Raw genomic sequence first — 56,981 nt, 5'->3', positions numbered from 1 at the left:
GGGCCTTGCTGCAGTTCGAGCGTGATGCCGCGGGCAATCCCGACGCGCAGGATCTGACCACGCTGTACCGCGCGGCAGTAGCACGCACGCTGGGGCCGGACATGGCGCTGGCCTCCTTCGCTTGTGGCTACAGCCTGTGCATGGGCGAAATCCACAGCGGGAATGCCGACGGATTCAGCCACTGGACCAGAACGTTCGGGGACGACAGTGCCGCGCCACAGTACGCGTTCATGAGTGGCGAATTCCTGCAGGGCGGGGGGCAGTCGATCGGCCGTTTCGTGTTTTCCACCGACCCGGCGGCGAATGGCATTACGACGCGGTAGCGCCGGACCACGCCCGGCGATACATCAAGCTAGGGAAGCGCCTGCATCAGGTACGACTCGATGACATAGCTGAAAGGCTGGTGCTGGCGGTCGCGCAGCAGGGCGCGCACTTCCAGGATCACGCCGTGATCGCCTTCGCCCCGCGGCGGCCAGAACGTCTGGTCGGCCAGGGTCTGGCGCTGGAAACCCAGCGGGCCGACCACGCGACCGAACGGTTCATCGGTGCTGTCCAGCACCTGGTTCATGGCCGGGCTGAGATGGCCGGGCAGGTACCAGTTGTCGGCCTCGGACAGTACGCGGCTGCCGCAGACCAGCTGCACGCGGCGATAGCGCAGGTCGGCACCCGGCTTCACGCCCAGCGCCTGCAGCACGTCGGCGGGCGCGGGCTTGTCCTGGCCGTGTATGCGCACGGCGCGCACCCGCGCCTGTTCGGCCAGGCCGTGCTCGGCGCACCAGTGTTCCAGCGTGGCGGTGGCGCTCTGCCCGGACAGCACGCGCTGGTGCAGGCGCTCGACCAGTGCAGCCGGGGCGATGCGCTGCTGGCCCGGCGGGGACTGCAGCGGCGCAGCCGCCGCAGCATCAGTGGCTGACAGGCTGGCGATCGGGGCGGCGGCAAGCAGGGACGCGGCCTGCCAGCGGCGGAGACGATCGTGGCGGTCGGACGGGCCCATGCGGCTTCACAGCGGAGACAGGCGCCCATGTTACCCGTTCAGGGGTGTGCACGGCGTGGCTGCGACCGGTTGTCGCAGGAGTAGCCATCGTTCTGATGAATGCGTGCCATCCAGATATTTCGTTGGCCGATAGCTGCGGCGAGGGGGCACGATGGCGCCATTCTTGGCATTCCGGGAGTCCCCGATGACCCTCCAGTTCGTCCATGGCGGTGTAGACCGCTACGGCGCGCCACTGCATTTCCATATCCGTGATGGCCGCATCAGCGGCCTGAATGGCGAGGCCGCGCCGGCCGAAGGGGCGGAATGCGTCAACCTGCAGGGGTTCGCGATGCTGCCGGGGCTGGTCGACGGCCACATCCACCTCGACAAAAGCTTCGTTGGCGACCATTGGCATCCGCATCAGCCGGTGAACAGCCTGCGTGAGCGGCTGGCGGTGGAGAAGGCGGCGGTGGCGGGTGCGGCACCGATGGTGGACCGTGCCGAGGCGCTGATCCGCCAGTGCAGTGCGTTCGGTACGATGGCGATGCGCTGCCACGTCGATATCGACGCCAGCACTGGGCTTGGCCATCTCGAGGCAGTACGCGAGGCGGCGTTGCGCTGTGCCGACATCATGCGCATCCAGCTGGTGGCATTCCCGCAGGCCGGGGTGATGTCCTGTCCCGGCACCGCGGCCGTACTGGAGCAGGCGCTTGCTGCGGGCGTGGAGGTGCTCGGCGGCATCGACCCGACCACGCTCGATGGTGACGCCGAAGGCCAACTGGCGCTGCTGTTCGCTCTGGCCGAGCGCTACGGTGTGCAGCTGGACATCCATCTGCATGAGCCCGGCGAAACCGGCCTGGCCCAGCTGCTGCGCATCGCTGCGCGTACCCGGGCCGCCGGCCTGCAGGGGCGTGTTGCGGTCAGCCATGCCTATGCGCTGGGCGACGTGCCGCTGGCGCGTGCGCTTCAGGTGGGCGAAGCATTGGCCACGGCGGGTGTGGCGATCATGAGCAACGCGCCGGGCGATCATCCGTTCCCGCCGCTGCGCGCACTGCATGATGCCGGCGTGCGCGTGTTCGCAGGCAACGACAACATCCGTGACTGCTGGTGGCCGTACGGCAACGGCGACCTGCTGCAGCGGGCGATGCTGCTGGGCTACCGGTCCGGCTTCTACACCGATGCCGACCTGATGCTGGCGCTGGACATGGTCACCACCCACGCCGCGCAGGCGATCGGCCTGCCGCAGCATGGTATTGCCGAAGGCCAGCCAGCCACTTTCGTGGCGGTGCGTGCCGACCACGGCCCGGCTGCCGTGGCAGCGGTGCCGGTGGAGCGCCGGGTGGTGGTCGACGGCCGCTGGCTGTAGATCCACGCTGCGCAATCCCCTGTAGTGCCGAGCCAAGCTCGGCGGCCTTTCAGACGTAATCGTCGGCGCGGGTGGCGACGAATTCCTCAAGCCACGCCAGCAGATGGGCGATGTCGATGATCTCGCCCTGCTCGACGCGCTTGAGCAGCAGTGTACTGGCGCCGATCTGCAGGCTGCTGTCGGCATAGCGCAGCACCGCGTCGATGCCCCAGGCATCGGTGACCTGCATCCAGGCCAGGCCCGGCACGCGCTGGGCCAGGGTGTCACCGAACGCCACGCCCAGCGCTTCCCAGCCATCGCAGTCGTCACGGTCGATCAGCTCGGCATCGACCACGCGCTGCAGCGTGGTGGCCGCCAGCGGCCATTGCACCGGCAACGTCGGGAAGCCGGCGGCCACGCGCGCGGCGATCAGCGAACGCTGGTGCTGCAGATGTGTCTGCAGGGCAGCGGGCAGGGGATCGAAGCGGGTGGGGATTTCGTTGGACATGGCAAGGCGCCGTATGGGGCACGGAAACAACAGGCACTCTACGAGGCGACGTTGCCTGCCGTGCGGCCGGATTGACCATGTTTCGATGCGTGATGCGCGAACGGCATCCATGCATGGCGTGGGTCGACTGTGGTCAGTCCGGTTCGCGCTGCACCTGCCGCCACAGCTCGCTGGCCAGTGCGCGCACGGCATCATCGGCGTCCGCGCGATGCAGCAGGCCGATCTCGTAGTTGTCGATCACCGGCAGCTCGCGCTCGCCATCGATGATGCGGTGATCGCGGTTGACCGCGCGGCGCGGCAGCAGGCTGATGCCGATGCCATCGGCCACCGCGCCCTGGATGCCGCTCAGCGACGAGCTGGTGAAGGCGATGCGCCAGCGCAGGCCCAGCGCTTCCACGGCATGGATCATCTCATCGCGGTACAGCCCGCGCGGCGGGAAGGTGACCAGCGGCAGCGGGTCCTGCTGCAGGCAGCTGCTGCGCAGGCTGTCGATCCAGTGCATCGGCTCGCGGCGGCAGTGCACGGCCTGGCGGCTGTTGCGGCGCTGCTTGACCAGCACCAGGTCCAATTCGCCATGATCGAAGCCCTGCGCCAGGTCGCGGCTGAGGCCGCTGCTGATCTCCAGCTTCACCTGCGGGTGGCGGCGGCTGAAGGCGGCCAGCATGCGCGTGGTCTGCGCGTTGACGAAGTCTTCGGGTACGCCGATGCGGACCGCGGTTTCCACCGTCGCGCCGGCCAGCGCCTGCGCCATTTCCTCGTTCAGGTCGAGCATTCGCCGCGCGTAGCCGAGCAGCGTGTGGCCGGCGTCAGTGGGGTGCACGTCGCGGTGGCCGCGTTCGAGCAGGCGATGCCCTGCCAGTTCCTCCAGCCGGCGTACCTTCTGGCTGACCGTGGACTGGGTCGAATGCAGGCGCGTGGCCGCCGTCGTGAAGCTGCCGCAGTCGGCGACCATCACCAGCGCCCGCAGCAGGTCCAGTTCGAACAGGGTTCTATTCGATTTGGCACTGTCTTGCATTTGAACATTTCACTTCTGGATGCCCGGGCCGACTTCTACCATGCGGGGCAGGGGCCGGCAATGCCCGGCTGCTGCTACCGTCGCACGGCGTTCCGTGGCGAAGGACATGAGGAGACACTGTCATGCGCGTCCATCGTTCCCCTGGCTGGCCTGCGCCGTTCGCGCGCGCGCTGCTGTTGTGCCTGCTGGCCATGGTCACCCCGGCCTGCACCGCAACGTCCAGAACCGACGTCGATGGATGTCTGCGTGATGCCGCCAGCCGCGGCGACGCTGATGCGGTGCGTCAGGCGATCGAGGATGGCGCCGCGCTGGAGGCGCGCGATGGCCAGGGCCGCACCGCGCTGCTGCTGGCCACGCATGGCAACAATGTTGATGCCGCGCGTGAGCTGGTCGAAGCCGGCGCCGACGTCAATGCCAAGGATGCGTTGCAGGACAGTGCCTACCTGTATGCCGGTGCGCGCGGCCTGGACGAGATTCTGGCGATGACCCTGGCGCATGGGGCCGATCTGCGCAGTACCAACCGCTATGGCGGCACCGCGCTGATTCCGGCTGCCGAGCGCGGCCACGTCGCCACCGTACGTACACTGCTGCGCGCGGGCGTGGCGGTCGATCATGTCAACCGCCTGCACTGGACCGCCCTGCTGGAAGCGATCCTGCTCGGCGACGGCGGTGCGCGTCACGTGCAGATCGTGCAGCTGCTGCTGGAGGCCGGCGCCGACCCGGAGCTGGCCGACGGCGACGGCGTGACGCCGCTGGCGCATGCGCGCCAGCGCGGCTATACCGGAATTGAAACCCTGCTGCGCCAGCACGGCGCGGTGCGCTGAATGCAAACCCCTTCCACCCGCACGCTGGGCGTGCCCACCAGGATGCTGTCCATGTTCCGTTCCCGTCCGTTGTCCCTTGCCATCCTCCTTGCGGTAGCACCTCTGTCGGCGTCTGCCGCCGAGCGCGCCGACCTGCTGATCCGCAATGCCACCGTGGTCGATGTCGAGCACGCCAGCACCCTGGCCGGGCAGAGCGTGGTGATCCGTGGCGAGGACATCGTCGCCGTCGGCCCGGACGCGCGGCTGCGCAGCCAGTGGAGCGCGGCCCGCCAGATCGATGCCGAGGGCAAGTACCTGATCCCGGGCCTGTGGGACATGCACGTGCACTTCGGTGGTGGCCCGGCGCTGATCGAAGAGAACAAGGCACTGCTGCCGCTGTACATCGCGCACGGCATCACCACCGTGCGCGACTGTTCCGGCGATCTGCCCGAGCAGGTGCTGCAGTGGCGTGGCGAAATCGCCAAGGGCACGCTGTTCGGCCCACGCCTGCTCAGTTCGGGCGCGAAGATCGAAGGCATCAAGCCGGTCTGGAAGGGCACGATCGAAGTGGGCAGCGAAGCCGACGCCGACAAGGCGATCGCCCGCCTGCAGCACGACAAGGTCGATTTCGTGAAGATCACCGACAGCACGCTGAAGCCGGAGCTGTTCCTGTACTCGGCCAGTGCTGCGCGCAAGGCCGGCTTCAAGGCCTCGGGTCACATTCCGATGGCGCTGACCGTGGAGCAGGCGGTCGATGCCGGCCTGGCTTCGATCGAGCATCTGGACTACGCATTCAAGGCCGGCAGCAAGGACGAAGCGAAGATCGCCGCCGACTTCGGTGCCGGCCGCATCGATCGCGCCGAAGCCAACCGCCGCCTCGACGCCAGCTTCGACCGTGACACTGCGATGCATGCCTACCGTGATTTCGCCAAGCGTGGCGTATTCGTGACCCCGACCCTCAACGGTGGCCGCATCCTCGACTTCCTTGATCAGGATGACCACGCCAAAGATCCGTACCTGGCCTACATCGGCCCTGGCCTGCGCGCGACCTACCAGTGGCGCGTGGATCGCGCGGCGAAGGCCACGCCGGCGCAGATCGAAGCGCGCCACGCGCAGTACCACCAGGTGGCCGCAGTGCTGCCGATGCTGCAGGAGGCCGGCGTGACGATCATCGCCGGCACTGATGCAGGCTTCCTCAACTCGTTCAACTTCCCGGGCATCGCCCTGCACCAGGAGCTGCAGCTGTTCGTGAAGGAGGGCCTGAGCGCACCGCAGGCGCTGTCGGCCGCAACCCGTTCCGGCCCGGCCTGGTTCGGCCAGATGGACCGTTACGGTGGTGTTGCACAGGGCAAGGCGGCCGATCTGGTGCTGCTGACCGCCAACCCGCTGCATGACATTGCCGCCACCGAAAAGATCGACAGCGTGATCCTGCGTGGCAACGTGTATGACCGCGCCGCGCTGGACAAGATGCTGGCTGACACCAAGGCCAAGGTTGCGACGTGGGATGCCGAGGCGGCCAAGGCCAACTGATTGCGGGGGGAAGGAATCCACGCATCGCGTGGATCTATCCGTACCCTCGGCAGATCCACGCCACGCGTGGGTGATGCGGCAGGTGACCTAGCGTGGTGCCGGCCGCATTCCATGCAATTGCGGCAGCGCTGCTTTCATCGCATCGATGAAGGCGCGCAGCCGTGGCGGCTGCTGGCGCGCGGCGGGAAACACCACGTGTACCGGCAGTGCCGGCGCCTGCCAGTCCGGTAGCAGCTGCACCAGCCGCCCTTGTGCGAGGTCCTCGGCCACCAGCCAGGCCGAGACCACCGCTGCGCCCAGCCCGGCACATGCGGCTTGTTGCACCACGAACAGGTTGTCGCTGAGCAGGCGCGGGCTGATTGAAAGGGTATGCGCGCGCCCCTGCGCGTCATGCAGCAGCAGGCGTTCGCGGTAGTAGGTGACCAGCGAGATCCACGGCAGTGACTGTGCCTGTTCGGGCGTACCGACCGCTGTGGCGTCCACCAGTGAGGGCGCCGCTACGACGATGCGTGGTACCTCGGCGAGCGGCAGTGCGACCATGCGCGGTTCGTCGACGGGGCCCACCCGCACCGCGCAGTCGATGCCTTCCGCGATGAAATCCGGGCGTCGATCTTCCAGGATCCACTCCAGGCTCAGCTGCGGGTGCTGGGCGAGGAACGCAAGCATGGTCGGCAGCAGCTGCGCCTGGCCGAATGCGTGCGGCACCATCACCCGCAGGCGTCCGCGCAGCGTTTCTGGCTCGCCGTGGAGTTCGGCCTGCAGCGACTCCCATTCGTCGACCACGCGTTGCGCATGGCGCTGGCAGCGCAGGCCATCCTCGGTCAGCTGCAGGCCGTGAGTGGAACGCTGCAGCAGGCGCAGGCCGAGCTGCCGTTCCAGTGCCTGCAGGCGGCGACTGACCGTCGGCTGGGTGGTGCCCAGCTGCACGGCCGCAGCAGACAGGCTGCCGGCATCGACGATGCGCAGGAAGGTGCGCAGCAGATCCAGGCGATCGGCGCTGGTGGCGAGGTCGTTCATGCGTTTCACGTATGAAGTTTATGTGCAAGAGCCTACTACAGACGCTGGGCGAATACGGGCAGGATACGCCCACTTCCTCCACCGGACTCCCCCATGTCTACCCCCTCGCTGTCCGCCGCCGCCACACCCGCGAGCGCACCCTCCACCCCGCTGGTGCTGGCGATGGCCGCCGGTGCAGGCTTTTCGGTCGCCTCGCTCTACTACAGCCAGCCGATGTTGGGCCTGATTGCCCAGGACCTCGGCGCAGGCGAACGCGCCGCTGGCCTGGTACCGACCCTGACCCAGCTTGGCTATGCACTGGGCATCCTGCTGTTGGCGCCGTTGGGCGACCGCTTCGACCGCCGCAACCTGATCCTGTTGAAGTCCGCGTTGCTGGCACTGGCACTGGGCGCCGCAGCGATGGCCGGGCACCTGCCGGGCCTGCTGATGGCCAGCCTGCTGGTCGGGCTGATGGCCACGCTGGCACAGGACATCGTGCCGGCCGCTGCGGTGCTGGCGCCGGATGCACAGCGCGGCCAGATCGTCGGCCGGGTAATGACCGGCCTGCTGCTCGGCATCCTGTTGTCGCGCGTGGTCAGTGGCGTGGTGGCTGAAGCATGGGGGTGGCGCACGCAGTTCGTGCTGGCCGCGGTATCGGTGGCGGCGATGGGTGCGGTGATGGCGCGTGCGCTGCCGCGTTTCGCACCGACCAGCACGCTACGCTATCCGGCATTGTTGGGTTCGTTGCTGGCGTTGTGGCGCGAGCAGCCGCAGCTGCGCCGTGCGGTGGCCAGCCAGTCGTTGCTGGCAGTGGGCTTCAGCGCGTTCTGGTCGACCCTGGCGCTGATGCTGCATGCACGTCTGGGCCTGGGCAGTGCGGCGGCGGGTGCGTTCGGTATCGCCGGTGCGGCCGGCGCATTGGCCGCGCCGTTCGCCGGCCGCTTCGCTGATCGACTGGGTTGCCATGCAGTGGCGCGGCTGGCGATCGCAGTGGCGCTGCTGGGCTTCGGCCTGTTGCTGACCGAGTCCTGGCTGCCGGCCGCCGCGCTGCTGCCGCTGCTGGTGGTGAGCGCGCTGCTGTTCGACTTCGGTTTCCAGTCGGCGCTGGTGGCGCACCAGACCCTGGTCTATGGCCTGGTGCCGCCGGCACGCAGCCGCCTCAATGCGTTGCTGTTTACGGGCATGTTCATCGGCATGGCCGCCGGCGGTGCGTTGGGCAGCCTGGCGCTGGCGCAATGGGGGTGGCACGGCGTCGCCTGGCTGGCGGTGGTGTGTGCGGGCGGCAGCCTGCTGCTGCGTTTGAAGTAAGGGCGGTGTTCGGCAGGGCTTGCAGCCCTGCACCTGCTGGGGGCAACAGCAACGGCAACAGCAACGGCGGGGTTCCTGTAGGTGGGCGGGGTGGGTCCGGTTGCGGGGGACGCCGTGAATCCCGCTCCGCGGTCCGGCCCAGCCGCTGGCGGCTGGGCGTTCGGGCGCTTGCGAAGCAATGCTTCGCAAGCAAAGCGCCCTCACCCATGCAGGCTCGGTCGCGCCATCCATGGCGCTCACGCCCCCGCAACCGGACCCACCCCGCCTTCGACAGGTTCCTGCGGTCTGTTGGAACGGATCTGACCCCTGATTGATTTCGATATCTGACAGAAGTGTCGACCAAGGCCGACACCTACCAACCGCCATCGGAATCTGTCAGAGGTGGGGCGGTGTCGGAGTGCGGGGTGTCCGCGGCATGGATGCCGCGGCCAAGCCCCCATGGAGGGGTTCACGGCGTCCCCGCACTCCGACACCGGCCCGCCATCCCACGGACGCCATGCTGTTGCTGTTGAGTTTGCCGGCCCGCGGCCGGCACTACCGCGGGTGCAGGGCTGCAAGCCCTGCCGAACAACCCCCTAATCGTGACCGCTGTCGTCCAGGCTGATGATCCCGCGCCGCAGCGCCTGGGTCACCGCATGCGTGCGATCGCCCACGCCCAGCTTGTCCATCAGGCTCTTCATGTGCGCCTTCACCGTCTGCTCGGAAATCTGCATGCGCTCGCCGATGCGCTTGTTCGACAGGCCACCGGCCACGTGCCGCAGCACCTCGGTCTCGCGCGGCGACAACCGGTCTTCCACCACATGCGCGGCGATGCTGGCCGCCACCGCCGGCGGAATCGGTGCGCGCCGGCCGCCAGCGACCATGCGGATCGTATCGACCAGCTCGTGGCGCAGCATGTCCTTCAGCAGGTAGGCGCTGGCGCCAGCCTGCAGCGCCCGCACCGCACGTACGTCACCGCGGTAGGTGGTCAGCACGATGATGCGCGCACGCGGATCCATCGCGCGGATCCGCACGATGGCTTCCACACCGTCCAGGCGTGGCATCTGCAGGTCCATCAGCACCACGTCCGGCTGCAGCTGCTGGTAGCGTGCGATGGCTTCCTCGCCATCGGCGGCTTCACCGAGCAGGCGCAGGTCGGAATGGGCGCCCAGCAGGGCAGCCAGGCCGTCACGCAGCAGCGGGTGGTCGTCGACCACCAGTACGCCGATCGGGGCAGGGGTTTCAGTCATGGCTCGTTCTACTCCAGGGCCAGCGCCAACGTGATGGGCGGCGTTGATACAGGCGCCGGGTGGGAACTGCCAGCGCGACTTCGGTTCCCAGCCCGGGGCGGGTCCACAGTTGCAGTTCCGCACCGAGGCGCTGCGCGCGCTCACGCATGCCCTGCAGGCCCCAATGGCCATGCCCGGCATTCTCGTTGGCGATGCCGACGCCATCATCGCGCACGTGCAGCAGGAAGCACCGCGCGCCATACGACAGCTCTACTTCAATGGCGCTGGCGTTGGCATGACGCAACGCGTTGCGGATCGCCTCACGCCCTATCAGGAACACTTCTTCGGCCGCATCGGCCTGCAGCAGTGGCGTCGCACCTTCCACGGTCAGGCGCAGCGGATTGGTGCCGTGCCCGGCGTATTCGGCGTGAACATCGGCCAGCGCCGAAGCGAGGTCGCGGCCCACGAAGGGTCCCTCACGCAGGGCGTTGACCCGCTCGCGGCCCTCGGCAAGGTTGCGCTCGGCCAGTTGCATCGCCGCCTCCAGCTGGCCGCGTACCGGCGCCGGGGTCTGGGGTGACTGACTGATGGCGTGCAGGCGCAGGATCAGGCCCTGGCTGCCCTGCAGCAGGGTGTCGTGCAGGTCGCGTGCGATGCGTTCGCGTTCCCCATTGCGTTCCTGCAGGCGTGCGCGGAACAGCGCAGCCAGCTGCCCGCTGCGGATGCGCACCGCCATCATCAGCAGCGCGAGGATCGCGGCGGCGCACAGCAGCTTGAACCACACGGTCTGCATGAAGGTGGGCGCGATGCGGAAGCTGCGGCTGGCCGGGGAGGTGCTCCAGATGCCGTCTTCGTTGGCCGCTTCCACCTCGAACCGGTAATTGCCCGGTGCGAGGTTGGTGTAATACGCGCGGGTGCTGCTGCCGGCATCCTGCCAGCCGTCGTCGACGCCGGAGAGGCGATAGCGGTAGCGGTTGCGCTCCGGGCGCGCCAGTGACAACGCCACGTAGTCGATCTGCAGTTGGCTGGTACCGGCGGGAAGGCGCAGGCCATCGCGCAGCGGCTCGTGCTTGCTGCCATACAGCACCTCGCCGATGCGCACGCTGGGGGCCATCGTATTGACGTGCGAATGGGTGGTGTCCAGCCAGGCCAGGCCCTGGTTGGTGGCCAGCCATAGCAGGCCGTCGTCGGCCAGCGTCGCGGTGGCGATCGGTCCACTCTGCAGGGCAATGCCAGGCATGCCGTCGATCGCGTCGAACAGGCGCGGCGTGACCGGCAGTCCGGTGCGCAGGGCACGGCGCAGCAGCCCGCTTTCCATCCGCACCAGGCCACGGCTGCCGTTGAGCCACAGGTGGCCATTGGCATCGGCGACCATGCCGGTGATGCCTTCCAGGACGCCGGCCATGTCGGTGCGCACCGGAACGAATCGTCCATTGCCCAGTCGCGCAGCCAGCCCGGCTTCGCCGGCGACCAGCAGAATGTCCTGGTGATGCAGCATCGCGGTGATCGGCCCCACCGACAGGCCTTGGCTGGCATCGAAGCTCTCGATGCGGTTCGCACTCATCCGGCGCAGGCGGCCGTCGGCATAGCCAAGCAGCAGCTGGCCATGGGCATCCAGCGCCAGCGATGAGCAGGCCTGCTCGGGCAGGCGAACCTCGCGCTGCCATTGCCCATGCAGGTAGTGCAGGACGCCACGCTCACCCGTACACACCCAGGCCTGCTCGTCGTCGGGGAACAGCAGCGCATGCAGCGGTTGCCCGGTGAACGGCGGCGGCAGCGGGATCAGCGAGGTGTGGCCGGCTACCGTGCGCGCAAGATTGACCCAGTCGAACTGCCAGATCGGCGTGGGTGCCTGGCGCGCGGCGGCCTGCAGCTGCGTGGCGCTGCCATCCAGCAGGGTGCGCCGCAGATCGTAGGGCTTGAGGTCTTCGCCATAGCCATACACGCGGCCATCGCTGGCCCGCACCAGCGAGCGGTAGGGATCGCTCGGGCCCACCGCCAGGGTGTGCACGCTGCGTGCGCGGAAGCGGTTGAGGCCGAGATTGGTGCCAACCCAGAGATTGCCTTCGCGATCGACGATGATTGGAACTGCCGAGGTGGCGGTCAGGCCGTGCGGTGAATCGAAGCGCTCCATGCGCACGGCCCGGGTGCCGTCGAAGGTGATGCGGGCGACGCCGCCGTGCGGGCTCATCGTGGCCCACAGCGCACCATCGGCAGTGAACTGCAGACGCGCGGCGACCAGCTCCGGAAGACGCCGCGCTTCGCGTTCGCTGGCCGCCAACAGACCCTGCGCATTGGCCAGCGGCGAGGTGCCGCGCACCCGGTCGGCCAGCCACACTTCGCCCTGCGGGCTTTCGGCCAGCGTCGCCATCTGCGAGACGGCGATGCCGGTGTCCTGGAAGGCGGTCTGGCCGGCTGCACGCATCCAGACCTTCAGGTCGGCCAGGACCCAGAAGGTGTCCCGGCTGTCGTGCAGCACCCACTGCACGCGGCGCTCCGGCAGCCCGGCACTGGCCGGCAGTTGCTGCCAGCGCTGTCCGTCAAAGCGGCGCAGCCGCCGTTGATCGCCGCCCACAGCCGGCCCTGGCGATCCTGGCTGAAGCGCGGGACCACGCCGACCGGCACCCCTTGCTCGCGGCCGTAGCTGTGCAGCTGTCCCTGTGCGAACCGGCTGATGCCCGCCTGGAAGTAGCCGATCCACAGGGCGCTATCGCGGCCCGGTGCCAGCGTGACCATGTTGGTGGACGGGAACTGGCTGCCGACGGGCGCCGCCTGCCGTTCGAAACGACGGCCATCGAAGCGGTACAGGCCCGAGCCCGTGGCCAGCCACAACAGACCGTCGCGGTCCTGGACAATGTCCCAGATGTCGCCGGGCGCACCCTGGCCGACGCGCCAGGCCGTGTGCTCGTAATCGGGCAGTCCGCCGCTCACCGGCGGGCGCTGCACGGCAAGGGCGGGCAGGGCGGTCAACAGCAGCAGGCACGTCAGCAGCGTCGGCAAGCGACACAGGAACGGGAAGGGGCGGCCACGCATGGCGCGCATTCTGGCAGGTGTGGGGCAACCCAGGGTGACCCGAACGGGGTAGGCGGCGTGCGCCGACGTCGGCTATCACGCCGGCATGTCCTCTGGAGCCCCGGCATGCAACGGCTGTTCGTGATGTTCCCTGATCGCGGTCCGGGCCTCGGTCTGCTGTGGCTGCGGCTGTGCCTGGCCACCGCGCTGTACACGCCTGGCACGCATGCGGGCGGATGGTCGGCGATGTGCCTGCTGGCAGTACCGATGCTCATGCTGGGCGTGTTGACGCCACTGGCGGCGCTGATGGCGGCCGTGGGCATGTTCGCGCAGCAGGCGCCGTGGTCGCAGGTGGTGCTGCCGTTGGCGCTGTTGATGCTGGGCCCTGGCGCCTATTCACTGGATGCACGCTTGTTTGGGCGGCGCCTGCTAAGCCGTCGGCCTCCCCCATTCGGGTAGGTACTGGCCTCGACCGACGGGGGTAGGGCATCGCGCAGGCGCCACGCACCATGGGCCACCCCCTCGCGGCGTCCCGCATGGCCACCATTTTTCCGCCTGATCCGCCCGCCGCATCACTGGCACCGCAGCAGGCCGCCGCGTTGCAGCGCGCCCTGCGCTATGTCGATGAGCACCTGTCGCAGCCGCTGCGGGTGACCGAGCTGGCAGCGGCCGCCTGCGTCAGCCGCTTCCATCTGGTGCGTCTGTTCCGTACCGGTACCGGTGCCAGCCCGTTGCGCTATGTGCGCCGGCGGCGCATCGAACGTGCACGCCAGCTGCTGCCAGACGCGCAGCTGCCGATGTCCCGCCTGGCACAGCAGCTGGGCTTCTTCGACCAGAGCCATTTCGTCCGCAGCTTCCGCGCGGAGACCGGCTGCAGCCCCGGCCAATACGTTGTCGGCGATGCCGCCCTGTTGCATCCCCTTGATCGTGTTTCCAACGGAGTCCAGCCATGAGCCTTGCCACCGCCACTCCCGCCCCGGCGCTGCTGTCGCCGACCGACCACGCCCTGGTGCTGATCGACTTCCAGTCGCAGATGGCGTTTGCGACCCACACCATCGACATCTCCGCGCTGCGCAACAACGTGTCGCTGATCAGCAAGGGTGCCAAGGGCTTCAATGTGCCGGTGGTGCTGACCACGGTCGCCGAAACGTCGTTCTCCGGCCCGATGTTCCCGGAACTGCCGCAGATCTTCCCGGGCCAGACGGTGTTCGACCGCACCTCGATGAATACCTGGGAAGACCAGCCGGTGATCGATGAGATCAACCGCATCGGCAAGCGCCGCCTGGTTGTTGCTGGCTTGTGGACCAGCGTCTGCATTGTCGGGCCGGCGCTGTCGGCGTTGGCGCAGGGTTTCGAGGTCTACGTGATCACCGATGCCTGCGGCGATGTCAGCGAAGAAGCGCATGAGCGGGCGATCACCCGCATGGTGCAGGCCGGCGCAGTGCCGATGACCAGCGTGCAGTACCTGCTCGAACTGCAGCGCGACTGGGCACGCGGGGAAACCTACGACCTGACCACCGGCATTGCCCGCGACCACGCCGGCGGCTACGGCATCGGCATCCAGTACGCCAAGCGCATGTTCGGCGCGCAGGAAGGCGGGCACTGAGTATGGTGGCCAGCCATGGCCTCGACCTGGCCCTGCTGATGCTGCGCGTGGCGGCAGGAGGCTTCCTGCTGCCGCACGCGCTGGGCAAGCTGTTCGGCTGGTTTGGTGGGCCTGGGCTGTCCGGCTTCGCTACCGAGCTGCGTGCCTTCGGGCTGCCAGCAGTGGCACCGCTGCCGCTGTTGCTGGCCTTGCTGCAGGTGCTGTCCGGGCTGGCCGTGCTGCTGGGATGGCAGACCCGTATCGCCGCACTTGCGGCGGCCGCCTTCATCGGCTTCACCGTCCTGTTGGCCCTGCCCAAGGGCTGGTTCTGGATGCGCGGCGGCAGCGAGTACCCGTTGATGTGGACCACGGTGCTGCTGGCCCTCGCACTGGCCGGGCCGGGTGCCTGGGCGCTGGACGGCCAACGCTTTCCGGGAGATTTCGCATGAGTCACGATCCCCTCGACCACGGCCGCCGCAACGTGGTGCTGGCCAGTGGTGCCGCTGTTGCGCTCGGTCTGGCCGGCCGCGCCGCTGCCGCACTCGATTCCACTTCCAAGGAGCGTCGCATGAGCACGCTGGTCATCCGCAATGCCCGCATCACCACCCTCGACCCGCAGCAGCCGCATGCGCAGGCGCTGGCTGTGCAGGAAGGACGCATCGTCGCCGTCGGCAGCGACGAGGAGATCATGCGCGGCTGGGGCAATGAAGCGACCCTGATCGACGCCCAGGGCAGGCGCCTGCTGCCCGGCCTCAACGACAGCCATACCCACCTGATCCGTGGTGGCCTGAACTACAACCTGGAGTTGCGATGGGACGGGCTGCGTTCGCTGGGCGACGCTCTGGACATGTTGAAGGCCCAGGTCGACCGCACGCCCGCACCGCAGTGGGTACGCGTGGTGGGTGGCTTCACTGCCGCGCAGTTCAACGAGAAGCGCCTGCCGACGCTGCAGGAGCTCAACGACATCGCGCCGGATACGCCGGTGTTCCTGCTGCACCTGTACGACCGCGCGCTGCTCAACCGTGCCGCGCTGCGCGCGTGCGGCTACAGCAAGGACACGCCGGATCCGCCGGGCGGGCAGATCGTGCGTGATTCGCTGGGCAACCCCACCGGGCTGCTGCTGGCCAAGCCCAATGCGCTGATCCTGTATGCCACGCTGGCCAAGGGCCCACGCCTGCCGATCAAGTACCAGGCCAACTCGACGCGCCACTTCATGCGCGAACTGAACCGGCTCGGCATCACCTCGGTGATCGACGCTGGCGGCGGCTTCCAGAACTACCCCGAGGACTACCAGGTCATCGAGCAGCTGCACCGCGATGACCAGCTGACAGTGCGCATCGCCTACAACCTGTTCACCCAGAACAAGGGCAAGGAGGTGGATGACTTCCGTGGCTGGAGCGAGATCCTGCAGCCGCGCCAGGGCGACGACCTGCTGCGCCACAACGGTGCCGGCGAGATGCTGGTGTTCTCGGCGGCCGATTTCGAGCTGTTCAACGAGCCACGTCCGGAGCTGCCGCCGGAGCTTGAGCCCGAACTGCATGACGTGGTGAAGCTGCTGGTGGAGAAGCGCTGGCCGTTTCGCATCCACGCAACGTATGACGAGAGCATCACCCGCATCCTCGATGTCTACGAACAGGTCAACCGCGAGGTGCCGTTCGATGGCCTGCACTGGTTCATCGACCACGCCGAAACCATCACCCCGCGCAACATCGAACGTATCCGCGCGCTGGGTGGTGGCATCGCCGTACAACACCGCATGGCCTACCAGGGCGAGGCTTTCGTCGAGCGCTATGGCGTGCAGGCCGCGCGGCATACGCCGCCGGTCAAACGCATGCTGGCCGAAGGCGTGCCGGTCGGTGCCGGTACCGATGCCACCCGCGTAGCCAGCTACAACCCCTGGGTGGCATTGTCCTGGCTGGTGACCGGGCGCACCGTGGGCGGGCTGGCCCTGTATGGCGATGAGAACCTGCTCGAACGCGAGCAGGCGCTGCGCCTGTGGACCCAGGGCAGCGCCTGGTTCTCCGGCGACGAAGCGGTGAAGGGCACGCTGCGGAAGGGCCAGCTGGCTGATTTCATCCTGCTCTCGTCCGATTTCTTCCGTGTCGATGACGCGCAGATTGCCGACATCACCAGCCTGCTGACCGTCGTCGGCGGCCGCATCGTGCATGCCGACGGCGACTACGCCGGGCTGGCGCCGCAGCTGCCGCCAGCGATGCCGGACTGGTCGCCGGTCAACCGGTTCGGTGGCTACCACGTCGGCGGTGCCGCCACCGGGTTGGCCGCCGCCCATCGCCACCATCACGGCGTGGCCTGCAGTACGCACGGCGCTCATGGTCATGCCGCACGGCATGCGGCGCCCACCGATGACCTGACCGCATTCTGGGGCGCGATGGGATGTTCGTGCTTCGCGTTCTGAGCCTGGCGCTGCTGGCCGCGCCATCGCTGGCGCTGGCCTGCGAGGGGGGCCGCTGCAGTGATGCTGGCAACGGCCAGCTGCAACTGGACGCCTCGCTGCGCCTGCGTGGCCTGTACTACGACCCGACCCGGTTCGGCATCGGCAGCAGTGAAGATGGCTACGGCCTGCTGCGCGCGCTGGCCTCGGCCACCTATGCGGAGGACAGCTGGCAGGCGAAGCTGCAGCTGGGCGTGCATGCCGAGAATGGCAAGGCAGGTGGAGCCGGCCGCACCGACCGCGGCGCGCTGGATGTGCAGCAGGCGTACTGGCGCTGGCAGCGCAGCGGCTTCCACCTGCAACTCGGTCGGCAGGAAGCCGGCTACGGAAGCTCGCGGCTGTTGTCGGTGCGCGATGGGCCGAACATCCGCCTGGCCTTCGACGGTGCGCGCCTGGGCTGGAAAGGCCGCCTCGGCACGTTGGATCTGATGGCACTGCGACCGGTGGAGAACCGGCCGGGTGCCTTTGATGATCGCGGCGAACACGGTGCCCACCTGTGGGGTGCCTATGCCACCACGGCACGCGGGCAGGGCGCGGGACAGTGGGATCTGTATCTGCTGGACTACCGCCGCGAAGGCGCACGCTTCGCGGCAGGTTCCGGCACCGAGCGGCGGCAGACCGTGGGTGCACGCTGGTTCGGCCAGGCCGGTGCACTGGACTGGAACAGCGAGCTGGTGGCGCAGGGCGGTGAACTGCGAACGGCCATCGGCACGCTCGATATCCGCGCCTGGACGCTGGCCACCGATACGGGGTGGCGCTGGACGGACCTGCCGTTGCAACCGCGGTTGGGGCTGAAGGCGGACATCGCCAGTGGCGATGGCAATCCGCGAGACGGCCGCCTGGGAACCTTCAATGCGCTGTTCCCGAAATCGGCCTACTTCAGCGAGGCCAGCCTGCTGGCCCCGGCCAACCTGATGGACCTCCAGCCAACCTTGACCCTGCGTCTGCACGACACGGTGACGACGGAGCTGGGCGTACAGATCGCCTGGAAGCATCGTCGCGCCGATGCGGTCTACGCCACGCCGGCACCGCTGGTGGCGTTGCCGGGCAGCGCCGGTGGCGCGCGCCGCATCGGTAATCAGTACAAATCCGAAACCCGCTGGCAGGCCAGCGAACACTGGCAATGGCAGCTGCAGCTGGCCTGGGTCGATGCGGGTCCTGCGCTGAAGCAGGCCGGCGGCCAGGACACGCTGTTCGCCTCGATCGTTGGAGCATGGCAATGGTGAACGCAACCGCGTCGCAACCCCCCGCACAGGCCGCAGGTGCCTGGTCCCCGCTGAAGATCCAGATGTTCCGTTCGATCTGGCTGGCAATCCTGGCCAGTAACATCGGCACCTGGGTCAATGACGTGGCCGCCGCCTGGGTGATGGCCGAACGTACCGGTTCGCCGTTGATGGTGGCCTTGGTGCAGTCGGCCACCACCGTGCCGATCGTACTGCTGGCGCTGGCCGCCGGAACGCTGGCCGACATCGTCGATCGCCGCAGGTACCTGTTGGCGACCCAGGCCTGGATGCTGCTGGTCGCCGCCGTGATGGCGACGTTGACCGCGCTGGACATGCTGACGCCGCAGCTGCTGGTGCTGCTGACCTTCTGCATGGGTTGCGGTGCGGCGATGGCGATGCCGGCACAGGCCGCGATCGTGTCCGAACTGGTGCCGCAGCCGATGCTGGCCTCAGCGGTGGCGCTGAACTCGATCGGCATCAACATCGCGCGCTCGATCGGCCCGGCCATCGGCGGCGTGATCGTCGCCCAGCTCGGTGCGGTCTGGGCGTTCGGCTTCAACGCCATCACCTTTGCCGCAATGCTGTTCGTGGTGTGGGGTTGGAAGCGTGACCCGAAGCAGTCGAGTCTGCCGCCGGAGGGCTTCGGTGCTGGACTGAAAGCGGGCCTGCGCTACGCCAGCCGTGCGGGACGCCTGCAGGCGGTGCTGATCAAGTCGGTGGGCTTCTTCTTCTTTGCTGCGGCGATGAACGCGTTGCTGCCGGTGGTGGTGCGCGGCCAGATGCACGGCGGGGCGGGGCAGTACGGCATGCTGCTGGGCTGCATCGGTATCGGTGCAGTGGGCGGGGCCTTGCTGCTGCCGAAGCTGCGCGCGCAATTGGATCGCGACCTGCTGGTGCTGCTGGCCACGCTGTCACTGGCGCTGAGCCTGGTCGGGCTGGCACTGACCCGCAGCTGGTACGTGCTGCCATTGGTGATGCTGATCAACGGTTTTGCCTGGATCACCGTGCTGTCGTCGCTGCAGATTGCGGCGCAGACAGCAGTGCCTGCCTGGGTACGCGCGCGTGCGCTGGCGCTGTACATCATGGTGTTCTCCGCCGGCATGGCGGCCGGTGGCCTGAGCTGGGGCGCGCTGGCACAGCGTACCTCGCCGGAACTGGCGCTGCTGGTGGCTGCCGCAGGTGCGGTGATCGGCGGGCTGCTGGTATGGCGCGTGCGCATCGCCGGTACCGAAGACCTGAACCTGAGCCCGGCCGGGCACTGGCCGGCGCCCGAGCTGTCGGTGCCGGTGTCGAACGACCGCGGCCCGGTACTGGTCACCCTCGAGTACCGCATCGATGATGCTGATCGCGCCGCGTTCCAGACGCAGATGCGCGCGCTGGGCGCGATCCGTCGCCGCGATGGCGCGGTGGTCTGGGGTGTGGTCGAGGATGTGGCCAGCCCGGGCATCCACCTGGAGTATTTCGTGACCCCGTCGTGGCTGGAGCACCTGCGCCAGCACGAGCGCATCACCGCCGATGACAAGGCGATCCAGGAAGTACTGCGGGAACTGCATCGCGGTGAGCGCGCACCGGTTGTACGCCACTTCGTGGGTGGGCATGACCCGCTGCCGAAGACCGGGGTCCCGCACCACCACAGTGATATCTGAAAAAAAGGGGACGGAGGGGATTAAGTCGTTTGTGCACAAAGACTTAATCCCCTCCGTCCCCTTTCTGCGACCGAAGGAGCGGCGGCACCATTACGATGCCGCCGCGGCACATCAACTGCGTGCGAACGCCAGCAGGTCGGCGTTGAACTGGTCGGCGTGGGTGATGGTCAGGCCGTGCGGCGCACCGGGGTACACCTTCAACTCGGCGTCCTTGATGATCTGCGAAGACAGCTTGGCCGAGGCATCGAACGGCACGATCTGGTCGTCATCACCGTGCACGACCAAAGCCGGCACATCGATCTTCTTCAGGTCCTCGGTGTAATCCACTTCCGAGAACTCGTGCACGCAGTCGTACTGACCCTTGACGCCACCGAGCATGCCCTGCAGCCAGAACGCATCACGCATGCCCTGGGTAACGGTGTTGCCGTCGCGGTTGGCACCGAAGAACGGCGTGGTCAGGTCCTTGAAGAACTGCGAACGATCGCCACCGGTGCCCTTGCGGATGCCATCGAAGACTTCCAAGGGGGTGCCGGCCGGGTTGGCATCGGTCTTCAGCATCAGCGGCGGCACGGCGCCGACCAGCACCACCTTGGCCACGCGCTGGCTGCCATGGCGACCAATGTAGTGGGCCACTTCGCCGCCACCGGTGGAATGGCCGACCAGGATCGCGTCCTTCAGGTCCAGCGTCTCGATCACCGCGGCCAGGTCATCGGCGTAGGTGTCCATGTTGTTGCCGTCCCAGGTCTGGCTGGAGCGGCCATGGCTGCGACGGTCGTGGGCGATTACGCGGAAGCCGTTCTGGCCCATGAACAGCATCTGCGGGTCCCAGGCATCGGACGACAGCGGCCAGCCGTGGGCGAACACGATCGGCTGGCCGGTACCCCAATCCTTGTAGAAGATGCGGGCGCGTCGGCGACGGTGACGAAGTTGCTCATTGCAGGTTCCTTGGCGGAAGGGAGGGAAGGCGCTGGCAGTCATGCCGGTGCCTCCGGCAGTACAGCGCAGCGCCAGGCCGACGACTTGCACGGCTGTGCTGGATTGCACCAGATGTGACGCGTATCGCTCTGGCAGGAAGCCGTTCCGGCATCGAGGATGGCGGCAGCCCTGTCGAGGAGCCTGTAATGTCGAATGCGTGTTGGCGCTTGTTGTGGTGCCTGCTGCTGGCCACGGGGGCGCATGCTCAGACCAACGTCTACAAATGCGTGGACGGGCCGCATCCGGTCTATCAGCAGACGCCGTGCCAGGGGCGTGCGGAATGGCGTTGGGAGGTGCCGGCGGAACCGCCCTCAACAGGTGCGACGGCGGCCAAGGCGGCGAGCCCGACCCCAAGACGTGCGCGCGTGGTGCAGCAGGGGCGTGCGCGGGCTGCGCTGATACCCATCAGCACGGATCCCACCGCCTGTGAGCGTGCGCGGCAGCAACGCGGGAAGGTCCTCGCCAGGGCCAAACGCCTGGACTTCGTACAGCGGCGGCAGCTGGATGACGCGGTGTACGACGCGTGCCGCTGAATCCGGGAGTGCCAGAAGCGACAACGGCGCCCAAGGGCGCCGTTGTCAGCAGATGCCAGGTGCTGGATCTCAGCGACCGTCGCTGGCCGACGCCGGTGCCGGCGAGGGCACGCTGTCCGGCTTGGGCAGGCTCAGCTCCGGGTTGCCCTGTTCGGCCTGCAGGATCTGGATGCGGCGCTGCAGGGAATCCAGCTGGCTGTTGGTGCTCTGCACATCGCTGCTCAGGCTGACCGCCTGCTGCTGGGCCTGCTGCAGGGCAGCACTGACCTGGGCCGACTGTGCCTGCTGCTGTTCCATTTCCTGCTGCAGGGTGCGCAGGCGTTCCTCGTTGTAGGCCACCAGGCGCTCGGTATAGCGCTTGCCGGCTTCCAGGCGCGTGGTGTCGATGTAGACCTGGGCCAACTGCTCGGACTGCTGCGCGAAGGTGCGGTAGACACGCTCGGCGTTGTCGACGGCGTCGGTCTTGATCACCCGCCAGAAGTTCTTCTCCTGGAACAGGGCGACGTAGTAGGTCAGGGTGTTGGCATTGAACAGCAGGCTGGCGCCGTAGTTGCCGTTGTAGGTGGTGCGCAGCTCGGTCAGCTGGCGCGCATCCATCAGCTGCTTGAGCTCATCAACGGTGTTGCGCACCACCGGTGCGGTGCGCGCGGCCGGCTCTGCGGCTGCTTCGCGATCGCCACGGGCAGCCATCGCCGCCGGTGCCACCAGCATCATGGCCACGGCCAGCAGTGCCGCGCCGCGCGCGTGCCGGGCGAAGACCGCGCCCCCTGAAGTTTCTCGCATGTCTAGACCATCCACGGATGAGTGTGGGTTGAGATGAAGGTGGTTCCCCGCCGGGAGTCTAGCATGCGCGCGGGCGCCGCCAAGGGCGCCGGTCACGGGTCAGTAGACCAGCTGCGCCGCGCTGCACTGGATCGACTGCACGTTGACATCGGTGCGGCCCAGCTCCAGGCCCAGCACGCTGGCCAGCAGGTTGGTCAGCAGGGTGCCGACGCTGTTGAGGACCGGACGCAAAGCGGACAGGATCGGCTTGAGCAGCGTGCACAGCAGGCCACTGCAGGTGACGCTGCCGTCGGGGTTGGTGACGCCCGTTCCCCCCGCACCATCGAGGAAGCCGGCCGGTGCGGTCTGGATGTACGACGCCAGGTTGTTGCGCACACAGCCGTTGTAGTCGATCAAGTTGCCGAGCAGGCTGTCGCAGCGGTTGATCAGCAGGCCGCCGACCAGCGATCCGAGCAGGCCGTCGAGCAAGCCCAGCCCCTGTCCGGTGACGGTCGTCCTGTAGCCGGTCCACACCGAACCGTCTTCCCAACAGGTGGTCAGGCCCAGCAGGCAGGGCTTGGGCACGCCATTCTTCACCGTCCAGTTGCCCAGCGGCGCGAGGTTCCGTGCCGGGTCACCATCACGTAGCAACGGGATGACCTGATCGACGTTGTAGCGCCCGCCACTGGGAAAGGCCGCCAGTAGATAACGGTCGGCCAGGGCCTTGGCCGTGTCGTTGGCGCTCATGCCCTGCTTGGGTGAACTGAGCATGCCTGACAGCACGCGCAGCAGTTCATTGACCAGATCCGACACCGCGTTGCCTACTGCCAGCGGGTTGATCCGGGTCGATGCGGTCTCGCCGGCGGCCAGCGTCAGGTTCTGCGAGCTGGTCAGGGCGGGCAGGGTGATCTTGTCATTGATCAAGGGTTGCCCGAGCAGTTTCAGCAACTGCTCGTTCTTCAGGGTGGCGTCGCAGACATTGTTCTTGGAGAAGCGTTGCGCCGGGTCGACATTGCCGACACACGCGCGCAGCACCGACGAATCGACCTGGATGGTGGCCTTGGGTGGACTGGCGCCGCACTGGATACCGGTCAGCGTACCCATCGCGTTGGCGACATCGACATGCAGCGGCAGATGCAGGCGCGTGCCGAGCAGATTCAGCAGCGGCCCAAGTGCGAACAGATTATTGCTGTCCACGTCCACCAGCAGGCGCACCTGGGCGTTGTACGCGCGCGTGCCGACGCCACCGATGGCGATCGAGGGCGGCTCCACCACGCCGGCCTGGATGTTGATCCCCAGCAGGTCCAGCCCCTTCACCGCAACGCCATTGCCGTCATTGGCGATGGAAATGGCGGTGCTGATCAGGTTGAGCACGTTGACCTTGGTTTCCAGTGCGCTGCCGACCGTGCCATCCGGCGAAACGACCTCGGCGAACAGACCGCCACCCCCGGACTGGCTGCCCAGCACGATGTTGAGCTTGTTGATGTCCAACTGGGTGGCGACCAGATCGGACAGGGCGCGCAGCTGCACGCCGACGGTGGTATCGCGACCGACCACGGTGGCGGTGGCATCGACCAGCTGTGCCAGTGAGATCTTGTTGACCGACAGCAGGCGGTTGAAGTCGGCCACGCTGAGATTGGCGGTGACCGGGATGTTGAGCGCCTTGAGCAGGCCCGACGGGGTGATGTTGGCCTGGGCCAGACCGTCATAGGAGAGCACGGTCGCATTGGTGACATCCAGGCCGATCATGCGCAGTGTCGACAGCAGCACCGAGTTGCCGTTGGTGCGCAGCAGCTGCGAGCCCACCGCGAACACTGCCGTGGGCTCCGACCGGCGGGCAACAGCCTGTGCGCTGACGGTCGGCAGGCTGGTGTTCTGGCCGAAGAAGGGAAGCACACTGCGCTCGGCGACAACCTGTACTGCATTGCGCGGGTTGGCGGCATCGACGGTGGTGACGAAGCGGTTCGCGGTGGCGCGTGTGGCGCTCCAGTTGCCGCAGTGGATCTGCAGGCTCCCTGCAAACCTGTTCTGGGTGAGTGCGCTCTGCCGGGCAGCACTGTTGTCGCTGTTGTCCGAGGTGCACAACTCCAGTCGCTGCGCGCCGGCCAGAGCGGCCAGGTCGGCAACCTTCTGCGCATCGCGCTTGGCCCAGAACAGATAGCCGATTTCAATCAGGCCCAGCATCGCCAGCAACGCCAGCATGACCAGCATCATGGTGACCGACATGCCGCCGCGTGCGCGGCTGAAACTGAACTGGCGTGGGCGTTTCATGGCCTACCTCAGCGTCCGGATGAGGATGTTCCCTTGGACTTGGCGACATCGGCTTCAAAGAAGTCCGGGATCTCGTGTTCGAAACTCTTGATGTAGCGGGCATAGCTCAACGTGGCCTGGTCGCCAAGGATCGGCAGGCGCTGCCCGGCCTGCTGCCCCGAAGCCTGCAGGCGGAACAGGCCACGGGTGGTATCGCCGATCTGGCTGCGTACAGGGCGGACCGCCGGTGTGGTGGCATCAGTGGCGGCGATCGCCGCCGGCATCGCGGCGGGTGCCGGCGGTGCAGGTGTGGACAGATCCACGGTGGGCAGCGGCTCGGACTGCAACGGCCGTGAGGCCGGTGCGGGGCCGCTGCCGCCGAGCATCTGCCCGGTCAACGGCTGTTGCTGCGCCTGCGCGACGCCTGCAATCAACAGGCAGGCCAGCACAGGCAGCAGGCCTCGGGTCAGGGGCATCGCGGTCATGGTGTGTTCCCGTTCGGGTGATCGGAGGTGCTGAAGCGTTCCAGCATCGAAGGCGGCAGGCGCTGCGGGTCGCGCTCGTCGCGGGTCTCGCGACGCGGCTCGACGGCCAGCCGTGCAGCGCTGGCCGCGGGAGCAGCGACGGGTGCGGCAGGCGCGGGGGCGGCCACTGCTGCAGATGCCTGTCGTTGCTGCAGGCGGGTGCGGATCTGTGCGGCCTGCTGCTGGATGCTGCGAAGGGTGTCCTCGTTGAGGCTGGCCTGCTGCGCCAGGCGCTGGGCGGTGGCGGTGTCACCGCGCAACACGGCCCACAGGGCGAGGTTGGCCGTGGCCTTGGCGTTGCCCGGGGACAGCTCCAAGGCCTTGGCCAGCGGCTCACGTGCCTGATCGAACTGTCCGGCACGCAGGCGTGCGTAGCCGAGGTCTCCCAGATAGTCGGTATTCAAGGGCTGCAGCTGCGTGGCCCGCGCCAGTGCCTGTTCACTGCCTGCATCGTCATCACGGCGTGCGGCGATCAGGCCCAGGCCGTGCGCGGCGGCCGCCGCCTGTGGGCCGCTGGAAAGATCACGGTACAGGGCGATGGCCGCATCGGCCTGCCCGGTCTCGCGCAGCGCGTCGGCCTGCAGCAGACGCAGCGCCGGTGGATCGCCGTAGCGTTGGCGGAAGGCATCCACATGCGCCAGCGAGGCATACCAGGCACCCTGCAGCTGCATGCGCGCGATCAGCTCCAGGTAGGCATTGCGGCTGTCCTGCGGTGCCGGCTCGGGTGCGGCCAGGGTGGGCGCGCGCAGGTACTTCGGCGTGGTTGACGCGCAGCCGCTGGCGACGGCGGCGAGGGCAAGCAGCAGGCAGGAGGTGCGCAGGGCAGGCATCAGGGCGATCCCATCTTGGACATGGTGGTGGCCAGCGCGACCAGCGCCGGGCCGGCAAGGACCAGCATCAGCGCTGGCAGCAGGGTCAGCATCATCACCACGGTCATCTTCACCGAGAGCTTGCCGACCTTTTCCTTCAGGGTGTTACGGCGCTGTTCGCGCAGCCGGATGCTGAACTGCCGTAGCGGTTCCTGCACCGCGCCGCCATGTGCGTGCACCTGCAGGATCAACTGCATCAGGCTGGTCAGGTCATCGTAGGCATAGACTTCGCTCAAGCGCCGCAGCGACTGCGCGCGGGTGCGGCCGTGGGTGTAGGCGACGTTGGCCTCCTGCAGTTCGCCACCGAGGACCGGCAGTGCATCGCGCAGCTTGTCGCCCAGCGTCTGCAGGCTCTGGTCCATGCTGAAGCCCACGCCCTGCAGCAGGCGCAGCAGATCGATCAGCAGGGGCAATTCGTTCTCGACAGCGCGCCTGCGTCGCTTCACCCAGGCGGACAGGATGAACTTGGGCAGCAGCAGGCCGGCAGCCAGCGCGCCGATGATCACCATGATCCTGGCCAGCCCTGTGACGCTGCTGAATGTCAGCACCAGGGCCAGTACCAGCACGGCCAGCAGCAGGCGCAGGCCGAGGTAGATGGCTGTGCCGCGGCGGGTGTTCCAGCCGGCCAGGTCCAGCAGCAGCCGGTCTTCATTGGTCAGCAACGCGGCCTCGAGGCGACCGCCGCTGAGCGCCCGGCCGAAACGCTCCAGCCAGCCCAGAGAGTCGCGCTGCGGCGCTGTTTCGCTGTCACGGGCGTCCTCCCGCGGTTGCAGGGCCGTCTTCAATGTGGCTGACGTGCGGTGCTCACGATGGCTGCGTACCCAGCCGCCGATACCGAGCAGGGCGACACCGGCGGCCAGCACCAGCAGGGAGAGGGCGAACCACGCGCTGGCGCTCATCGGTCGTCTCCGCAGGGGCGGGGGTGGTTCATAGCGACTTGGCCAGGCGATACAGCAGGAAGCCACCGACAAGCTCCAGGCCCAGTGCAATCAGCAGGATCTTGTGGCCGAGCGGGTCATGCAGCACCGGCTGGAAGAAGTCCGGGCTGGCGATCGCCATCAGCACAGCGCAGGCCGGTGGCAGCAAGCCGAGGACCCAGGCCGACATGCGGGTCTCGGAGGTGGTCGCGGCCAGTTCCTGCTGGGCTTGTTCCAGGTCGCGCATGAAATCACCCATGCGCTGCAGGATCTGGTCGGAGCGGCCACCGATGCGCACGCTGACGCCGATCACCACCGACAGTACTTTCAGTACGTCCATCCGGTAGGGCTGTGCGGCCAGTGCCAGCGCCCTGTCCAGGTCCATCCCGCTGCGCGCGTAGCGTACCGTGGTATCCAGCAGCCCGCGCAGCGGCGCGCTGGTCTGCATCGACGCGACCTGGAACGCCGCCTGCAGGCTGTTGCCCAGTGCGGTCAGCCGTACCAGGTTGTCCAGGAAGTCGGGAAGCATATGCAGCAGCTGGGCGCGCAGTTTCGAGGTGCGCCGCATCACCCACAGCCAGCAGCCCAGCAGGTACAGCAGCAAGGTCAGCGGGAACATCCATGCGGTGCCGAGCCGCAGCATCGCTACGACCGAAAGCACCAGTCCAGGCACCAGCAGCATGATCGGAAGCTTCCAGCCGGTCTGCAGGCCCGCACGCTGCAGCAGGCCATCCAGCGGCAGCACACGGCGTGCACCGCTGGCCGTTCGCGCCGGATCGTTGGCAGCGGCGATGGATGGCCCGGCAGGTGCGCCACTGCCTGCACTTCCACGTGCGAGCTGCTGCTCGGCATGCTGCAGCGATGCCTGACGTTGTTCGCGGCTGCTGGCCGTACCCCACAGCCAGACCGCCAGCGCCAGCAGCACCGAGATGATGCTCAACACGCCCAGCAGCAGGCCGGTGCCCATGTTCAGAAGTCTCCGTACAGCGACTCGCGCAGCTGCTGGCGGAACGGCTCCAGTTTGTGCGAGTGCGGATGGAAGCCCAGCCCGATCCAGCGATCGGTCTCTTTGCCATTGCCGTCGATCTGCAGCTCGTGGCGGAACATTTCCTGGGTGGTGATCAGGTTGTCGCTGACGCCGGTGATCTCGGTGATCGAAACCAATACACGACGGCCGCTGCCCAATCGAGAGATCTGCACGATGAAATCGATGGCACTGGCGATCTGCCGGCGCAGGCTGTCTTCGCTGCCCTGGAAGCCGGCGAAGCCGGCCAGCATCTCGATGCGGTACAGGCAGTCGCGCGGCGAGTTGGCATGGATGGTGGCCATCGATCCGTCATGGCCGGTGTTCATCGCCTGCAGCATTTCCAGCACCTCGGCACCGCGTACCTCGCCGACCACGATGCGGTCCGGGCGCATGCGCAGGCTGTTGCGGACCAGGTCGCGGATGCTGACCGCACCCTGGCCTTCGGCACCGCCGATGCGGCTCTCGAGCCGCACCACGTGCGGATGGTTGAGCGACAGTTCGGCCGTGTCCTCGACGGTGATCACGCGCTCATTCGGGGGCACGTAGCTGGCCAGTGCATTGAGCAGGGAGGTTTTGCCGGAGCTGGTGCCACCGGAGACCAGGATGTTGCAGCGGCCCAGCACCATCGCCTTCAGCAGTGCCTGCATCGGTGCGTCGAAGGTGCCCTTGGCCAGCAGCTCGTCAGGCGTGAACGGATCCTTGCGGAACTTGCGGATGGACACCATCGGTCCGTCCACCGCCAGCGGCGAGATGATCGCGTTGAGGCGGCCGCCGTTGGGCAGGCGCGCGTCAACCATCGGATTGGAGTCATCCAGGCGACGCCCGAGCGGGGCCAGGATGCGGCGCAGGATGCGCAGCAGGTGGGTATCGTCGGTGAAGCGTTGGGTCGCGCGCTTGAGCTGGCCGCCCTGCGAGACATGCACGTCCCTGAAGCCATTGATCAGGATGTCTTCGATGGACGGATCGTGCAGCAGGTCGTCGAGCGGGCCGAAGCCGGTCAGTTCCTTGACCAGACCTTCGGCAACCACCTGCATCTCCTCCTCGTTGATCGGGATTCGCCATTCCTGGATGAATCCCACGGTCTGCACCTGAACCCATCGGGCGATGGTGTCCGGTGCCCAGGAGTCGATGTCGATGCGCTCGTCCTCGATGCTGTTGAGCAAGTGCTCATGCGCTGCCGACAGCACCTTCTGGTACTGCTCGGTCTGCGCGAACGGCACGTGCGCCGGCGCGGTGTCGGGCAGCACCGGGCGGGTGGCGGCATGCGGGAACGGGGTTACCTTGTCTTCCATTGCGATCCACCCAGGGCAAGGGAGAGTCTTTCCCGCAGTCCCTGTGCCTGGACCGGGCAGGCGGCCGGATCCAGGCGCGAGACGAGCGGGGTGAGGGCACGCAGGTATGGGTCGCGCGGTGCATCCTGCAACAGCAGGTGGCCCTGGCTGGCAGCGAGGCGCACACGCGGACGTTCGGGCAGCGTGGCCAGCAGCGGTACTTCGAAGCGGCGCGCGATCTGTTCGGGGCTCATGCCGCTGCTGTCGTCGTGGCGGTTGATCACCAGCTGCAGGCGCTTCTCGCGCTCGCGTTGACCGGCCAGATGCTTCAGGGCCTGATCGAGCGACACCAGCGTGGCGATCGACGCGTCGATGACCAGCCAGATTTCGTCCGCCTGGTCCAGCAGCAGCGGTGGCAGCTGCCGCAACGGACAGCCACCGGCATCACACAGCACGCTGGCAAACACGCCGCGCAGGCGCTGCAGCAATGCGCCGGGATCGGACGGTGGCACCGCATCGCTGCCGCTGGCGCGGTCCAGCAGCACCAGCCCCGAATCGTGGCGTGCCATTGCGGTGCGGGCGAGGGTGGCATCGATGCGGCTGGCATTGCGCAGCGCGTCTTCGTAGTGGAAACGGCTGTCCAGGTTGAGGTACAGCGCCAGATCGCCGGAGGGCTGCGCCAGCTCCATCAGCAGGCCGTCCTGGTGCAGCGCTTCGCCCTGGGCGAGTGCGCGTGTCTGTTGTGCCAGCACCGACAGGTGTGCGGCCAGGGTACTGGTGCCGACGCCGGCGCGGACGCCCAGCAGTACGATCAAGCGTGCCTTGTGCGCATGTTGTGCGGCGGCGGCTGGCCGTGGCGACAGCGCCCGGCGCAGCGCTGCTTCGATGCCGGTATTGTCGCTGTCCAGGTCCAGCACATCACGCAGTCCCACGCGCAGGGCCATCACCACGCCTTCCACCTGACCGGGACTGGTGGCGCCGACCGCAACCAGCATCAGATCCGGCTCGGTCTGCTGCAGCTGCTGCGCAAGCACGCTTGACGCGGCCGCATGCTCTGGGCGGAAATCGAGCAGCACCAGGCTCTGCGGTCCGCGTTGCAGGTCCTGCGCGGAGGTCGGCGCACTGCTGTCCTGCCAGTGCAGGGTGGTGGTCGGCGGCAGCTTGGCCGCCAGCCGGGGCAGCAGTTCGCGATCCATTCCGTACAGGACCAGGTTCATCGGTGGACCTTGCGGATGCAGCGGCTGAGCGGTGGCGTAGGGCATGGGCGTGGTATCGCAGGCATCATGGAGTCAGCGCGAGAAACCGGGTACCGGGTCCTGGCTGATCGGGCCAAGCAGCCACGCGCCCCATTCGGGGAGGTTCGGCTTGGCCTCGCGGTCGCCAGGCAGCGGCAGCTCGGTATTGCGTGCCAACGGCTGCACCAGCCGTGGCGTAACGATGATCACCAGCTCCTTGTCCTGGCGCTTGTAGTCGAAGTTGCGGAAGAATGAGCCGATGATCGGCAGGTCGCCCAGCAGGGGGATCTTGCCGACGTTGGAGACGACGTTCGAGCTGACCAGGCCGCCGATCACGAAGCTCTCGCCGTCGCCGAGTTCGACCGTGGTGTCGGCGCGGCGGGTGGTGATCGAGGGAATCTGCACGCCGTTGAGCGCGATGGCATTGCTGTAGTCCAGATCGCTGCTTCCGGCGCCACCTTCAGCGCGATGCGGTTGGGCGACAACACCGTCGGGGTCACGGTCAGGCCGATGCCGAATGGTTTGTAGGTAATGGTGGTGGTGCCAAGTCCCTGTGGCTCCAGGATGGGCAGCTCGCCACCGGCCAGGAAGCTGGCGCTCTGACCGGACAGCGCAACCAAGGTGGGTTCGGCCAGCACGCGGGCCATGCCGTTGCTCTGCAGCAGGTCCACGTCGGCGTTCCACAGTCCCTTGGTCGAGCCGAACACCAGGCGGAACGCAGACGAGATGGGCGACTCGGCTTCATTGCCGGAGTTGCCCTCCTTCATGCCTGGCAGGATGCCGGTATTGCCCGGCAGCTGGCCGCCAGGCCGCGCGAAACCATAGGCGAAGCTGCCATTTCGGTTCTGGAAGCTGATGCCGATCTGCTTCAGCGCGGTCTTGTTGAACTCGACCACCTTGACCTCGACCTGGACCACGCCGCCGCTGTTGACGGTGGAGGCATCGGCGAGCATGCCGTCCTTGCCCAGCGCCATGGCAGCGGGCTTCTGCTCCTGCATGTGCGACAGTACACTGTCGGTGCTCCCCTGCAGCAGGCCCTGGTTGTCCTGCTGGGTGAACACCAGCCCGTTCGCCCCTGCATCGGCGGCGCCCTGTACCGCACTCTGTACCCGTACCTGCAGGCGCTGTGGCTCGGTCTGCTTGCGATGCCAGAGCAGCAACGTGGTCGTGCCCGGAGCCTTGCCGACCAGCAGCGCCTGGCGCTGGCCGCGCAGCATCACGATATCGGCTACGCCCGGATCGGCAATGGCGACCCGCTCCAGATCGCCCGGCAGGGTCCAGGGGCGCTGCTCACGTGCCTGCAGTACCAGGTCGTCGGCAGCCACGCTCGTCGCCGGTGCCAGCAGCACCAGCAGCAGGGCCAGCCAGCGCTGGCGGGGGGACGGACGTGGACAGTGGCGACGTTCGGTCATGGATGCGCTCGATGCAGTCATAGGGAACCACGGGGAGCGGAGCCGTCACCGCGGATGATCTCGATACCCGGCGCGCGTGGCGCGCTGCGTCGCGGCGCCGCGCGCGGGCGGGCGCTTCCGGGTAGTTGCGGGCGGGCGTGCTGCTGCGACCGGCCAGTGCATCGCCGTCGATGCCGGCGAACGCGTGATTTTCTGGCCGTTGCAGCGCAAGTTGCTGTTCTGCATCCAGGCCACGCAGCGGATCGATCACCCCGCGTGCCTGCGGGAACAGCGCCAGATCGGGCTGGCCGGAATCGGCAGGGTTGCGCAGGGCCAGGAACAGCTTGCCCTGCTGCGCACCCAGCAGCAGGCGGTTGGCATCGGCCACCGGTACCGCCAGTACCGCGCTGCGTGCGGGCTGGGTGGTCTCGCTGCCCGTGCTCTGGTTGCTGCTACCGGTGATGTCGGCGGCGCGTGGATCGTTGCGGGTGTCGGCCTCACTGCTGGCTACCGCAGCATCGCTGGCTGGGGCAATGTCCTGCTGGCCATAGCTGAGCACTCTCAGGCGTGACAGCAACAGGCGGGTCTGCGCGGCTTCGCCTGGGCTGTTGACGTTAGGCTGGGCATTGCGAAGGTTGAGGAACACGTCGACGAAGTCACCCGGCAGGATGCGGTTGCCGGCACCCACCAGCTCGTCGACCGGTACGGCCAGCGCACGTTCGCCCGCGCGCAGCTGCAGCGAGAAGCCCTGTGCGAGACTGCCGGCACTGATCGCCGTGCCTTCAGCGATATCCTGCACCGGCACCTTGCCGACGACCGCGGACATGCTGGTGGCGGCACCGGCAACCGGCGTGCTTCGCTGTGCAAGGCGCACACCATTGGCGCTGATCGGTTCGCCGGCCGGCAGGCGCGCCACGGCTTCGACCACGGTGATTGCCTGGGCCTCGCTGTGCGCAACAGGGGCAACCGAGGCAGGCGCTGCCGACCTGCGTCCGATCATCAAGGCAACCACGGCCAGCAGCACGGCCAGCCCGATCAGGGCGACGGCGGCGATGCGGGTCAACTTGAGCATGGAACCGTCTCCTTGAGTGTTCGTCAGTTGCCGCTGCCGAGGTCGAGCTGGGCGACGGCGACGCTGCGGATGGGAGCCTTCATCACCCACTTGTAGAGCGTGGCGGTGCCGGGCAGGAAGGGGTGGCTGGCATAGTCGTAGCTGACCGTCACGGTGATGCACTGGACCGTGGCGAGGCCGGCACAGGGCGCCTGCGCGGATACCGTGACGGCGTTGCTTCCCCCATTGCTGCAGTCGACGGGCTGACCCGAGAAGTTCAGCAGCCACTGCATCGAACCACGCGCGGCAACACAGGCCGCTGTACGGCGTTCATTGGCAGTGCCGTAGCGCAGCGATGCGCGAGCACCCTCGGCCGAGGCGGTTGCCAGCGTCTGCTGGGCCGCCATGATCATCACGCCGGAGAAAGTGAACAGCAGTAGTGGCAGCAGGCCCAGCATCAGCATCAGTGCGAATTCAATGCTGACCACGCCCCGTTGCAGCCTTGGACGATGGATGTTCATGTCAGGCCTCCGTACGTACTGAAGAGGATCCAACCGATGGCTGCCATTGCCAGGTAGGCCGCGTAGGGAATGCCTTGGCGTCCCTGGCGAGCGCTTTGCATCCCGCGCAGCGCCGGGTGTGAATGCCATTGCGAACTCGCCCGGATCATCTGGGCCTGCAGGCCAATGGGCAGTACTGGACCCAGCCGGCGCGACACCAGCACCACCGCTGCATGTACCCCCGCTGCGATGCTGGCCGCGATCCAGATCGGCAGCAGCGCCTGCCAGCCAAGCATCAATCCCAGTGCCGAAAAAAAATTTCACATCGCCGGCGCCCATCCAGCGCAGCGTATAGAAGGGCAGCAATGCGACCAGGCCGAGCGCCGCGCCGGCAACGTGGGAAATCCACGGCAGGCGCGGCGCACTGAACTGGCCGGCGATGAGCAGGGCAACGGTGATCGCGCATGCAGACAGCAGCCAGGCATTGGGCACCCGACGGGCGTACAGATCGCTGATCGCGATCCGCAGGCACACACCGATGGCCAACAATCCCAGCAGTGTCATCACACACTCCATCGTCCGTCAGTGGACGGTCAGCAGTTGCTGTCCCTGATCCAACCTGGGACGCGGCTTACGCAGGCGCGGTGCCTGAGGCCTTGTTGGCAAGCTTGGTGAGATTCTCGAAGAGCGTGCTGAAGAACGTCTGGATCTGCGTGCTGCCCAGCGCGATCAGGACGCCGGCAATCACCGCGGCCAGCAACCCGTACTCAAGGGCGGTTACGCCGTCTTCTTCCTTCAGGAACTTGCGGATCGATGCGTTCATGACCTTTGTCTCCCTCAACCTGTCTGCTACAGGACACCTGTTGGGCGGTGGCCCGGCTCCGCCGGGATCGTCCGTGGGCCTCCGCGCATCCTGGCGGAGGAGGCACGGCGGGATGGACCCGCTGTGCTCAAGCAGGGTGATCGTTTCCAGGCGGGACGTCGTTCGCGCAATGACGACCCCGCGGCCAAGGGCCGGTGGTCGAAACATCGAGCGATACGTGCATGGTCATGCAGTCCCCCTGGGTGAGGCCATTGCTGGATGGCCGGATCACCGTGTTATCGACTTTGCCTGAATGGCGGCCAGCTGCAACCGGAACCTATATGCAAATTCGGCAGAAAGTCGTTGGGCCTTAAAACTTCAGTCCGTTTCTGTGACGAAAATCCGTTCCCTGGCAAAACGATTCATCGACGTGCAGATAATGTGATTCCAGATTCCTGCGCATGCGAAAACCGTGCCGTGGGCGACAACTTTACGTTCACGTCTGTATCCATCCTGTTCCGGGAGCGAGGGATGTTTATCCTCGTAAATTATCGGGCATACTCGCATTCAAGTATTCGTGTTTCTTTATGGGGCGAGCACGTTGTTGGCGGCATCGCTCGCCCCGGAGATGGAAGCAATTCCATGATGGGTGCGTGCCCTGTCAGGCAGTGGGGGTCGCATCGCACGACGGATATAAACGGGGGGACGACACTGTCATGGTCGATGGTGGGGTAGGAGACAGCGACGAAAGCGGCCTGCGGTCGATCGACCTGGCGACGCTGAGCGGCGTACTTCGTGTGTGCGATGTCGAACTGCTTCTGCTCGATGGCAACGGGCCCCGGGCGGCCTTCGCTTCGCGCGTGCATGAAGAGGCTTTGTTCTGCAGCATCAGCTGTGGATTCCATTGTCGTGGCCGTTTCATGCTGCCGCCGGACTGGGCGATGCTGGGCTACCTGCATGCAACGGATGAAACGCTGAGTTGGTGCCACGGAGTACCGCTTACCACCGGCATGGCGTTGACGGTGATGCCGGAAGGCATCAGCGAGTTCACGCTGAGTCCGGGTACGCACATGACGCTGATGCTGGTGCCGGTTGCGCGGGTGCAGCGAAAACTGACCGAGTTGAGCCTTCGCAGTACGCCGCCGGCAGGCCAGGCGTTGTCGTTGTTCAATCTCGCCAGCGAGACCGCTCCTCTTGCACAGCATTACCAGCAACTGCACGTGCAACTGGGGCAGGGGGCGAGCCTGCAACCGGAAGAAACCGAGAAGCTGCTGCACGAGCACGTGCAGGCCCTGCTCGGTGCCGGTGCAGCCGATCGGCCTGGATGCAGTCGTGCACGGCGCACCCATTATCTGATCGCGCAGCGGGCAGAGAATTTCATGCGGCTCAATCTGCGCCGCAATATCTATATGAATGAGATCTGCGATGCGGCTGGCGTCAGTGAGCGTGGGCTGCGCTACGCCTTCGAGGATCTGTTCGGCACCTCGCCCAACCGTTACCTGTCCATGCTGCGCCTGTGCGCAGCCTGCCGGAGCCTGTCGATGGCCGATTCCAGCCGTCGCTCGGTCAAGGCCATTGCCCTCAGCTGTGGGTTGTGGGACCTGTCGCGTTTCGCCGACAACTACCGCAAGGTGTTCGGTGAACTCCCGCGCGACACGCTCATGCGCGCGCCTGCGCAGATCGGCCAGCCGGCCTGAGCCAAGCGCTACAAGGGTTTCCCGATCGTTTCTGCCGGAATTGCATATCCGCTTGCCGATATGGTTGCCGCTTCTGCATAACCGGCTGCCGATTCCGACCGTGGATTTGCCGGAATGCGCGATTGCCGTGCCGGAATGAAGTGCGCAGCCGCCGTTGCAAACGCTGAAATGTCAGTCACCTGCCTAACGGCAAGTCCACTGACATTCAAGTTGTTCGCCTACGGGGGAAATGCTCATGAACCGCATCTACCGGCGTGTATGGAACCGCCAGCTCAATGCTCTGGTTGTGGCCTCGGAACTGGCCACCGGCGACAGCGGCGGCAGCGCTGCCCGTGATCCGCGCAGTGCCCTGCTGATGCCCACCGCCTTGGCCCTGGCCCTGCTGTGTGCGCTGGCCAGCGGGCATGCAGGAGCGTCCGAATCCAATCAGTCCCTGCGTGACCTGCAGGCGCTCGCGGCCAAGTACGCGCAGCCGATGCCGGTCAAGGTTGATGCTGAAGTGGCATTGGCGGCCGCCTCGCGTCAGGCGCAGAGCACAACGGCAATCAGCGCTGATGCGCGTGTCGGCCTGCAACTGAGTACGAACGCGCTGCCTGTGGTGCGCGACGTGCTGCCGGCGACGGTGCAGGTGAAGCTGGATGCGAACACCGCGCCGAAGCAGGTCGCCGTTCCGGCGCTGGCGGCCGATGTCCGGGCCAATGTCGGGCTGGGTCATGCAGCGTCCAATGTGGCGAAGATTGATGCATCGCTGGCGGCCAACGTTGCACCGTCTGCGCACGGGCCGCTTGGTGTGGCTGCGGATGCGCAGGCGAAGGCCAGGGTTGGCGTCGCCGGTACCCAGGTGGCCTCGATCGATACCGGTGCCAAGGCGGCTGTCGCTGTTGCCGGCGCGTCCGCTGGCTCGCTGCCTGGCCTCAAGGCGTCGGTTGACGGCAAGGTGGATTCGCAGCTCAAGCTGGCGGGCCACCAGATCGACGGTCAGGGACAGGTCAAGGCGACGGCAGCGGTCACGCTGCCGGCCAAGGAGGAGCTGCCGGGCGAGACCCACGATCGTGCGATCACCGCAGCCTTCGATACCGGTGTTGCCGGCAAAGTGCGCGTGCAGGCGCCGGATGGCCAGGAAGTCGTGGCCGACCGCAATCTGAAGCTGGCCGGCCAAGCGACCGCGGCAGCGCAGAACAGCGCGCTGGGCGTCGGTGGCCTGGTGGGCGGCGTTGTCGGCGCGGCAGGTGGCGCCGTGGGTGGCGTGCTTGATGGCACCGTAGGCAACACGGTTGGTGCGGTCGGCGGCGCCTTGCACGGCACGGTTGGAACGGTAGGTGGCGCAGTGGGCAGCACGCTCAATGGCGCCGTGGGTACGGTTGGTGGAGCCGTAGGCGGTGCGCTCAACGGCACGGTCGGCTCGGTCGGCAGCACAGTCGGCGGCGCGCTCAACGGTGCGGTCGGCACGGTGGGTGCAGTTGGCGGTACCGTGGGTGGTGCGCTGGACGGCACGGTCGGTTCGGTTGGTAGTGCTGTCGGCGGCACGCTCAACAATACAGTGGGTGCGGTGGGCAACACCGTCGGCGGTGTACTCAATGGCGCTACCGGAGGCAGCACGGGCGGCCTGGGTGGCCTGTTGGGCAACACGCTCGGCAGCGTCGGCGGCGCCGTGGGCAACCTGCTCAACGGCAACCTCAACGGTACCATCGGCAATCTGGGCAGCGCCGTGGGTGGCCTGGTCGGTGGCACACTGAGCGGCCTCGGCCTGACCAAGCCCTCGGCGATTCCGCCGACCAGCCCGAAGGCGCCGGCTCCGGCCGATCCGAATGCGGGGTTGATCATCGGCACTGGCGGCCTGGTCGGCAATGTCGGGCAGCTGATCGGCCCGACCACCACCAGCCTGTTCGGTGGCAACGGCTACCTGAGCAACGGTAACCTCAAGCTCAGCAACGCCAACGTGATGCAGACCTACTCGACGGTCAATGTGCTGGGCCTGCCGGTGGTCAACCTGTCGCCAGTCGGCAGCACCCTCAACGGGCTGGGCGGTGCCGCTACCGGTGGCAGCTCGCACCTGACCCTGATCGGTGGCGTCACCTCCGACAGCTACATCTACAACATCAACAACGGCAATCCGGGTGGCCTGCTGGGCCTGTTGCTGCCGAAGGACTCGCCGGCGTGGGCCGCCAAGTGCCTCGATATCGCCCTTGCAGACATCTCGTGCTGGGCGGTCAATGCCGCGCAGGACTACCAGGTGCTGATGGGGGACGGCGCTTCGCCAACGGTTCGAAGGAAGTGGTGATCGGTGCCAATGCACGGCATGAACTGCCGAAGGTCGATGCCAACGTCGCCTTCCCGGGTGATGGGGTCAACGACCCGAGCAACCCGACCGGTGTACCGACCGCCGACTATGCCGCGCGCATGGGCCATTCGGTGATCGTCGGCGACAGTGCCGTCGGTACCGCAAACGGCCAGACCCTGCTCGGTGCTGAAGCCACCTCCAACCAGGCCAACTCGGTCGCACTGGGCTACCGCTCGGCCGCACTGCGCGGCGCGCAGGCCAGCTACAGTGCTTACGGCCTGACTGCACCGCAGGTCTCCGCCGGTGAAGTGTCGGTGGGCACCGCAGGTGGTGGCGAGCGCCAGATCACCAATGTTGCTGCCGGTAGTGCCAATACCGATGCAGTCAACGTGGTCCAGCTGAAGGGCGCGATCAGCCTCATCAACGATGTGGCGGCTGCAGCGGTGACCTACGACCTGGATGGTGCAGGTAATCCGAACTATCGTCGCGTCACGCTCGGCGCCGGCACCGGCACCACCACCATCGGCAACCTGGCCGGCGGCGCGGTCACCGCAGGCAGCCTGGAAGCGGTCAACGGTGGCCAGCTGGCTGCGACCAACGCCGCCATCGCCAGCTTCTTCGGTGGCCGCGCCGCGTTTGATCCGGCCAGTGGTGCCTTCACCGCGCCGCTGTTCGAGATCAGCACCATCTCCACCGGCGGCGCCATCGCCAAGGGCCTGTATGACAACGCTACCGATGCCTTCGCCGCGGTCGACGGCTCGCTGGTCAACCTCAACACGCAGATCACCGACATCCGTAACGGTGGCACCAAGTACCTGCGGGTGAACTCGACCGGTACCGAGGCGCTGGCCACTGGCACCGACTCGATTGCAGTCGGCACCAATGCCCGTGCCACCGCTGCCAACAGCATTGCGGTTGGTGCCGGCAGCCTGGCCGATCGTGCCAACAGCGTGTCCATCGGTGCCGCCGGTGCCGAGCGTCAGGTCACCAACATGGCCGCGGGTACGGCCGCCACCGATGCGGTCAACGTCGGCCAGCTGCAGGCATCGGAACAGGGTGCACTGCGCTATGACCTCAACGGCGATGGCAGCGTCAACTACGCCAGTGCCACGCTGGGCCAGAGCGGCACCGCCACCACGCTGCGCAACCTGGGCCCGGGCCAGGTGAGTGCCACCAGCAGCGAGGCCATCAATGGTGCCCAGCTGTTCGCGGCCAACCAGGCAGTGGCCACCCATCTCGGCGGTGGCGCAGCAGTCAACGCCAGTGGCGTACTGACCGCACCGACCTACTCGATCAACAACGTTGCCGCCAACGGCACCGTCAGCAAGGGCAGCTACAACGACGTCGGTACCGCTTTCGATGCCGTCAGCAACTCGCTGGCCAACGTCGCTGACCAGACCGGCGAGATCGACAAGCTGGCCGTGAAGTACGACGTCGATGGCAGCGGCAACGTGCTCAACAGAGTGACGCTGACGGGTACCGGCACCGGCGCGGTGAAGATCACCAACGTGGCCGCCGGCAGCATCCTGGCCGGCAGCAGCGATGCCATCACCGGCGACCAGCTGTTCAACACGAACAGCACCATCGCCAACTACTTCGGTGGCACCACCGCCTACAACGGCACCACCAACGTGTGGACCGCGCCGAAGTTCAGCATCTCCAGCATCGCCACCGATGGCACCTTCACCAGCGGCGACTACAACAACGTCACCGCCGCCTTCACTGCGGTGGACGGCTCGCTGAAGGTCCTCAACCAGCGCATCACCAACGGTGGCGGTGGAAGTGCCTACCTGGCGGTGAACTCGACGGCGGCCGCAGCCACCGCGGCTGGTGCGGAAGCGGTGGCGGTCGGCCCGCAGGCAAGTGCAGCCGGTGCCAACAGTGTGGCGGTCGGCAACGGTGCCAGCAGCAGTGCCGGCAACAGCGTGGCGCTGGGTGCCGGTTCAGTGGCCAGTGTCGGCGCACAGAGCGGCTACACCGGTGCCTATGGCCAGACCGGCGCCAGCAACTCGGCAGGTGAAGTCTCGGTCGGCAGCAGCGGCAGCGAGCGCAAGATCACCCACGTTGCCGATGGCTCCGACACCTATGACGCAACCAATGTTGGTCAGCTGAAGAATGGCGTGAACTACGCCATCGACGAGTCGAAGAAGTACACCGACCAGAAGATCCAGAACATCACCAACGTGGCCGGCAGCTTCCGTGCCAACAACACCAACAACCTGGCCGATCCGTCCGCCAGTGGTGCCAACTCGGCCGCCGGTGGTGCAGGCTCCACCGCAGCCGGTGCCAACTCGACCGCGCTGGGCAATGGTTCGCAGGCGCAGGCCGACAACTCGGTGGCGCTGGGTGCGGGTTCGGTGGCGAACCGGGCCAACACGGTCTCGGTCGGTGCCGCCGGTGCCGAACGCCAGGTGGTCAACGTGGCCGACGGCTCGCAGGCCACCGACGCGGTCAACGTGCGCCAGCTGCAGGCCTCGCAGCAGGGTACGATCCGCTATGACACCACTACCAACGGTGCCACCAACTACAACAGTGTCACCCTCGGCAGCACCAGCAGCGGTCCGACCACGGTGCGCAACGTCGCCGCCGGCACCGCCGGTACCGACGCAGTCAACGTGGACCAGTTGAAGTCGGGCATGGCGCAGACCCTGGACTGGTCCAAGGCCTACACCGACGAGCGCATGGGCGGCTTCGAGCGTGACCTGCGCAAGACCGACAACCGCGCCTCGGCCGGTATCGCTTCGGCGATGGCCACCGCAGCCCTGCCGCAGCCCAGCGAAGCGGGCCGCAGCATGGCCTCGGTCGCCGCCGGCAGCTACAACGGCGAGTCTGGCGTGGCGGTCGGTATCTCCGGTGTCTCAGAGGGTGGCCGCTGGATCTACAAGTTCAGCGGTTCGACCAACAGCCGTGGCGAGGCCGGTGTGGCCGTCGGTGCCGGTATCCAGTGGTGATCGCCGTCGCCGGGCCGCAACCGCGGCCCGGCAGCGCGGAAACGTCCATAGGGGGAATGACATGAAACTGCATCGCATCGCCCGTAGCGGCCAGATGGCCGCCATGCTGGGCCTGGTCCTGGGGATGGGACTGCTGGCCGCCTGCCGCAGCCATGCGCCGGCCGCCGAGGGTCCTGCCGAAGCCACCGCCGTGCACTTCCCGGAGGCCTCCAAGGCTTCGCTGAAGGAAGGCATCTATCCTGACGTCGCCGACCTGCGCCGCTTCGCGCCGGGCATGACCAAGCGCCAGCTGTACACGCTGCTGGGTACGCCGCATTTCAATGAAGGCATGTGGGGCGTGCGCGAGTGGAACTACCTGTTCAACTTCCGCACCGCACAGGGCGCGGAGTACTTCACCTGCCAGTTCCAGGTCCGCTTCGACAGCAAGGGCGTCGCCCAGGGGGGCTACTGGAAGCCGGAATCGTGCGCGGCGGTGATCGAACCGCCACGGCCACCGGCGCCACCGGCACCGGCACCGTTGCCGGAGCAGCCGCTGCGATTGTCCGCCGATGCGTTGTTCGGCTTCGACAGTGCGGTACTCAGCGCTGAAGGCCAGCAGGCGGTGCAGGGCATCCTGGCGCAGGTACGCGAGGCCGCGCAGGTGCAGTCGATCCGGGTGACCGGGTACACCGACCGTATCGGCAGTGCCAGCTACAACCAGACCCTGTCGCAGCGACGTGCCGAGGCCGTGCGCAGCGCGCTGGTGCAGGGCGGGGTGCCTGCGGCCAGCATCAGTGCAGAAGGGCGTGGTGCAGCGGAGCCGGTCGTGCAGTGCGAGCAGCGCAATCGGCGCGAGCTGATCGCCTGCCTGGCGCCGAACCGTCGCGTGCAGATCGCCGGAATGGCCCAGCCGCGCTGAGAGTCCCGCACCGGGGCCATGCCCCGGTATCCCGAGTCCCCCCTGACCGTCGGCAGGACGTGGTTACGTCTCCCCCGTTGACCACGCCTGCCGGCGGCTCAGGTTTTCCATGGTGCACGCGATGAACGCCCAATTCCTGCCTCTTTCCATGAAGACGGAAACCACACTGAGTGTGTACGGTCAGCTCGGTAATCATGCCGTGGTACGCATTCCCGGGCGGCGCCTGCCGGGGTTGATCCTGCAGGCCGATACCGTGGCCGGGTTCCTGGCCCAGCTGCAGGAAGCCCAGGCCTGCCTGCGCAGCGGCCGCGCGCAGCGCACCGATGCCGAGCTGGACATGCTGATCGACGTGCTGCAGCAGTGGTATGCGCTGATCGAATCGCGCCTGGCCGACGCTGGCGAGGCGCTGTAGAGGAAAAAGGGGACGGAGGGGATTAAGTCGTTCTTGCCCCGGCTGTGCCGGAAACGACTTAATCCCCTCCGTCCCCTTTTTTCTAGGCGCGGGCGCGCAACAGCCAGCAGGCGGCATCCACGCGGACGCGGTCGCCTTCGATGAATGGGTTGAATGCCGCCAGCGCCGTGTTGCGGAGCGAGGTGGCCCGTTCTTCGGGCAGGTTGCGCAGCGCCAAGCCAAGTGGGCCCAGCTGTCCCACGTAGGTCGGCAGCGCATCGCGGGCAATCGAACACGGCAGGTCCACCGCAATCGTCTCCACCTGCGTCCAGCCAGCGGCCTGCAACAGGCGCTGCACGTGCTGGCCATCGGCAAAGGCGAACTGGCCGGGTGCTCCTGGCGCACGCGGGGGAAGATCGAGTTCATCGCCAATGGCGCGCTCGGCCGTCGTCATAAACGGGTTCTCCGCTGCGCTGCGCCAAGCGATGAAACGCAGGCCGGCACCGGGCCGCGCGGCGCGGTGCAGGTTGCCGAAGGCGGCCTCGGTATCCTCGAAGAACATCACGCCCAAACGAGATTGGATCCAGTCGAAGTGTGCGGGTGGCAGCGGATGCTGTTGTGCGTCGGCGACGATGAAGTCTGCGTCCAGTCCTGCCGCCTCGGCACGCTGATGGGCCATCGCCAGCATCGGCGCGGAGATGTCCAGGCCGGTGCAGTGCGCGGCAGGGCGAGCCGCTGCGGCGGCAAGCAGGCTGGCGCCGGTACCGCAGCCGATATCCAGCAGCTGCGTGACGGTCTGTGGAAGCTCGGCCACCAGCAGGTCGGCCATGGGCTGGAACAGGCCGTCGAGAATGGCCTGCTGCGCGACCCAGATCTGGCCGCCAGGGCCGTTCCACAGGGTGTTCTGATCAACGGGGGGTGTGCTGGTCATGGTCTTGCCTTGCGGGGAAGTCGCCCATAGGTTGGCGCTTGAAGGTCACTTGAGGTCAAGCCCGTGCGTGAACTGGATATCGGCGAGGTGGTCAAGCGCAGTGGCGTGCCGGCCTCGACCCTGCGTTACTACGAACAATTGGGCTTGTTGCAGGCCCTGGGCCGTCGCGGCCTGCGCCGGCAGTACGACGAGCAGGTGCTGGAACGGCTGGCGCTGATCGGTCTTGGCCAGGCGGCCGGGCTGTCACTGCAGCAGATCGGGGCATCGCTGCCGCCGCAGCATGGATGCATCTCGCTGGACCGCAAGGCGCTGCTGGCACAGGCTGATGTGCTGCAGCGGCAGATCACCCAGCTGCAGCGGGTGCGCCGGCACCTGCAACGCGCGGCGGCCTGCCCGGAAGCGCAGGATGCGCGGCAGTGCGGTTCATTCCAGAAACTGTTGCGCGCGCAGCAGCGCATGGCGGGTAGGTGAGTTGCTGGTGCCCGTTCAATCGCGGGTACTGACTTCCCAGGTGGCATGCAGCACGCCCGGCACATGCTCCATCCGCGCCAGCACCACGTCCAGCTCATCGGCACTCACGGCGGTACTGACGAGCACCGCGATCACATCGGTGGGCGCATCGGCATGCTCGACCAACTGCACATCACCAACCGGATACTGCGCCGCCTCCAGCGCATCGACCAACCGCTCGCGCACCCGCGGCACCGCTTCGGCATCCACGCTCAGACGCACTTCGTAGGTGGCTTCGGTCGCCGCCTCGTTGATCGGGATGCGGTTGATTGCATTCACCAGCGGCCGCAGCAGGGTATTGCCGGCGATGATCAGTACGGTCAGCAGCACGCCTTCGGCCAGCATGTCCGCGCCGGTGCAGCTGCCCACCGCTGCCGAGCACCACAGGGTGGCGGCGGTGTTCAGGCCGCGCACGTTCATGCCTTCCTTCATGATCACGCCGGCGCCGAGGAAGCCGACCCCGGAGACCACGTAGGAGATCACCCGCACTGCCTCGGCGCTGCCGGCGATGCGCATGCCCAGGTCGACGAAGGCAGCGGCGCCGACTGCCACCAGCACGTTGGTGCGCAGGCCGGCCGTGCGTTGCCGGTACTGGCGCTCGGCGCCGATCAGCGTGCCCAGCACGAAGGCGGCCAGCAGGCTGACCACGGTGTCGGCGAAGGGGCCGGCCTGGAAGGTTTCAATGAAACGCATGGCCGGAGTCTATCGCGTCGAAGTGACAAGAGATCCACACCATGCGTGAATTTCAAAAGTGTCAGAAACGACTTAATCCCCTCCGTCCCCTTTTTTCGGGGTCAGTCGGTGTCGTCGACGCGCTCGCCCATCAGTTCGCGCTGGCGTTTGTCCAGTTCCTCGGCGTAGCGCTTGCGTACGAAAGCTTCGGAAACCACGCCCAGTACCTGGCCGTCGGCGGCGACCACGGCCAGTTCGTCGGCCTGGGTCTGGTCGAAGCGCTGCATCACGCTGACCACGTCCGCGGCTGGTGACAGCGACACGTCCCGGTTCCCGGCCAGCTCGCCGATCATGGTTTCCGGCTTCACGCCGTCGCCGTAGACGCGTGGAATCTGCACGATGCCGGCGTAGTGGCCCTCGCTGTCGATCAGGATCACCCGGCTGCCCGAGCCCAGCGGGAAGCGCTGGCGGAACGCGGCGGCATCGAGATCGGCCGGGGCGGTGGCCACGCCTTTGCGCATCAGCCGACCGGCGTTGAGGTTCTGCACCCAGCCCACGTCGCGGGCACTCTTGATGGTCTCGCCGCGCAGGTGCATGCGCCAGGTCGAGAACGAATAACCAAACCACTGCCGCACCAGCGTGCTGGACACCAGCACCGCGCTCATCACCACGCTGGTCAGCAGGAAGTCGTGGGTACCTTCCAGCACCAGCATGGCCATGGTCATCGGCGCACCGACCACCGCCGCGGCCAGCGCCGCCATCCCGGCCAGTGCGGCCGAGGTGGCGTCGATCACCGGCACGCCGGTGGCCATGGCCAGCAGGCCGGCGAACAACGCACCGACCAGGGTGCCCATGAACAGCGAGGCGAAGAACAGGCCGCCCCGGAAGCCGAAGCCCAACGAGATGCCCGAGGCCAGGCACTTCAGGGTCAGCAGGCCGCCGATCCAGATAAGCGGCAGATGCGTGGTCAGGTCCAGGTGCAGCGCGCCATGTCCGGACGACAGCACCTGCGGGCTGGCCAGGGCCAGCGGAATCAGCAGCAGGCCGCCCACCACCGGCCGTCCCCACAGCGGCAGCGGACTGCGCTTGACCGTGCCTTCGATGGACGCGATCAAGCGCATGATGACAATACCGACCATCGCGCAGCAGCAGCCGAGCAGGCCGTAGATGGCGTAGTCCGCTGCACGCACGTCGATGGTCGAGGCGGCAGGCAGCAGATAGGCCTCGATGCCGGCCTGGTCGGCCACGAACGCGCCGGCCAGTGCGGCAACCGCCACCGGCGCCAGTGCGGCCGGGGTGTAGGCGCCAATGACGATTTCGAAGGCATAGAACGCACCAGCCAGGGGCGCACCGAAGGCGGCGGCGATGGCACCGGCGGCGCCGGCGCCGACCAGGATGCGCACGTCGTTGCGGCGCAGGCGCATCACCCGGCCCAGCTGCGAACCGCTGCCGGCACCCATCTGCGTATAGGAAGCCTCCAGCCCGACCGAGGCACCGCAACCATTGGACAGCAGGGTCTGTGTCAGAACGATAAGGTTGTCGCGCATCGACATACGGCCGCCATGCAGGGCATTGGCTTCCACCGCATCAAGCAGGGGGCGCTTGAGCCGGGTCGCGGCCAGGCTGACCAGCCCGACCAGCAGGCCACCCAGCGGCAGCACCAGCAACGCAGTCCAGGTCAGCGAGGGCAGGGAGCTCAGGCGCATGCCTTCATCCAGCCCGTACAGGGTGCCCTGCAGCCAGCGTGCGATGCCGGACTGCAGCAGGGTCAGGTAGCCGGCGATCAGGCCGACCAGCAGCGCAAGTGCGATGAACCAGAGGTCGCTGCCGCGCAGTCTCAGGCGCAGGCCCTGGAAGGCCAGATGCAGGCGCGATGGCAAAGCAGACGGTGACATGGTGGCGGCATGATACGCCGCCACCGTGATCGCCACCGTCACTGCATCGGGCGATTACCGCTTCAGAAGCGGTAGCGGCCCTGCACGTAGAACGTGCGCGGCGCGGCTGCCATGCGGCCGGCGTTGCCATCGACGTTGCGGGTATACCAGCGCTTGTCGGCCAGGTTGTTCACGCCCAGCGCGATCTCGCTGTCACCCAGCCCGGGCACCTGCCAGGCCACCTGCGCGTTCCACAGGCGCACGCCCGGCACGCGGCCCACGCGCGCATCGGCGGTTTCTTCCCAGGTGTTGGCGGCATCGGAGAACTGACCGCTCTGGTGGGTGCTGGAGACATTGAACGTCCAGCCGGCCAGGGCGTAGCGGGCGCCGACGCTGTCGGTGTCGCGCGAGTGGAAGGGCACGTCCAGGCCGCGGTTGTCACCGGACTGCTGGATCGCCTTGGTCCAGGTGTAGTTGGCGTACAGCTCCAGCCCGGCCAGTGCGCTGTCCTCGGCGAAGCGGTACTCCAGCGCGCTCTCCACACCCTTGTGGTCGGTGGCACCAATGTTCTGGAAGGTGGGCGGGGTGATACCCGGCACCTGCAGGATCTGGTTGTCGAAGCGCATCTTGAACACGGTCACTTCCGCGCGCAGTGCGCCGTCCTGCCAGCGCGCGCCCAGTTCGGCGGTCTTTGCCACCTCCGGGTTCAGCGGATTGCGGGCGGTCTGCGAGTTCAGCTGGATGTTCTGCACCGGCCCGAACGACGTGGTGTAGTTGCCGAACACGGTCAGCTGCGGCGTCAGCAGGTAGGCGACGTTGAGCGAGGGCAGGGCCTTGTCGTTGCGGCTGCTGAAGGTCGCCGTGCCCCCGGCCTGGCGGCGGTCCATATCGATCCACTCCATGCGCACGCCCGGAGTGATCCGCCATTGGCCGATCGCGATGCGGTCGTCGATGTAGAACGCATGGGCATCGGTGGCGTTGTCAAAGCGGGTGGTGGCACTGGCCACGCCGGTGCGGCGGGTGACGGTGTAGCTGCGGTCGTTGCCGCGCTCGCGCAGGAAGCGGTAGCCGGCGGTGATGTCGTGCACGCTGGCGCCCCAGTGCAGGCGCTGGGTGTAGCGCGGCTCGATGCCTAGCACGCGGTAGTCGCGCGGCTGCACGGTCAGCTGGGTATTGGCGGCATTGATCAGCGAGCTGGCACGGGTGCTCTCGTTGTAATAGGCCAGCACCTCGAACTCGCTGTTGGCCGACAGCGTGTTGGTGTAGCCCAGGTCGATGCCGGTGCGGTGGCCCTTCCAGAAATCGGTCGGCCGGGTGTTCTGGAACGGATCGGCCTCGTACTGGGCGCGGGTCAGGCCGCCCGGCGTCAGCGAGCGCACATCGTAGTAGGACAGTTTGGCGCGCAGTTCCTGGTGCGCATCGATGGCGTAGGCGAACTTCAGCGCAAGGTCGTTGAAGCGATCATCGCTGCCCTGTCGCCAGCCGCGGCCATCCTGGCCGGAGTAGAGCAGGGCGGCGCCCAGCCCGTTGTCGCCGGTACCGCCGAGGAAGGCGTTGTACTGGGTGCTGTCACCGCCGCCATGGTCGTAGGCGGTGTAGCGCACGCCCGCTTCGCCGTGCAGGCCTGCCTCGGTGGGAATGGCGCGGGTGCTGAAGTTGATGATGCCGCCCACGTTCTGCGGGCCGTAGCGCACCGCGCCGCCGCCGCGCACCACGTCGATCGACTCGATGTTGGACAGGCTGGTCGGCGCGAACGACAGCTGCGGCTGGCCGTACGGCGCCACGGCCAGCGGCACGCCATCGAGCAGCACGGTCGAGCGCGGCGAGTAGCGGCCGGTGAGGCCACGCACGCCGATGTTCAGCGACACCGAACTGCCGGCGGTGCCGGAGTTGTCGGTGACCTGCACGCCGGGGATGCGGCGCATGGCATCACCGATGCTGGCCGCGCCGCTGGCCTCGATGCGCTGGCGGTCGACCACGGTACGTGCGCCGGCGAAGCTCTTCACGCTGTCATGCAGGCCGGTGCCGAGCCAGCTGCCGGAAACCTGGATGCTGTCCAGCGTGGTGGCGCCGTCCTGGGCGAAGGCGGTAGCGGCCGGGAGCAGGCACAGGGCAAGGGCGGTGGCCAGCGGCAGGCGGGCCGGTTGCAGGGCAGGGATGGGCATCGGTGCGGGTTGTGGAAGGTCGTAAATGAGAATTATTGCTGATTCCATTCGCCAATGGAATGCGCTACCGGTTCATGCGGATGCCCCGGTGGTAGAGTGGGCGATTGCTTCCTGACTCGCTGAGATCCGCCATGTCCAACGCCGCCTTCTACCCCGTCGGAACCCCTGGCCAGCCGTGGGGAGCGGCGGAACGGGAGGCGTGGCGCGGTCGCCAGCAGCGCCTGCGTCGCTACGACGAGGAGGTGCTGCCGCGCATCGAGGCGCTGGCCTCGCGCTTCGACAAGGTGGCCTACGGGCAGCTCGACTACGCCGGCGAGACCTACACCCTGTTCGCCCTGCGCAGCCGCGACTGGAACCCGGCGTTGCCGGCCGCGCTGGTCACCGGTGGTGTGCACGGCTACGAAACCAGCGGCGTGATGGGCGCACTGGAGTTCCTTGAGAAGCACGCCGCCGACTATGCCGGCAAGGCCAACCTGCTGGTGGCGCCGTGCGTGAACCCGTGGGGTTTCGAGCGCATCAACCGCTGGAACTTCGATGCGATCGATCCGAACCGCAATTTCCGCGCCGATGGTCCGGCACGCGAATCGACCGCTGTCATCGAGCTGATCGCGCCTTACCAGGGACAGTTCGTGCTGCATATCGACCTGCACGAAACCACCGACAGCGACGAGAGCGAGTTCCGCCCGGCGCTGGCCGCACGTGACGGCAAGCCGTTCGAGCCGGGCCTGATTCCGGATGGCTTCTATCTGGTGGACGACAGCGAGAACCCGCAACCGGCCTTCCAGCAGGCGGTGATTGCCGAGGTGGAGAAGGTCACCCACATCGCCCCGGCCGACGACACGGGCGAGATCATCGGTTCGCCGGTGGTCGCCCATGGCGTGATCGAGTACCCGCTGGTGAAGCTGGGCCTGTGTGCCGGCATCACCGGTGCGACCTACACCACCACCACCGAGGTCTACCCGGACAGCCCGCGCGCCACCCCGCAGCAGTGCAACGACGCCCAGGTCGCAGCGGTGTGTTCGGCGCTGGATTACGCGTTGGCCCATCGTTGATGAAAAAGGGGACGGAGGGGATTAAGTCGTTTGTGCCACAAACAACTTAATCCCCTCCGTCCCCTTTTTTCGGTTCATCCAAGCGCGTCGGCCCACCACAGTGCGGCCGGTCCCGGCGGCGTGTCGCGGCGCCACAGCAGGTCGCTGTGGATGCGCCGCGGCCAGCCGGGCAGCACCAGCTCCACCAGCCGCCCACGGTCATAGCGCTGCACCAGTGCCCGCGGCAGTTCGGCCCAGCCGATGCCGTCCTCGGCCATCTCCATCACCATCAGGTAGTCGGTGGCGGTCCAGGCCAGGCCGGTGACCAAGCGGGATTGATCGACTTCCGCACTCAACCGCACCTGCCGATGCCGCGCCAGTTGTGCGGCGGCGCGACGTCCGGCGCGGGCCAGCGGGTGTTCGCGAGCCACGTACACCGATAGTTCGCTGTGGTGGGCCAGCGGTCGGGCGACCAGCCCATCGGGATAGCGCTCCTGCCTGGGCAGCAGGCCCAGTCCGGCGCGACCACTGCCGACCAGCTCCAGTACGTCCTCGCCCTCGGCATCCAGCCATTCCAGTTCGATCTCCGGGAACGCCTCGGCGAAGCGCTGCAGGATCCGCTGCCCGGGATCGAGCTGGTAGACATCGGAAAACACCACGGTCAGGCGCGACTCGACCGGTGCGGCCAGGCGCACGCTCAACTGTTGCAGGCGCGCATCGGCGGCCAGGATCTCCTGCGCGTGCCCAAGTACCTGGCGCCCGGCCTCGGTCAGCTGCGGGTAGCGCCCACTGCGATCGAACAGGCTCACGCCCAGGTCGGCCTCCAGGTGGGCAATGGCGGTGCTGACCGTCGACTGCGTTTTGCGCAACCGCCGTGCCGCGGCCGAAAACGAGCCCAGCGCGGCGGCTTCCACGAAGGCCTGCAGGGATTCAGGGGAGTAGGGCATTGATCCATCGCTCCTGTCGATGGAATCCATTTTGATACCACCGTAAAAGGCGATGATACTGGTCGCCATCGCCCCTGTCTGCGGGGCACTCCGGACCCTCCACGCATCGCGTGGATCTATTGAAAAGGCGGCGCGGTCCCCGCCCTGCAAGGAGCTTCACATGTCCCGTACTGTCCCCGCCCGTGGCGCGCTGGTCGCCTGGGCCTGCCTGACCGTGGCGATCGTCGCCGAAGTGGTCGGCACCTCGTTCATGGCCCATGCCGCCCGCGATGGCGGCTGGACCGGTTATCTGATCATGGCCGGCGCGCTGGCGCTGTCCTACTTCTTCCTGGCGCAGTCGGTGGGCCGCATCGCCGTGGGCGTGGCCTACGCAGTGTGGGAAGGCCTGGGCCTGACCCTGCTGACCGTGGTCGGCCTCACCGTCTTTGGTGAAAGCCTGTCGCTGCAGCAGCTGGTCGGCCTGGTACTGGCGGTGGTCGGCATCGTCTGCGTCACTCTCGGGGAGGCGCACTGATGAATACCCTGGCCCTGCTTTTCGTGATCTGTTCGGCACTGATCGATGTCGCCGCCAACATGATGGTCGCCAAGTCGGAAGGTTTCCGTCGTTGGCGCTGGGGTGTCGGTGCGATCATCCTGGTCTGGATCGCCTTCGCCCTGCTGGGCCAGGCCGTGCGTTACATGGATCTGGCCACCGCCTATGCAATGTGGGGAGCGATCGGCGTGATCGGTACCGCCACCTGCGGCCGCCTGCTGTTCGGCAACCGCCTGCGCCCGATCGGCTGGGTCGGCATCGGTCTGGTCACTGTTGCGGTGCTGCTGCTGAGTACTGCGAAGTAACGCGTCGCCGTGCCAACCAAGGTTGGCACCTACCAGTGCTCAGTCGCCGTGCCAACCAAGGTTGGCACCTACCAGTGCTCAGTCGCTGTGCCAACCAAGGTTGGCACCTACCGGCGCTAAGCCAACCAGGGTTGGCACCTGCCAGAGCGTGAGCCGCCGCAGGCAAGCGCCCCGGGGAGGATTTCTCCGGGGCGCTGCCGCATCCGCAGAGCTTAGAAACGTGCGGTGAAGTTCAGCCGCGTGGTGCGGCCCGGGCCGGGCATCAGGCTCATCGCCAGCGTGTCCATGTAGTAGGTGTTGCGCAGGTTGCTGACCACCAGTTCCACTTCGCTGCGCGGGGTGAACTGCCAGCGTGCATAGAAGTCGTAGATGGCGGTCGGCAGGTAGATGTTCTGCAGGCCGGTCGAGCCGGTGGTGTTCCAAGGCTTGTCGAGTTCATGGGTGGGGCCGCTGTTGTAGGTGCGTCGGATGCCGGTATCCAGGCGGCGATCGAACAGACGGAAGCCCAGCGTGCTGTGGATCGAGTACTTCGGCGGGTTCTGCGCGTTGACGAACGAGGTGCCAAAGCCGCCGTCCACGCAGTCCGGCGTGGTGTCCAGCTTGCTCCACTTTGCATATGGGTCGTCGCGCAGGCGCTTGGCGGTGGCCGCGTCGCAGGTGCGTGCGCGCTGGTAGTAGCTGGCCGACAGGTCCAGGTAGGCGATGCCGGCGTCATAGCCGGACTGCAGCTCGTAACCGGACACCGTGTAGTTGTCGACGTTGTCGACGTAGAAGGCCCAGTTGCTGGAATCGAAGCGACGGGTGATGGCGTTGTCGATATCGTTCTTGAACCAGGCCACCTTGAACGCCAGGCGATCACCGTCACGCCACAGGTCCTGCTTGAGCAGGCTGAAGCCGATGTCCCAGGAACGGTTCTTCTCCGGCTTCAGGTCGGCCACCGGGGCCGAGGTGCTGTTGCCCAGCGTCGACTCGAACAGGCTGGGCATCTTCCAGCCCTGCGCATACTTCACGTAGAAGAACATGTCCGCGTCGACGTTGAAGCGCGCTTCTGCATAGGGCGCAACGCCGTGGCCCGAGCGACGGATCGCCGGCTTGTAGCCCCAGGCGGTGGGAATCTGCTTGGTGTAGAAGCCGTTGGCACCGCGCGGGTCACGGATGAAGCCGTCGAAGTCGTAGGTCTGGCCCAGCGTGCTGTCGCCATAGGGCGTGGCGCGCAGCGAGTCATACGTATAGTTGCCCTGTGCATCCGGGTACCACTCCTTGTACCAGCCTGGCAGCAGCTGGCCGCCCTTGCTCAGGCGCGCGAAGGTATAGCGCAGGTCGCGCGATTCACTGACGAAGGCCACGCGGTTGCGGTCGCGGGTGCGGTAGTCGATGAAGCGGCCGCCGGCCGTCAGCGACAGCCAGTCCCACGGCTGCCATTGCAACGATGCCACCGCGCTGGCCTCGCGGCGCGTGCCCGAGCGCAGGTAGCGGTTGTTGTTGTAGTCCACCGGCAGCACCGGCGAGTTCGGTGCGGTGTCTTCGTGCTGCAAGGACGCGCCATAGCGCAGCGTCCAGGCGCCCAGCGTATTGCTGAAACGCGTGGTGTTGCTGCTGTCCACGCCCCAGCGCCGGGTCTTCACGTCCGACTGCAGGCCGGGGCCGTAGGTCTCACCCAGCGTGTCGGGCATCTGGTCGTTGGGCACGTCCTTGAACAGCGGCGTGTTGGCGATGTTGCTGTTGAACATGCGGCTGGTGGCGGTGGTGAACCACAGCGTGCTGCTCAGGTCCAGCCACGGGTGCGCCTCGGGGCGGTAACGATGGCGCAGCGAGGTAGCGTTGACCCGCATCTTGCCGGGTTCGAACTGGAACATGGTGTTGGCCTTGTCCACGTAGGTCACCCATTCGTTGGACTCACCCACGCGTCCGATCGCCGACGGCATGATCTCGCCGAAACTCGAATTGAAGTAGCGGTGGCTAAGCTCCAGGCGCTGGTCGGGGTTGGGTGTCCAGGTGAATTTCAGCAACGCCGATTCGTTGTCGGTATGCGTGTTGAGCACTTCATCGCCCGGATGGAAGAGCTTGGACACCGCCTGGCCGGACATGCCGGTGCCGCCGCTGGACAGGTGCTGGTTGTCATAGCGATGCGCACCGTTGCTGCCGGCGAAGAAGTTGCCTTGGCGGCGCCGCGCATAGGCCACGACCAGCTGCCAGTCTTCGCCGCGCTGGGCGAAGGCCGCGCTGCCATTCCAGTCGCGCGGGTCGCGCAGGCTGTTGCGGTTGTCGCTGCCACGCGCGATCTGCTTGAAGGTGCGGGTGCGGTCGATGCTGTTGTCGGCCACGCCGCCGCGCACGCGCAGGCCCCAGGTCTGGCCATCATCGAGGATGTCATCGACGTTTAATGTTTCCATGTAGACCACGCCGCCGATCGCGCTGGCGGCGTTGGCGGCGAGGCTTGGCCCCTTCTCGATGCTGATCGCGCTGATCAGGTCCGGGTCGAGGTAGCTGCGCTGCTGCACGCCGGCGTAGCCGCGATAAACATCGATGGCCTGCTGGCCGCCGTCGATGATCACCGGCACCCGGTTCTGGCCCTGCAGGCCACGGATGTTGACGTCCAGCGCACCGCCGTTGCGGACGTCAGCGGTGTGTACGCCCACCGCACTGGCAAGCACGTCGCCGATCGACTGGCCGCGGAAGCGTTCCAGCTGCTGGCGGTCCAGATGCACGCGCGAGCCGCTGTCGCGGTAGACCGCATCTGCATCGGCGAGCCCCCACGGCGAAGCGCCTTCACTGGCCTGGCCGGCCACGCGCAGGGTGCCGATCTGGCGTACGCCGGCTTCAGCGGCAGGCGCCGCCTGCAGCACCACGCCGCTGGCATCACGCTGGAAGGCCAGGCCGGTGCCGGCCAGCATCTGCGCCAATGCGGCGTCCGTGCCGAGCGTGGCCTGCACGCCTTTGCTGTGGCGGCCGCGGGTCAGGCGCGCATCGGCAGCGATGGACAGGCCCGACTGCTGGCCGAATGCGGTCAGGGCCTGGTCGAGCGGGCCAGCCGGGATCTGCCAGCGAATGGCGGCCGCAGTGTCCTGTGCATGGGCGGCGGCCGGCAGCAGGCACGGGGAGGCCAGGGCCAGGCACAGCGCGATGGTCAGGGGGCGAGGGGAGGGGCAGGGCAGTTTCATGGGGGCGGCAACATCCGCAATGGGTTCCCTTGTATTGCCCGGTGAGCGCACAGAAAGGGAACCGCGATTTCAAAGCGGACGCACGACGGTCCACCACGGCCAGCGCTGCTCGATGCGGATCGGCAGGGCGCGGGCCAACAGTTGCAGTGCCTGCATGCTGTCGAGTCGCGGCAGCACCGCCGTGGCTTTCAATGCAGCAAGCGCCGGATCACAACCGAGATAGCCCTGATGGTGACGGGCCAGCTCATCGATGATCCGTATCATGGGTGTGTCCTGCACCTGCAGGCGTCCCTCCTGCCAGTCACCGCGCAACGGATCCGCAGCCACCGGGGAGAGTCCACCCATCGGGCCGATCTGCACCGCACCGCCGACGGGCACGTCCAACGATGGGCCGAACAGCGGCAGGCAGCGCACGGCACCTTCAAATACATCCAAGCGGCTGCCCTGCGCCTCGCGACCGACCGCGAAGCGGGTGCCGATCGGCTGCAGGCGTGCGCCCGGCACATGCACGCTCAAGGGCATGTCGGCGAAGGCGGGGTGATGGCCGGTCTGCAGCAGCATTTCGCCACGCAGCAGATGCAGGGCGCGGCGGTCGCTGCCGATGTCGATCGTGACTTCACTGTCGGCGTTGAGCCACAGCTGGCTGCCGTCTGCCAGTATCCAGTGCCCGGTATGTCCGGCGGCGGTGCGTTGTGTCTGCAGGCCACGTTGTGCCTGCAGGCCATGCAGGCCCAGCAGCGAGACCGCGCCGATGCCAAGTGCACCTCCGAGGCCGCGCAGAGCCTGCCGGCGGCGACGGCCTGCGGCATCCAGCGCCGTTGCTGCCGCCGGTGCCGACAGCGGGGCGAACGATTGCCAGACCGCCTCGACCCGTCGCCAGGCATCGGCGTGACCAGCATCGGCCTGCAGCCAGACGTGCCAGCGCCGCTGGTCGCCGTCGCTCCAGCCCTGTTGGCGCAGCGCGAACCATTCGGCTGCCTGTTCCAGCGCCGGGCTGGCCAATGCCACACTCATGCCGCCGCGTCGCCGGACAGGCGCAGGCAGTGCAGCATGGCCTGCGCCATGTACTTCTTGACCATGCGTTCGGACACGCCGAGCTGCACGCCGATCTCCGCATAGCCCAGGCCGGACAGCCGCGCCAGCAGGAAGGCACGCCGTGGCCGCTCGGCCAGGCCGGACAACATGTCGGCGATGGCATGCAGCAGCTGCAGCGCCTGCGTGCGCTCCTCTGCCGAGGGATGCACCGGCTCCGGTTGTGCGGCCAGTGCGGCCAGATAGGCGCGTTCCAGGTCCGCGCGCTGCCAGTGATTGACCAGCAGGGCGTGCGCGATGGTGCTGAGATAGGCGCGCGGCAGGCGCAATCCGGTCGGGTCGACGCGACGGCTGAGCAGGCGCAGGAAGGTGTCCTGGGTCAGGTCTGCGGCGCAGTCGGCGTCATGGGTGCGGCGGCGCAGCCAGCCCAGCAGCCAGCCATGGTGTTCGCGGTAGAACCCCGCCAGCGCGGTGCTGGAGGTGGCGGGCACGGCCATCGGTATCGGTCATTAATGAGAATGATTCGCATTATAGTGTGATCGGGCGGCGCACGACAAATTCCTCGGCAGTTGGCAGCGGACACGGGCGGAGGATTTGCGATGCCTGCAGCGCTCGCCGACACTGCGCTCTTCTCACAAGGAGTGCCCGCATGTTCAGCCACATCACCGTTGGAACGAACGACATGGACGTCGCGCATCGCTTCTACGATGCGTTGTTCGGCGCCTTGGGCGCACGTCCGGGCGTCTTCGATGACAAGGGCCGGCTGGTGTACTTCAAGGATGGCCGCATGTTCATCGTCACAGCACCGATCGACGGTCAGCCCGCATGCCATGCCAACGGCGGCACGATTGGTTTCACCCTCGACAGCGCCGAGGCCGTGCGTGGCTGGCAGGACGCCGGTGTCGCCCACGGTGGCACCGCCATCGAAGATCCGGCCGGGATCCGCAGCATGGCCGGGCGCCAGCTGTTCCTGGCCTACCTGCGCGACCCGGACGGCAACAAGCTGTGCGCGGTGCATGTGATGTCGTGATTGGACAGTACGCGCGCGGCTGCGATCAATGTGGCCCGCGCGGTGCCGGCAGGCGCAGGCACGCAGCAGCGCGCGCGTGATAACACGGAATCGCGGGATGGCCCTGTGACCGCAGGGCGCAACTTCATGCTCTGTCCACTGCGGTTCAGCCAGAATCGGCCGGCTAACCCTTTGATCTACCGGAGAACGCCGCCCCATGGATGTACTGGAGCCGCAACAATCCCCGGTGCGCACCCTTCGGCCTGTGTTCGCCTTCGCGGCGATCGTTGTCGTGGCGTTCGCGCTGTTCGTCAGCCTGTTCCCGCTGGGCGCAGGCCGCCTGCTGCTGAAGGCGCAGGACTGGGCCGCACTGAATGTCGGCTGGTACTACCTGCTGGCCATGACCCTGTACCTGGTGTTCGTGGTCGGCGTGGCGCTGTCCAAGTACGGTGGCATCAAGCTCGGTGCCGACCATGACGAACCGGAGTTCAGTTACCTCTCCTGGGCCGGCATGCTGTTCGCCGCCGGCATCAGCATCACCCTGTTCTTCTTCTGCGTTTCCGAGCCGCTGACCCACTACCTGCAACCGCCGCAGGGCGATGCGGCCGCGGGCGAGGCTGGTGCGCGCCAGGCCATGCAGCTGCTGTTCCTGCACTGGGGCCTGCATGGTTGGGGCGTGTTCGCGCTGGCGGCGATGGCGATGGCCTACTTCGCCTACCGCCACAACCTGCCACTGGCCCTGCGCTCGGCGCTGTATCCGCTGATCGGAAAGCGCATCAACGGGCCGATCGGTTACACCGTGGACGCGCTGGGCATTGTCGCCACCGTGTTCGGCATCGGTGCCGACATGGGCTTCGGCGTGCTGCACCTCAACGCCGGCCTG

Annotated in this window: 45 protein-coding genes and 6 pseudogenes (2 of these 51 only partly in view); 23 read left to right on the top strand and 28 right to left on the bottom strand. The window is 67.2% G+C overall.

The genetic code is table 11. From position 1 onward, the window contains the following. Positions 1-323, top strand: the 3' portion of a protein-coding gene (locus tag FQS62_RS13625; protein WP_088480981.1) for a hypothetical protein. It extends 349 nt beyond the left edge of the window; 323 of the gene's 672 nt are visible here — the last part of the coding sequence; its start codon lies beyond the left edge, outside the window; the stop codon is at positions 321-323. Between the two features lie 29 nt (positions 324-352). Here the strand turns inward: FQS62_RS13625 and FQS62_RS13620 are convergent, their stop codons facing one another. Beyond that, positions 353-994, bottom strand: coding sequence for a hypothetical protein (locus FQS62_RS13620; RefSeq protein WP_049445883.1), 642 nt, complete (start codon positions 992-994; stop codon positions 353-355). A 184-nt stretch (positions 995-1,178) separates the two neighbouring features. Between FQS62_RS13620 and FQS62_RS13615 the strand changes: the two genes are divergently transcribed. Beyond that, complete coding sequence (locus FQS62_RS13615) at positions 1,179-2,339, top strand: amidohydrolase family protein (protein WP_107379767.1); 1,161 nt, start codon at positions 1,179-1,181, stop codon at positions 2,337-2,339. A 49-nt stretch (positions 2,340-2,388) separates the two neighbouring features. Here FQS62_RS13615 and FQS62_RS13610 read toward each other — a convergent pair whose 3' ends face one another. Further along, the gene (locus FQS62_RS13610) at positions 2,389-2,826 is read right to left on the bottom strand and encodes a DUF3806 domain-containing protein (protein WP_208044186.1); all 438 of its coding nucleotides are present in this window, start codon (positions 2,824-2,826) and stop codon (positions 2,389-2,391) included. A gap of 133 nt (positions 2,827-2,959) precedes the next feature. Then, entirely contained in the window at positions 2,960-3,841 is an 882-nt protein-coding gene (locus FQS62_RS13605) for a LysR substrate-binding domain-containing protein (RefSeq protein ID WP_049445879.1), read from the bottom strand. A gap of 122 nt (positions 3,842-3,963) precedes the next feature. Between FQS62_RS13605 and FQS62_RS13600 the strand changes: the two genes are divergently transcribed. After that, entirely contained in the window at positions 3,964-4,665 is a 702-nt protein-coding gene (locus tag FQS62_RS13600; protein WP_049445877.1) for an ankyrin repeat domain-containing protein, read from the top strand. A 51-nt stretch (positions 4,666-4,716) separates the two neighbouring features. Then, positions 4,717-6,174, top strand: coding sequence for an amidohydrolase family protein (locus FQS62_RS13595; RefSeq protein WP_208043288.1), 1,458 nt, complete (start codon positions 4,717-4,719; stop codon positions 6,172-6,174). Positions 6,175-6,261: 87 nt separating this feature from the next. Here the strand turns inward: FQS62_RS13595 and FQS62_RS13590 are convergent, their stop codons facing one another. Beyond that, complete coding sequence (locus FQS62_RS13590) at positions 6,262-7,191, bottom strand: LysR family transcriptional regulator (protein ID WP_208043287.1); 930 nt, start codon at positions 7,189-7,191, stop codon at positions 6,262-6,264. Positions 7,192-7,284: 93 nt separating this feature from the next. Here FQS62_RS13590 and FQS62_RS13585 point away from each other — a divergent pair, with 93 nt between their 5' ends. Further along, the gene (locus FQS62_RS13585; protein WP_049445874.1) at positions 7,285-8,478 is read left to right on the top strand and encodes an MFS transporter; all 1,194 of its coding nucleotides are present in this window, start codon (positions 7,285-7,287) and stop codon (positions 8,476-8,478) included. 575 nt (positions 8,479-9,053) lie between these two features. On the opposite strand, the gene FQS62_RS13580 is transcribed toward FQS62_RS13585, so the two are convergent. Continuing rightward, positions 9,054-9,707 (bottom strand): response regulator, encoded by a 654-nt coding sequence (locus tag FQS62_RS13580; RefSeq protein WP_049445872.1) that lies wholly within the window; start codon positions 9,705-9,707, stop codon positions 9,054-9,056. Then, a pseudogene (locus FQS62_RS13575) lies at positions 9,700-12,728 on the bottom strand (two-component regulator propeller domain-containing protein). The gene FQS62_RS13580 and the pseudogene FQS62_RS13575 overlap by 8 nt, the downstream one beginning before the upstream one ends. Before the next feature lie 96 nt (positions 12,729-12,824). Between FQS62_RS13575 and FQS62_RS13570 the strand changes: the two are divergent. The 7 genes from FQS62_RS13570 (at position 12,825) to FQS62_RS13540 (ending at position 19,604) form a co-directional block, all read left to right on the top strand. Then, positions 12,825-13,157: a hypothetical protein gene (locus FQS62_RS13570; RefSeq protein ID WP_107379764.1), complete on the top strand. Its 333-nt coding sequence runs from the start codon at positions 12,825-12,827 to the stop codon at positions 13,155-13,157. A 50-nt stretch (positions 13,158-13,207) separates the two neighbouring features. Next, a complete protein-coding gene (locus FQS62_RS13565) occupies positions 13,208-13,651 on the top strand; it encodes a helix-turn-helix transcriptional regulator (RefSeq protein ID WP_208043285.1) in 444 nt (147 codons plus the stop codon). Continuing rightward, complete coding sequence (locus FQS62_RS13560; RefSeq protein WP_049445867.1) at positions 13,648-14,304, top strand: hydrolase; 657 nt, start codon at positions 13,648-13,650, stop codon at positions 14,302-14,304. The genes FQS62_RS13565 and FQS62_RS13560 overlap by 4 nt, the downstream gene beginning before the upstream one ends. Before the next feature lie 2 nt (positions 14,305-14,306). Beyond that, positions 14,307-14,732, top strand: coding sequence for a DoxX family protein (locus FQS62_RS13555; RefSeq protein ID WP_099589693.1), 426 nt, complete (start codon positions 14,307-14,309; stop codon positions 14,730-14,732). Positions 14,733-14,851: 119 nt separating this feature from the next. After that, positions 14,852-16,699 (top strand): amidohydrolase, encoded by a 1,848-nt coding sequence (locus FQS62_RS13550; RefSeq protein ID WP_208043289.1) that lies wholly within the window; start codon positions 14,852-14,854, stop codon positions 16,697-16,699. Then, entirely contained in the window at positions 16,678-17,961 is a 1,284-nt protein-coding gene (locus FQS62_RS13545) for an alginate export family protein (RefSeq protein ID WP_099589691.1), read from the top strand. The genes FQS62_RS13550 and FQS62_RS13545 overlap by 22 nt, the downstream gene beginning before the upstream one ends. After that, on the top strand, positions 17,955-19,604 hold the full coding sequence (locus FQS62_RS13540; protein WP_049445859.1) for an MFS transporter: 1,650 nt from the start codon (positions 17,955-17,957) through the stop codon (positions 19,602-19,604). Before FQS62_RS13545 ends, FQS62_RS13540 begins: the two co-directional genes overlap by 7 nt. A gap of 111 nt (positions 19,605-19,715) precedes the next feature. Here FQS62_RS13540 and FQS62_RS13535 read toward each other — a convergent pair. Continuing rightward, a pseudogene (locus FQS62_RS13535) lies at positions 19,716-20,539 on the bottom strand (alpha/beta hydrolase). A 186-nt stretch (positions 20,540-20,725) separates the two neighbouring features. On the opposite strand from FQS62_RS13535, the gene FQS62_RS13530 reads away from it, so the two are divergent. Then, a complete protein-coding gene (locus FQS62_RS13530) occupies positions 20,726-21,112 on the top strand; it encodes a hypothetical protein (protein WP_049448348.1) in 387 nt (128 codons plus the stop codon). Positions 21,113-21,181: 69 nt separating this feature from the next. On the opposite strand, the gene FQS62_RS13525 is transcribed toward FQS62_RS13530, so the two are convergent. The 13 genes and pseudogenes from FQS62_RS13525 to FQS62_RS13465 form a co-directional block, all read right to left on the bottom strand. Continuing rightward, positions 21,182-21,895: a DUF2968 domain-containing protein gene (locus FQS62_RS13525; RefSeq protein WP_049448349.1), complete on the bottom strand. Its 714-nt coding sequence runs from the start codon at positions 21,893-21,895 to the stop codon at positions 21,182-21,184. A gap of 99 nt (positions 21,896-21,994) precedes the next feature. Next, entirely contained in the window at positions 21,995-24,145 is a 2,151-nt protein-coding gene (locus FQS62_RS13520) for a TadG family pilus assembly protein (RefSeq protein WP_049448350.1), read from the bottom strand. Between the two features lie 8 nt (positions 24,146-24,153). Then, positions 24,154-24,609, bottom strand: a complete 456-nt coding sequence (locus tag FQS62_RS13515) for a DUF3613 domain-containing protein (RefSeq protein WP_208043019.1) — start codon at positions 24,607-24,609, stop codon at positions 24,154-24,156. Beyond that, positions 24,606-25,478 (bottom strand): tetratricopeptide repeat protein, encoded by an 873-nt coding sequence (locus tag FQS62_RS13510; RefSeq protein WP_226053637.1) that lies wholly within the window; start codon positions 25,476-25,478, stop codon positions 24,606-24,608. Before FQS62_RS13510 ends, FQS62_RS13515 begins: the two co-directional genes overlap by 4 nt. Further along, complete coding sequence (locus tag FQS62_RS13505) at positions 25,478-26,416, bottom strand: type II secretion system F family protein (protein ID WP_049448353.1); 939 nt, start codon at positions 26,414-26,416, stop codon at positions 25,478-25,480. The genes FQS62_RS13510 and FQS62_RS13505 overlap by 1 nt, the downstream gene beginning before the upstream one ends. A gap of 28 nt (positions 26,417-26,444) precedes the next feature. Beyond that, positions 26,445-27,401 carry a type II secretion system F family protein gene (locus FQS62_RS13500; protein WP_099589687.1) on the bottom strand — a complete coding sequence of 319 codons (957 nt, stop codon included), beginning with the start codon at positions 27,399-27,401 and terminating at the stop codon, positions 26,445-26,447. A gap of 2 nt (positions 27,402-27,403) precedes the next feature. Next, positions 27,404-28,753 (bottom strand): TadA family conjugal transfer-associated ATPase, encoded by a 1,350-nt coding sequence (locus tag FQS62_RS13495; RefSeq protein WP_049448358.1) that lies wholly within the window; start codon positions 28,751-28,753, stop codon positions 27,404-27,406. Further along, positions 28,738-29,994, bottom strand: coding sequence for a CpaE/TadZ family protein (locus FQS62_RS13490; RefSeq protein ID WP_208043018.1), 1,257 nt, complete (start codon positions 29,992-29,994; stop codon positions 28,738-28,740). Before FQS62_RS13490 ends, FQS62_RS13495 begins: the two co-directional genes overlap by 16 nt. Before the next feature lie 27 nt (positions 29,995-30,021). Next, positions 30,022-31,379 (bottom strand): annotated as a pseudogene (locus tag FQS62_RS13485) (type II and III secretion system protein family protein). Between the two features lie 17 nt (positions 31,380-31,396). Then, positions 31,397-32,430 (bottom strand): annotated as a pseudogene (gene cpaB, locus FQS62_RS13480) (Flp pilus assembly protein CpaB). Positions 32,431-32,453: 23 nt separating this feature from the next. Continuing rightward, complete coding sequence (locus FQS62_RS13475; protein WP_099589684.1) at positions 32,454-32,930, bottom strand: TadE/TadG family type IV pilus assembly protein; 477 nt, start codon at positions 32,928-32,930, stop codon at positions 32,454-32,456. After that, positions 32,927-33,473: pseudogene (locus tag FQS62_RS13470) on the bottom strand (A24 family peptidase). Before FQS62_RS13470 ends, FQS62_RS13475 begins: the two are co-directional and overlap by 4 nt. A gap of 67 nt (positions 33,474-33,540) precedes the next feature. Further along, complete coding sequence (locus FQS62_RS13465; protein WP_099589683.1) at positions 33,541-33,732, bottom strand: Flp family type IVb pilin; 192 nt, start codon at positions 33,730-33,732, stop codon at positions 33,541-33,543. A 695-nt stretch (positions 33,733-34,427) separates the two neighbouring features. Here FQS62_RS13465 and FQS62_RS13460 point away from each other — a divergent pair. The 4 genes and pseudogenes from FQS62_RS13460 to FQS62_RS13445 all read left to right on the top strand — a co-directional run bounded on the left by FQS62_RS13460 (position 34,428) and on the right by FQS62_RS13445 (position 41,950). Further along, complete coding sequence (locus tag FQS62_RS13460) at positions 34,428-35,408, top strand: helix-turn-helix domain-containing protein (protein WP_099589682.1); 981 nt, start codon at positions 34,428-34,430, stop codon at positions 35,406-35,408. 235 nt (positions 35,409-35,643) lie between these two features. Then, positions 35,644-40,640, top strand: a pseudogene (locus FQS62_RS13455) (YadA-like family protein). A 61-nt stretch (positions 40,641-40,701) separates the two neighbouring features. Further along, positions 40,702-41,538 carry an OmpA family protein gene (locus FQS62_RS13450; RefSeq protein WP_049448114.1) on the top strand — a complete coding sequence of 279 codons (837 nt, stop codon included), beginning with the start codon at positions 40,702-40,704 and terminating at the stop codon, positions 41,536-41,538. Positions 41,539-41,659: 121 nt separating this feature from the next. Next, positions 41,660-41,950 carry a DUF6959 family protein gene (locus tag FQS62_RS13445; RefSeq protein WP_019659952.1) on the top strand — a complete coding sequence of 97 codons (291 nt, stop codon included), beginning with the start codon at positions 41,660-41,662 and terminating at the stop codon, positions 41,948-41,950. An 82-nt stretch (positions 41,951-42,032) separates the two neighbouring features. Here the strand turns inward: FQS62_RS13445 and FQS62_RS13440 are convergent, their stop codons facing one another. Continuing rightward, positions 42,033-42,860 carry a class I SAM-dependent methyltransferase gene (locus FQS62_RS13440; RefSeq protein ID WP_208043182.1) on the bottom strand — a complete coding sequence of 276 codons (828 nt, stop codon included), beginning with the start codon at positions 42,858-42,860 and terminating at the stop codon, positions 42,033-42,035. 63 nt (positions 42,861-42,923) lie between these two features. Here FQS62_RS13440 and FQS62_RS13435 point away from each other — a divergent pair, with 63 nt between their 5' ends. Continuing rightward, positions 42,924-43,331: a MerR family transcriptional regulator gene (locus FQS62_RS13435; RefSeq protein ID WP_088480824.1), complete on the top strand. Its 408-nt coding sequence runs from the start codon at positions 42,924-42,926 to the stop codon at positions 43,329-43,331. A 15-nt stretch (positions 43,332-43,346) separates the two neighbouring features. On the opposite strand, the gene FQS62_RS13430 is transcribed toward FQS62_RS13435, so the two are convergent. From FQS62_RS13430 to FQS62_RS13420, 3 genes are all read right to left on the bottom strand, one after another. Then, positions 43,347-44,063 carry an MgtC/SapB family protein gene (locus FQS62_RS13430; RefSeq protein WP_010485159.1) on the bottom strand — a complete coding sequence of 239 codons (717 nt, stop codon included), beginning with the start codon at positions 44,061-44,063 and terminating at the stop codon, positions 43,347-43,349. A gap of 101 nt (positions 44,064-44,164) precedes the next feature. Beyond that, positions 44,165-45,937 (bottom strand): chloride channel protein, encoded by a 1,773-nt coding sequence (locus tag FQS62_RS13425; RefSeq protein WP_049448151.1) that lies wholly within the window; start codon positions 45,935-45,937, stop codon positions 44,165-44,167. Between the two features lie 62 nt (positions 45,938-45,999). Further along, complete coding sequence (locus FQS62_RS13420; protein WP_208043181.1) at positions 46,000-48,081, bottom strand: TonB-dependent receptor family protein; 2,082 nt, start codon at positions 48,079-48,081, stop codon at positions 46,000-46,002. A 131-nt stretch (positions 48,082-48,212) separates the two neighbouring features. Here FQS62_RS13420 and FQS62_RS13415 point away from each other — a divergent pair, with 131 nt between their 5' ends. Continuing rightward, the gene (locus tag FQS62_RS13415; RefSeq protein WP_208043180.1) at positions 48,213-49,133 is read left to right on the top strand and encodes a M14 family metallopeptidase; all 921 of its coding nucleotides are present in this window, start codon (positions 48,213-48,215) and stop codon (positions 49,131-49,133) included. A gap of 74 nt (positions 49,134-49,207) precedes the next feature. Here the strand turns inward: FQS62_RS13415 and FQS62_RS13410 are convergent, their stop codons facing one another. Further along, complete coding sequence (locus FQS62_RS13410; protein WP_208043179.1) at positions 49,208-50,059, bottom strand: LysR family transcriptional regulator; 852 nt, start codon at positions 50,057-50,059, stop codon at positions 49,208-49,210. A 160-nt stretch (positions 50,060-50,219) separates the two neighbouring features. Here FQS62_RS13410 and FQS62_RS13405 point away from each other — a divergent pair, with 160 nt between their 5' ends. Both FQS62_RS13405 and FQS62_RS13400 read left to right on the top strand, forming a co-directional pair. Beyond that, positions 50,220-50,573 carry an SMR family transporter gene (locus FQS62_RS13405; RefSeq protein WP_208043178.1) on the top strand — a complete coding sequence of 118 codons (354 nt, stop codon included), beginning with the start codon at positions 50,220-50,222 and terminating at the stop codon, positions 50,571-50,573. Further along, positions 50,573-50,896 (top strand): DMT family transporter, encoded by a 324-nt coding sequence (locus FQS62_RS13400; RefSeq protein ID WP_164158213.1) that lies wholly within the window; start codon positions 50,573-50,575, stop codon positions 50,894-50,896. The genes FQS62_RS13405 and FQS62_RS13400 overlap by 1 nt, the downstream gene beginning before the upstream one ends. A 212-nt stretch (positions 50,897-51,108) precedes the next feature. Here the strand turns inward: FQS62_RS13400 and FQS62_RS13395 are convergent, their stop codons facing one another. The 3 genes from FQS62_RS13395 to FQS62_RS13385 form a co-directional block, all read right to left on the bottom strand. Beyond that, entirely contained in the window at positions 51,109-54,057 is a 2,949-nt protein-coding gene (locus FQS62_RS13395) for a TonB-dependent receptor (RefSeq protein WP_208043177.1), read from the bottom strand. Between the two features lie 69 nt (positions 54,058-54,126). Further along, positions 54,127-55,071 carry a FecR family protein gene (locus FQS62_RS13390; RefSeq protein WP_208043176.1) on the bottom strand — a complete coding sequence of 315 codons (945 nt, stop codon included), beginning with the start codon at positions 55,069-55,071 and terminating at the stop codon, positions 54,127-54,129. Beyond that, a complete protein-coding gene (locus tag FQS62_RS13385; protein WP_107379750.1) occupies positions 55,068-55,586 on the bottom strand; it encodes a sigma-70 family RNA polymerase sigma factor in 519 nt (172 codons plus the stop codon). Before FQS62_RS13385 ends, FQS62_RS13390 begins: the two co-directional genes overlap by 4 nt. A 152-nt stretch (positions 55,587-55,738) precedes the next feature. On the opposite strand from FQS62_RS13385, the gene FQS62_RS13380 reads away from it, so the two are divergent. Both FQS62_RS13380 and betT read left to right on the top strand, forming a co-directional pair. Continuing rightward, the gene (locus FQS62_RS13380) at positions 55,739-56,119 is read left to right on the top strand and encodes a VOC family protein (protein WP_099589194.1); all 381 of its coding nucleotides are present in this window, start codon (positions 55,739-55,741) and stop codon (positions 56,117-56,119) included. 196 nt (positions 56,120-56,315) lie between these two features. Next, positions 56,316-56,981, top strand: partial view of a choline BCCT transporter BetT gene (gene betT, locus FQS62_RS13375; RefSeq protein ID WP_208043175.1) — the start only. It continues 1,314 nt past the right edge of the window; only the first 666 of its 1,980 coding nucleotides appear in the window; it begins with the start codon at positions 56,316-56,318; the stop codon falls past the right edge of the window.

The organism is Stenotrophomonas sp. SBJS02, assembly GCF_020428325.2.
GTDB lineage: Bacteria > Pseudomonadota > Gammaproteobacteria > Xanthomonadales > Xanthomonadaceae > Stenotrophomonas > Stenotrophomonas africana.
This window is presented reverse-complemented; position numbering and strand designations above follow the sequence as displayed.

Excerpts from the sequence above, each read along its gene's own strand:
- FQS62_RS13620 (WP_049445883.1), bottom strand. The coding sequence starts at position 994 with ATGGGCCCGTCCGACCGCCACGATCGTCTCCGCCGCTGGCAGGCCGCG.
- FQS62_RS13615 (WP_107379767.1), top strand. The coding sequence starts at position 1,179 with ATGACCCTCCAGTTCGTCCATGGCGGTGTAGACCGCTACGGCGCGCCA.
- FQS62_RS13610 (WP_208044186.1), bottom strand. The coding sequence starts at position 2,826 with ATGTCCAACGAAATCCCCACCCGCTTCGATCCCCTGCCCGCTGCCCTG.
- FQS62_RS13605 (WP_049445879.1), bottom strand. The coding sequence starts at position 3,841 with ATGCAAGACAGTGCCAAATCGAATAGAACCCTGTTCGAACTGGACCTG.
- FQS62_RS13600 (WP_049445877.1), top strand. The coding sequence starts at position 3,964 with ATGCGCGTCCATCGTTCCCCTGGCTGGCCTGCGCCGTTCGCGCGCGCG.
- FQS62_RS13595 (WP_208043288.1), top strand. The coding sequence starts at position 4,717 with ATGTTCCGTTCCCGTCCGTTGTCCCTTGCCATCCTCCTTGCGGTAGCA.
- FQS62_RS13590 (WP_208043287.1), bottom strand. The coding sequence starts at position 7,191 with ATGAACGACCTCGCCACCAGCGCCGATCGCCTGGATCTGCTGCGCACC.
- FQS62_RS13585 (WP_049445874.1), top strand. The coding sequence starts at position 7,285 with ATGTCTACCCCCTCGCTGTCCGCCGCCGCCACACCCGCGAGCGCACCC.
- FQS62_RS13580 (WP_049445872.1), bottom strand. The coding sequence starts at position 9,707 with ATGACTGAAACCCCTGCCCCGATCGGCGTACTGGTGGTCGACGACCAC.
- FQS62_RS13570 (WP_107379764.1), top strand. The coding sequence starts at position 12,825 with ATGCAACGGCTGTTCGTGATGTTCCCTGATCGCGGTCCGGGCCTCGGT.
- FQS62_RS13565 (WP_208043285.1), top strand. The coding sequence starts at position 13,208 with ATGGGCCACCCCCTCGCGGCGTCCCGCATGGCCACCATTTTTCCGCCT.
- FQS62_RS13560 (WP_049445867.1), top strand. The coding sequence starts at position 13,648 with ATGAGCCTTGCCACCGCCACTCCCGCCCCGGCGCTGCTGTCGCCGACC.
- FQS62_RS13555 (WP_099589693.1), top strand. The coding sequence starts at position 14,307 with ATGGTGGCCAGCCATGGCCTCGACCTGGCCCTGCTGATGCTGCGCGTG.
- FQS62_RS13550 (WP_208043289.1), top strand. The coding sequence starts at position 14,852 with ATGAGCACGCTGGTCATCCGCAATGCCCGCATCACCACCCTCGACCCG.
- FQS62_RS13545 (WP_099589691.1), top strand. The coding sequence starts at position 16,678 with ATGTTCGTGCTTCGCGTTCTGAGCCTGGCGCTGCTGGCCGCGCCATCG.
- FQS62_RS13540 (WP_049445859.1), top strand. The coding sequence starts at position 17,955 with ATGGTGAACGCAACCGCGTCGCAACCCCCCGCACAGGCCGCAGGTGCC.
- FQS62_RS13530 (WP_049448348.1), top strand. The coding sequence starts at position 20,726 with ATGTCGAATGCGTGTTGGCGCTTGTTGTGGTGCCTGCTGCTGGCCACG.
- FQS62_RS13525 (WP_049448349.1), bottom strand. The coding sequence starts at position 21,895 with ATGCGAGAAACTTCAGGGGGCGCGGTCTTCGCCCGGCACGCGCGCGGC.
- FQS62_RS13520 (WP_049448350.1), bottom strand. The coding sequence starts at position 24,145 with ATGAAACGCCCACGCCAGTTCAGTTTCAGCCGCGCACGCGGCGGCATG.
- FQS62_RS13515 (WP_208043019.1), bottom strand. The coding sequence starts at position 24,609 with ATGACCGCGATGCCCCTGACCCGAGGCCTGCTGCCTGTGCTGGCCTGC.
- FQS62_RS13510 (WP_226053637.1), bottom strand. The coding sequence starts at position 25,478 with ATGCCTGCCCTGCGCACCTCCTGCCTGCTGCTTGCCCTCGCCGCCGTC.
- FQS62_RS13505 (WP_049448353.1), bottom strand. The coding sequence starts at position 26,416 with ATGAGCGCCAGCGCGTGGTTCGCCCTCTCCCTGCTGGTGCTGGCCGCC.
- FQS62_RS13500 (WP_099589687.1), bottom strand. The coding sequence starts at position 27,401 with ATGGGCACCGGCCTGCTGCTGGGCGTGTTGAGCATCATCTCGGTGCTG.
- FQS62_RS13495 (WP_049448358.1), bottom strand. The coding sequence starts at position 28,753 with ATGGAAGACAAGGTAACCCCGTTCCCGCATGCCGCCACCCGCCCGGTG.
- FQS62_RS13490 (WP_208043018.1), bottom strand. The coding sequence starts at position 29,994 with ATGCCCTACGCCACCGCTCAGCCGCTGCATCCGCAAGGTCCACCGATG.
- FQS62_RS13475 (WP_099589684.1), bottom strand. The coding sequence starts at position 32,930 with ATGAACATCCATCGTCCAAGGCTGCAACGGGGCGTGGTCAGCATTGAA.
- FQS62_RS13465 (WP_099589683.1), bottom strand. The coding sequence starts at position 33,732 with ATGAACGCATCGATCCGCAAGTTCCTGAAGGAAGAAGACGGCGTAACC.
- FQS62_RS13460 (WP_099589682.1), top strand. The coding sequence starts at position 34,428 with ATGGTCGATGGTGGGGTAGGAGACAGCGACGAAAGCGGCCTGCGGTCG.
- FQS62_RS13450 (WP_049448114.1), top strand. The coding sequence starts at position 40,702 with ATGAAACTGCATCGCATCGCCCGTAGCGGCCAGATGGCCGCCATGCTG.
- FQS62_RS13445 (WP_019659952.1), top strand. The coding sequence starts at position 41,660 with ATGAACGCCCAATTCCTGCCTCTTTCCATGAAGACGGAAACCACACTG.
- FQS62_RS13440 (WP_208043182.1), bottom strand. The coding sequence starts at position 42,860 with ATGACCAGCACACCCCCCGTTGATCAGAACACCCTGTGGAACGGCCCT.
- FQS62_RS13430 (WP_010485159.1), bottom strand. The coding sequence starts at position 44,063 with ATGCGTTTCATTGAAACCTTCCAGGCCGGCCCCTTCGCCGACACCGTG.
- FQS62_RS13425 (WP_049448151.1), bottom strand. The coding sequence starts at position 45,937 with ATGTCACCGTCTGCTTTGCCATCGCGCCTGCATCTGGCCTTCCAGGGC.
- FQS62_RS13420 (WP_208043181.1), bottom strand. The coding sequence starts at position 48,081 with ATGCCCATCCCTGCCCTGCAACCGGCCCGCCTGCCGCTGGCCACCGCC.
- FQS62_RS13415 (WP_208043180.1), top strand. The coding sequence starts at position 48,213 with ATGTCCAACGCCGCCTTCTACCCCGTCGGAACCCCTGGCCAGCCGTGG.
- FQS62_RS13410 (WP_208043179.1), bottom strand. The coding sequence starts at position 50,059 with ATGCCCTACTCCCCTGAATCCCTGCAGGCCTTCGTGGAAGCCGCCGCG.
- FQS62_RS13405 (WP_208043178.1), top strand. The coding sequence starts at position 50,220 with ATGTCCCGTACTGTCCCCGCCCGTGGCGCGCTGGTCGCCTGGGCCTGC.
- FQS62_RS13400 (WP_164158213.1), top strand. The coding sequence starts at position 50,573 with ATGAATACCCTGGCCCTGCTTTTCGTGATCTGTTCGGCACTGATCGAT.
- FQS62_RS13395 (WP_208043177.1), bottom strand. The coding sequence starts at position 54,057 with ATGAAACTGCCCTGCCCCTCCCCTCGCCCCCTGACCATCGCGCTGTGC.
- FQS62_RS13390 (WP_208043176.1), bottom strand. The coding sequence starts at position 55,071 with ATGAGTGTGGCATTGGCCAGCCCGGCGCTGGAACAGGCAGCCGAATGG.
- FQS62_RS13385 (WP_107379750.1), bottom strand. The coding sequence starts at position 55,586 with ATGGCCGTGCCCGCCACCTCCAGCACCGCGCTGGCGGGGTTCTACCGC.
- FQS62_RS13380 (WP_099589194.1), top strand. The coding sequence starts at position 55,739 with ATGTTCAGCCACATCACCGTTGGAACGAACGACATGGACGTCGCGCAT.